The following is a 57,671-nucleotide window of genomic DNA, read 5'->3' on the forward strand; positions in this document are numbered from 1 at the left end:
ATCCGTTAAAAGGATCCACCAATTCGCCAAACGTGCTTTCATTCAACGAAAGTGCCAAGGCATTAATGGTGAAATCACGACGGTTTTGGTCGTCTTCCAGTGTTCCGTTTTCCACAATCGGGTTACGGCTGTCGTGGTTGTAGCTTTCTTTTCGGGCGCCAACGAATTCGATATCCATGTCGTCATAGCGCAACATCGCCGTTCCGTAGTTTTTAAAAACCTGGACTTTCGGTTTGTGCGGAATGAGTTCGGATACTTTTAACGCCAGTTCGATACCGCTGCCTACCGCAACAATATCAATGTCTTTTTTGTGATCGCGTTTTAAAATCAAATCACGGACAAAACCACCAATTACGTAACTTTCCAAGTTAAGTTCGTTGGCTGCCTGAGCGATTATTTTGAATATTTTATCTTGAAGCGCTTCTTTGTAATTCATTAATTGAGGATTTTTACCGCAGATTCGCAGATTTTATTTGTTATTGCTGCAAACTATGCGTTTATATTCCAATGAGATTGTATTGAAATTAACTAACAAGGCTAATTCGTTACCCGATACTTTTAAATAATTTAAGCATTGATTATAATGATTGTTGTTAAAACAATCTGTGGATTTTACTTCTAAAATGATAGAATCAAAAACTACAAAATCAGCGTAAAACTTATGTTTTAATACAGTATCCTTATAGTTAACACAATACTCTTTTTCTCTTTCGTATGGTATATTCAAACTTTGAAATTCATATTCCAAAGCATCTTTGTAAACAATTTCAGAAAAACCTTTTCCTAAGTTTTTGTGTACATCGAAAAATATTCCAATAATTTGATAAGTTTCTTTGGCGTTTAAATATTCTTCAGGCATATAGTAATTAATTGTAATCTGCGAATCTGCGGCAAATTTGTTATTTACGAATAACTTTAACCTGACTGTCATTCGTTAATTTAATGATCGTCGAAGGCTTGTCGCAAATTTTATCGTGGTGCAAATTTACCACATAGTCAACACCTTTTAAAATTTCAGGGCTGATTTCTTTAAAAGATTTTGGCGTAAACATTCCGGAAATATTAGCCGAAGTGGAAACCAACGGTCTTTTCATACGTTCCATCAGTTTAAAGCAAAACGGTTCCTTCACGATTCGTACACCAAGGGTTTTATCTTCGGCAATGATATTCGGAGCCACATTTCTGGGATTGTCAAGGATTAACGTGGTCGGTTTTTCGGATAAATCCAGAATTTGCCAGGCCACTTCAGGGATGTCTTTGAAAACGGTATACATCATTTTTTCACCATTCATCAGCACAATCATGCTTTTGCTTTCTTCACGTTGTTTCAAAGCATAGATTTTCTTTACGGCTTCCGGATTGGAAGCGTCACAGCCAATGCCCCAAACCGTATCGGTAGGATAAAGAATAATGCCGCCGTTTTTAATGACTTCGTAGGCGTTGTGTACTTCGGTATTGATGTCCATTTCAAGTAAATTTATTTGCAAATATAATTAACATTTAGAGGTTGACTTTCTAAAAACGGGTAAAAATGCACGGAATGTTCCGTTGTGAAGAATGGCTTCTGAACTAAAGCTTAAATTCATATATTTGTAAGCTAAAAATCATAAAAATGCTGAATAATAAATCCATATTAATTACAGGAGGAACAGGGTCTTTAGGTAAGGAATTGACCAAGACAATTTTACAGAAATGGCCGGATGTCAAACGTCTTGTGATTTACTCCCGTGATGAGCAGAAACAGTTTCAGATGGCTCAGGAATTCCCGGAAGCTCAATACCCTGCAATACGCTATTTTATTGGTGATGTAAGAGATCTGGAACGTTTGAAAAGAGCTTTTAATGGTATCGATTATGTTATTCACGCAGCTGCCATGAAGCACGTTCATATTGCCGAATACAATCCGGATGAGTGTGTGAAAACCAATATCGGCGGTGCTGATAATGTCATCAAAGCCTGTTTGTCAAGTAATGTGACTAAAGTGGTGGCCTTATCAACCGACAAAGCCTGTGCGCCGATTAATTTATACGGAGCAACCAAACTGACATCGGATAAATTGTTCATCGCAGCCAACAATGTTAAAGGAAAACAGGATATTAAATTTTCAGTAGTACGTTACGGAAACGTAATGGGGTCGAACGGTTCCGTGATTCCGTTCTTTATGAAAAAAAGGGAAGAAGGTGTTTTACCCATTACCGATGTGAATATGACCCGTTTCAATATCTCACTTCAGGGTGGCGTTGATATGGTTCTTCATGCTTTGGATGCGGCTTGGGGAGGCGAATTGTTTGTTCCGAAAATCCCTTCGTACCGAATTTTGGATGTGGCTCAGGCTATTGCACCGAGTTGTGAACATCGCGTAATCGGAATCCGTCCGGGTGAAAAAGTACATGAAGAAATGATTACGTCATCGGATTCGTTTACCACTTATGATGTAGGAAAATATTATGTGATTCTTCCGCAGGTAACCAATTGGAATCTGGAGGATTATAAACATGCTTTTAATGCAAAATTGGTTCCGCAGGGATTCAGTTACACTTCCGGTGAAAATACGGAATGGGAAACTGTTGAAAGTATGCGCGAACAGATAAAAGAACACCTTTATCCTGATTTTGAAGCAAAATAAAACGGAATGATACCATACGGAAAACAAAACATCACGGAAGAAGATATTCAGGCGGTTGCAAAAGCACTTAAAGGTGATTTTCTAACGCAGGGACCAACCATTTTGGAATTTGAAAAGGCGTTTGCCGAATATATCGGATGCAATTATGCCGTGGCAGTTTCCAACGGAACCGCCGCTTTGCATTTATCCGCTTTGGCTTTGGGTGTCGGAAACGGCGACAAAGTAATTACCACACCCATCACTTTTGCAGCCTCGGCGAATTGTGTTCGTTATTGCGGCGGTGAGGTCGTTTTTTCAGACATCGATCCGGATACCTATCTGTTGGATATCGAAAAAGTGGAGCAGCTTTTAAGATCGTCTCCGAAAGGAACGTATAAAGGAATTGTTCCCGTAGATTTTGCAGGACGCGCCGTGAATCTGGAAGCTTTCAGAAAATTGGCCGACGAATACGGGTTGTGGATCATCGAAGATGCCTGTCACGCTCCCGGTGGTTATTTTACCGACAGCAAAGGACAAAAGCAAAATTGCGGAAACGGAAATTATGCCGATTTGGCCATTTTCTCTTTTCATCCGGTAAAGCACATCGCAACGGGTGAAGGCGGAATGATTACCACAAACGACGAAAAACTATACAAGAAATTATTGGAATTGCGCACCCACGGAATTACCAGAGATACCACCATTTTCAAAAATTCAGTGGAATTTGCGGTGGGACAACCTGTAAATGAAGGAGATTCCTATCCGGGTTGGTACATGGAAATGCAAACCCTGGGGTACAATTACCGTTTTACCGATTTTCAGGCGGCTTTGGGCATCAGTCAGTTATCCCGTGCAAATCAAGGTATCGAAAGACGTAAAGCCATCGCTTCAAAATACAATACGGCTTTTACAGGAAGAGATTATGTAAACGGACAATCCGGTTATGTGGACGGACACGCGTATCACTTATACGTTATCGAAGTGGAAGACCGCGTAGGTTTGTACAATTATCTGAGAGAACACAAAATCTTTGCACAGATACATTACATCCCGTGTCACCTGATGCCCTATTACCGGGATTTGGGCTGGAAGGAAAACGACATGCCTTTAGCGGAGCAATATTATAAACATTGTATCAGCTTACCGATGTATCCTACGTTAACAGACGAAGAACAATCTTTTGTGATTGAAAAAATAAATCAATATTATGCAAAACAACAGTCATAAAGAATCGTTTCTTTCCTATGAAGCCGATGCTTGGTTCGAGCGTAACAAGTCCGTAATTAATAATTACAAGCCGGAAAGTGATAAGGTTCTGGAACTGATTAAAAATTACGGGTTGCAACCTCAAAGTATTCTGGAAATAGGCTGTTCGGCTGGGTATCGTTTAAATGCCATTAAAACGCTGCTTCCCAATTCGGAAGTTTTCGGAATTGAGCCTTCCTCCAGAGCCATCGAATACGGGAAATCAAATTACAGTGATGTGAATTTTGTTCACGGAACGGCGGATAATCTTTCTCATTTCGAAACGGAATCACTTGATATTGTGATTGTAGGCTTCGTTTTTTATGTGATTGACAGAAACATATTATTGAAAGTTGTGGCAGAAATTGACCGCGTACTTAAAAATGGCGGTATCCTTATAATTGTGGATTTCTTTTCCGAAAGCTCCCTGAAAAACGTATACCAGCATATTGAAGAGTTTAATGCGTATTCCTTCAAGCAAAATTATGATGAAATATTTACGGCAACTAAACTGTACTACTTGCTGGATAAATCGACATGGAGTCATTCGGAAAAAGCATTGGATGCCACAAGCAATTATTACGACAAGTACAGCGTTTCATTATTGAAAAAAGATTTTGAAGCAAGTTATAAATAGTATCAGACGTAAATAAGGTTCATGCAAACCGAAATAAAAATAGCACTCGGAACAGTTCAGTTTGGCATAAACTATGGTATTTCCAATACGCATGGTGTGCCTTCCGATGAAGCCTTGAAAGCCATTCTTTCAGTTGCAGAGGAAGCTGGAATAAACCAACTGGACACCGCACTGGCGTACGGCAATGCTGAAGAACGTTTGGGTTTGTTGGCCGATAATCGGTTTCAGATTATCACCAAATTTCCTACGGTTGTTTCAGGCGAGGAACTCAAAAACACACTGAAGCAATCCCTGACCCGATTAAAAACGAATTCGGTATACGGTTATCTGGCACACAATGCCGATATTTTAATCGAAAATCCAAGTTTGTGGACAACGTTGCAACAAGTAAAAAAAGAGGGTAAAATAGAGAAAATCGGATTTTCATTGTACCATCCGGAGCAATTGGATAAACTTTTGGCTTTAAACATCGTTCCCGATTTGGTACAGTTGCCGTACAGTATTCTGGATCGGAAATTCGAAAACAAACTGGCGGAATTAAAACAATTGGGAACCGAAATTCACGTGCGTTCCGTTTTCCTTCAGGGATTGTATTTCATGAATCCGAATCAGTTACCGGAAAAATTAAAACCGTTAGCGGCTGCTTTAACCGAATTGCACGCTGTTTGTGAAGAAAATCATTTGGCAGTGGGGGATGTTGCGCTGAATTATGTGATTGCAAACCCCAATATCGATAAAATCGTCATGGGAGTGGAAACCGCAGCGCAATTAAAACAGAACATACAAATGGTGTCCGATTGGAAAACAGAAGCAAGTTTGTTTTCAAAAATTGAGGCCATCGAAATAAAAGACAAATCATTATTAAATCCCGTAAACTGGTGAAAATAATTGGTGTAACACAGGCCCGAATCGGTTCGTCCCGTTTGCCCGGAAAAGTGCTTTTGGAAATTCAAGGGAAACCCTTGTTGGCGTACCATCTGGAAAGGGCAAAGCAATCAAAGCTGGTGACAGATTGGGTTGTGGCGACGACTGAAGAAAAGGATTCCGATCTGATTTGTGCCATAGCCGAAAAATTGCATATTGATTCGTACAAAGGAAGTCTGAATGATGTTTTAGACCGGTTTTATCAGGCGGTACAAAACAAAAAACCGGATTATGTGGTGCGCGTTACTTCCGATTGTCCGCTGATTGACGCCGGATTGATTGATAAAACGATACAGTTCTGCCTCGACAATCAGTTGGAGTATCATTTAAACCAATCGCAGGAAGCCTATCCGGACGGATTGGATGTGGAAGTTTTCAGTTTTAAAGCGTTGGAAGAAGCCTGGAAATCTGCCACAGCGGTTGCCGACAGGGAACACGTAACACCTTTCATCCGAAGAAATGCCAAAATGATGCTGTCCGATGAAGGCATCGATAAAAAATATGCGGCTTTGCGGATTACCGTTGATGAAACTTCCGATTTTGAAGTGATTCAGCATCTGATTCAGCAATTAGGCGATAAGCAACCGTGGAAAGTGTACGCGGATTATTTATTACAACACGAAGAAATACAAAGTATTAATCATTCTATTTTTAGAAACGAAGGTTATATGAAAAGTAAATTTAACGAAATACAGCTGCGAAATATCACGAATTTCAAAGCATCAGACGAATACCGAAAAGCAATTCACAATTTAATTCCGGGCGGAAGTCATACCTATTCCAAAGGCGACGATCAATTTCCGATCCTGTCTCCGGCAGCGATTGTTAGAGGAAAAGGGTCGCACATTTGGGATGTTGACGGTAACGAATATCTGGATTGTTCCATGGGATTAACCAGTGTGAGTTTAGGTCACGCCTACGAACCGGTGTTGGATGCTGTACGAAAAGAGTTGGAGAATGGCGTGAATTTCCAACGTCCGGCTGCTTTGGAAAAAGAAATGGCCGAAACGTTTTTAGCTTTGGTTCCCGGACACGACATGGTGAAGTTTTCCAAAAACGGATCTATTGTGACCACAGCTGCCGTAAAATTAGCCCGTGCTAAAACAGGACGTGATTTGGTAGCCTTCCCGGTTGACCATCCGTTTTACAGTTATGACGATTGGTTCATCGGAAAAACTGCCTGTAATAAAGGGGTTCCGGAAGCGGTTTCCAATTTGTCCGTGACGTTTCAGTCGTTTAATATAGAGTCGTTAAAAGAATTATTTGCCAAATATCCGGGACAGATTTCCTGCGTAATCACCGAACCGGAAAAAGGAAATTATCCGCATCTTCCGGCCGATTTTAACGTGGCCGACTTCCTGAAACAGGCAATCGAACTGTGTCACGAAAACGGCGCTTTGTTCATTGCCGATGAAATGGTAACTGGTTTCAAAACGGATTTTCCGGGATCGATAACCAAATACGGCGTTACTCCGGACATGGCAACATGGGGTAAAGGTATTGCTAACGGCTTCTCATTCTGCGCCTTAACCGGTACCAAAGACGTTATGGAGTTGGGCGGAATTACCCGCGAAGGTGAAGAAAAAGTATTTTTGATTTCAACAACGCACGGTGGAGAAACCCACGGATTAGCCGCTGCCATTGCGACCATCAAAGAGTATCAGCATAAAAACGTGATTGCACACAACCATAGTATCGGTAAAAAAGTGGCCGAATTATGTCAGCAATTAGTAACCGAAAATGAATTGACCGATTATATCGAAGTCGTTGCCGCCGAATGGATGCCGTTTTTTGTGTTTAAAGACAAATCGGGTGTTGCCAGTCAAGGATACCGAACACTTTTTATGCAGGAAATGATTAAACGCGGCATCTTGTTCCAGGGTGTTTTCATGCCTTGTTTCTCCCATACCGAAGAAGACGCCTACTATTTTGCAAAAGCGTTCGGTGAATCGTTAAAAGTATATCAGGATGCCTTAGAGCAGGGATATGAAAAATTCCTTGTGGGTAGTCCGGCCAAAGCGGTTTTCAGAAAAACGTTATAAAAACAAAGTCCGATGCGAGTATACAAGTGTTTAGATACCCATGTTTTCAAAACCAATTCGTTCCATATCGAACCGATACGGGATGAGGATAAGTATGAAATCCTGAAGATCCGAAACGAACAGTTGTATCATTTGCGCCAATCGGAACCATTAACAACCGAAAAGCAGGAAAATTATTTTGCGACCGTAGTTGCGGGTTTGTTTGAAATCGAGGAACCGAATCAATTGCTGTTTTCGTTCTTTAGGAATAATGAATTTGTAGGTTATGGCGGATTGGTCCATATCAATTGGATTGACAAAAATGCTGAAATCTCTTTCATTATGAAAACGGAGCTGGAAAAAGAGTCTTTTGCCGAATTTTGGTCCAATTACCTGCAATTGATTGAACAACTGGCTTTTGAAGAACTGAAGTTTCATAAGATATTCACCTATGCGTTTGATTTGCGTCCGCATTTGTATGAGGTGCTTTTGAATTGTGGTTTTAAGGAAGATGCTCGTCTGAAAGAGCATTGCTGTTTTGACGGAAAGTACCTGGACGTACTGATTCATTCAAAAATAAATAACAACATCTGGTTTCGAAAAGCAACAGAAAACGATGTCGAATTGTATTATAATTGGGCAAACGATCCGACGGTAAGAAGCAATTCCTATTCTTCGGGAAGCATTCCGTATGAAAATCATGTCAGCTGGTTCAAGTCGAAACTGAAAGACGAAAATTGCAATATGTTTCTTTTTCAGAACCATGATAATCAGAATATCGGACAGGTGCGTATTCAGAAAATAGACGAAATTTCGGCAATAATCGGAATTTCCACTGATGAAAATCACCGCGGAAAAGGGTATGCCGCTAGGATGATTGCCTTGGCTTCGGATGCATTTTTGGTAAAAAATCCTGAAATTTGCATCAGCGCTTATATTAAAATGGACAATCCGGCTTCGTCAAAAGCTTTTGAGAAGGCTGGTTTTTCGATGCTGGAAATGCTTAAATATGAAGGGGTTGACAGTTTTCATTATATAAAAAGAAAATGATAATAGATAATTTTAAAATAGATGCCAAGTCACCGGTGTTCATTATTGCGGAGCTTTCTGCGAATCATAATGGAAGCCTGGAAACTGCCTTGGAAACTGTTAAAGCTGCTAAACGTGCCGGGGCCGATTGCATTAAACTACAGACCTATACGGCGGACACGATTACGCTCGATTCCGACAAGGAGGATTTCGTAATCAAAGGAACCATTTGGGACGGAAGAAAACTGCATTCGCTTTATCAGGAAGCCTATACACCTTGGGAATGGCATGCCGAAATATACAAAGCAGCCAAAGAAGAAGGCCTGATCTGTTTTTCATCACCGTTTGATAAAACTGCGGTGGATTTACTCGAAGAACTGAATTCTCCGGCCTATAAAATTGCGTCTTTTGAAATTACCGATATTCCGTTAATCGAATATGTGGCTTCTAAAGGCAAACCAATCATTATTTCCACCGGAATCGCCGAAAAAGAAGACATTGAACTGGCTTTGGATGCGTGCCGAAGAATGGGTAATAACGACATAGCGCTTTTAAAATGTACGTCGAGTTATCCCGCGCCCATTGAAGAAGCAAACATGATTATGGTGAAAGATCTGGCCGAGCGTTATAATGTTATCAGCGGTCTTTCCGATCATACCATGGGAAGCACGGTGCCGATTGTAGCAACGGTTTACGGAGCGAAAATCATAGAAAAGCATTTCATTCTGGACAGAGCCATTGGTGGTCCGGATGCGTCTTTTTCGATGAATGAAGACGAATTTAAACAAATGGTGAAATCCGTTCGTGAAGCCGAAAAGGCCTCCGGTGTTGTAGATTATACCTTAACCGAAAAACAAGCCAAAGGACGCGATTTCAGTCGGTCACTTTATATTGCTGAAGATATCAAGGCCGGAGAAGTTTTTACGGAGAAAAATCTGCGTTCGGTGCGCCCGGGCTTTGGATTGCATCCCAAATATTACAGCCAGCTATTAGGAAAAAAAGCTACATCCGATTTAGAAAAAGGCACTCCGATGCAACTTGATTTCGCCGAATAATTTTAAGGGACCAATGACACATATCGACAACATACATAACAAAACGGTTCTCGTACAGACCACCTACCATCCGGCGCCACATCTGGAAACCGAAATGGAAATAGTGGAGCATTTGCTTCAACAAGGAAATACGGTGTACTGGCTGGTGTGTAATGCCGATTTTAAGGCGTGTTACAACAATCCGGAGCATAAGAAAATGGATTGTAAGGTGTGCTATTCAAGAGTGAATACCGGTATCGATTTTCTGAAAAAAAAGGTCGAAAATGCGCATAATCTTCATGTTATCCGATATGATTCGTATCTGAAACAGTCTGATTTTAAAAAGAGTTTCATTCCGAAGACGGATTTCACAGATATTTCCGAACTGAAAACCTTCCGTTATAAAAATTATGATTCCGGAATGGCGACGGCTTCTTCTCTGGTTTCTTTTACCAGAAATCACGAACCGTATGTAACAGATCACAGGGATTTCATCGCACGCGGATTGTTTACGGGAGCCTATCTTTATGAAACGTTTCAGCTGATTATTGCGGAGATTCAGCCCGATTTGGTGGTGCTTTTCAACGGAAGATTTATCGAGAACCGTCCGGTGTTACGCGTTTGTCAGGAAAAGAAAATTGACTATGCTACGCACGAGCGCGGCGGAAAAATAGATTCGTTTCTGTTTCGTGTAAATTCCATTCCGCATTCCATTGAAACGGTTAGTGAGGAAATGGAACACCTTTGGAAACTTGCTGCCGGAAATAAGGAAGAAATAGGGAAAACCTTTTATACCAACAGAATACAAAGGGTGGAAGACGCCTGGTATTCTTTTACAAAAGAACAGCAGGAAGGAAGATTACCGGAGAGTTTTAAACACAATTCCGGTAAGAAAGTAATCACTATTTTCAATTCTTCGTTGGATGAATATGAAGGATTAGAAGGGTTTGGTCCTTATTTTTATTCCAATGATAATGAAGGTATCCGTCAGATTTGCGAAGCTTTGGAAGGTAATGCCAATATAAAACTCTATTTAAGAATTCACCCTAATCTGAAAGGACTCGATAACAGTCAGAATCAGTTTTTGAAAGATGTTATTTCCAAATACAGTTCGGTTGAGATTATTCCTGCCGAGGACAGTGTGGATACCTACGCCCTGATTAACAAAAGTGATATTATTGTGGTTTTCGGCTCCACTGTTGGGGCAGAAGCGGCTTTTGCCGGTAAGAATGTGGTTTTGCTGGGAAGAGCGGCATACGAGCGTTTGGACTGTTTCGTGATTCCGAAAAACCACGAGGAACTGATGCACATTTTAACCGATGATTCGTTTGAATTTCCCAAAATAAAACATGAAGAAACCCTCAAATACGGATTTTGGAACGAGAGCTTTGGCTACAAATACAAACACTATTCTCCAATTAATCTGGGTAAAGGGCGTTATAAAGGAAAACAGATCAAAGCCAATTTCATCCTTCGGGAGTGGCGGAGATTCATCAATAAAAAAAGATAGCATCGCTATCTTTTTTTATTTTCATTATCCTGTAACACATTTAAAGAACAACAGGGTTTTGTCTAAAAACCCAATGCGTCGGAACAAGTCGTTTTCCTCCTTTTTAAGATAGTTGAAAAAGGACATATCGTATTTTTTCGCATTTCTTACGGTTCGTAAAAGTACGCTGTCGATTTGCTTTTTTAATAGTTTGGCGTCGAAATTACCAAGTTTTTCATTTTGTGAAATAAGGAATTTTGCGGCTTTAATCGTTTGTTTTATTTCTTCGGGAGTGAGTTTGCGTTTTAGGGTTAACGCATTCAGATAAGCATCAATATTGGCATCCGAACTGTCGATTCCGAATTGCTTCAGCATATTTATTTTTACGGCTCTTACCGAACGGTTCACGTTGTCAATTTTGGTTTTACTGATGTTCGAATCGTGCTGGCGGTATTGCAGTAACGATTCCTGAACGATATAAAAGTCGGTGGCCGTAATCATTCGGCTCCATAAATCATAATCTTCCACGGGTACGTACTGGTTTTCAAAGCGATAGGCTCCTAAAGCCGATTTCCGAACCATCACGGTCGGATTTCCGATGCTGCAACTGCTCAAAAAAGACACTTTAATTTTAGCGTGATTTTCCGGTTGTCTTACCGTTTTGTCTTTCTTTCCGCCGAAAAAAGTAAACCAGGTCCCGCAAACACCCACTTCAGGTTTTGTGTTTAAAACCTGGACCTGTTTTTCAAATCGGGAGGGAAGTGCAATGTCATCCGCATCCATTAAGGCAACATATTCCCCTTTTGACAACGAAAAACCCTCGTTTCTCAAATTTGCCGGACCCACATTTGCTTCTTTAACAATAACCTTTATCCGGGAATCTTTCTGCTGATAACTTTCTATAATGGCTTGGGTACCATCGGTGGAATTGTCGTTCAGAATCAGCAATTCAAAATCGGTAAATGTTTGATTTAAAATACTGTCAATCGTTTCCGAAAGGTATTTTTCGCCATTATACACCGGCATTATAACAGAAAGAAGAGGACTTTGCATGCGAACTGTCATTAAATTTATTTCATCAAAGATATTACTATTCTGCAGAAACTTGTTACCGATGTACTAAAATACAGCGGTAAAGATTATTATATTTGTCTGTTAAATAGAGTAAGATGAATAAAATTCAGGTTGGTTTTTTGGTGTCCTATGATTATGAACTTCTGAAAAATGCCATTCCCCCCATTTATAAAGAATCCGATACCATTTTTCTGGCTGTCGATAAGAACCGAAAAACATGGAAAGGTGAAGTCTTTTCAATAGATCCGCTATTTTTCGAATGGGTAAAGAATTTTGACACCGATAAAAAGATAGTCATTTACGAAGAAGATTTTTATCAGCCGCAATTAACGGCGATGGAATGTGAAGTCCGCGAACGTAAAATGCTGGCGAACGAAATGGGCATGGGCAATTGGATCATTCAGTTGGATGCCGACGAATATTTTATCGATTTTAAGAGTTTTGTGGCCTATTTGAAATCGCAAAACCACTTTTTGAAGCACCCGGAAAAACATCCGGTACAGATTTCCCCTTTTTTAATCAATCTCTATAAACGACTGGAGAACGGTATTTTGTATGTAGACGAAGCCAGTAAAGTGATGGCGGTTACCAATTATCCCGACTATAAATTCGGGCGCAACACCCGGGCAAGAATCATCTACCACGATTCCATTATTTTGCACGAATGTTTATCCCGAACAAAAGAAGAATTAATTCAGAAATTCAGCAATTGGGGGCATGATGTTGATGTTAATGTCGATTCGTTCCTAAAAAAATGGGAAGCGGTTAACGATAAAAATTATCACACAATGAGTGACTTCTTTTATCTGGAACCACACAAGTGGAAAACCTTGCAGTTTATTAAAGCCGATACGTTTTCGGATATCTTTACGAACATTGAAAAGACCAATAAAATTAGACCTTCCGCGTTTTTTATATGGAAAAAGAACTTAGGACAGTGGTTCAAGCATTTATTTAAATAAAATGAAGACAGCTTTATTACTATCGACATACAATTGGCCGGCAGCACTTAATTTAGTGCTGAAAAGCGTGATGCGCCAATCGGTGCTTCCGGATGAAATCCTTATTGCAGACGACGGTTCCAAAGAGGAAACAAAGCTGTTAATCGAGACGTTTCAGCAAAACAGTCCGGTGCCAATAAAACATTTTTGGCAGGAAGACAATGGTTTTAGAAAATCAGCAATTTTAAACAAGGTGGTAGCACAAACTGATGCGGAGTATATCATCCAGGTGGATGGCGATTGTATCCTGCATTCAAAATTTGTAGAAGATCACATCAATGCCCGCGCTTCGAATACGTATCTGTATGGTGCCCGTGTGAACATCTTGCCGGAGTATGTGGAGGAGGTTTTTGAAAAACAAATTATCGATTTCGGCTATTTTTCCAAAGAAATCAAAAACAAATCACGAGCGCTGCATGTTCCGTTTTTGGCCTCTTTTTATAAAGTACATAAAGACTATTCCGATAAATTCAGAGGTTGTAATGTTTCCTTCTGGCGAAAGGATTTTATCGAAATCAACGGTTATAACGAGGATTACGAAGGCTGGGGCAGGGAAGATTCCGATTTGGTTATCCGTATGGGAAATAAAGGCGTACTGGCCAAAAGACTGCGTTATGCGGGAATCGTTTTCCATATTCATCATAAAATCAATTCAAGGGATAATTTTGATAAAAATGATGCGATGCAAAACCAAACCATTGCCGATAAAGTGGTTTGGATTGAAAACGGAATCAGTAAATACCTGTAATAGAAGTTAATCGATTTTTCTGTACATCATCCACAACTGTAAGTAGCGTTTGAATACCGAAAAGGCGTGAACATACGCCAGAATGAACCCTTCTTTACCGTCAAGAATGCCCAAGCGGTAGATGTACTGCCAGAAAAAGCGGTATTTAGGACGTATGAAAAAGTGGTACGCATTCGGTCTTTTGTTTTTCACATAAAGACTTTCCGCCTGAAGCTTACTGTATAAATTGAGCTTGTTGTTGTAATTATCGAAGTTTTTATAACTGAAATGATTCACCCGTTCTTTCAGAAATCCTACCGTTCCGTTAGCAGCAACCATTTCATGAACCAGATTGCCGTTGTACTGACAGAAACTTTTGTTGAAAACACGAATCGCTTTATCGGATTGCCATCCTCCGTATTTAATGTGCTTCCCCAGGAAGTAAAAATTCCGTTTAACATAATAGGCAACACAATCGGATGGTGAGGTGGTTACGGAAATGATTTCAGCCTCTAGTTCGGGCGTTACGATTTCATCCAGATCAAAGAAAACAATCCAGTCGTTTTTAGCCTGACTGATGGCAAAATTCCGTTGGTCTGAAAAATTATCAAAATTCCTCTGAAGTACGGTAACCCCCAAACTTTTTGCAATCTCAACAGTCCTGTCGGTACTGAAAGAATCGATAAAAATAATTTCATCAGCAAAAGACAAACTTTCAACATATTGTTTTACGTTTTCTTCTTCATTTAAAGTAATTGCTAATGCAGTTATTTTTGATTTCAAATTATTTTGGGTTCTGTTTGTGGTGGATATACAGGCAAATGTAATAATTTTACAATTATTTACTAATATAAAATAACGAAATGACACGATTACCGATATTAATGTATCACAATGTGACCAATGATGAAAAAATGGGCAAGGGACTAACAATCGCTGCACAAAAGTTGGAAAGTCATTTTCGTTATCTGAGTGAAAACAATTACGTTAGTTTTCATCTTTCTGAATTGGAAAATAAAACGGCTATTCCTGAAAAAAGTATTGTGATTACTTTCGATGATGTTACTGAAAATCAGTTGCTGGCGGTAGAATTACTTCAGAAATACAATCTGAAAGCCACTTTTTTTATCCCGTTTGCCTATGTGGGTAAAACCGATGAATGGAACAACGGAAGTGAAAAAATAATGACTTACGATCAGTTAAGAAACCTTCCGGAAAATATTGAGTTGGGACTGCATTCGTATGCCCATAAAAAGTATGCAAATCTTTCTGAAACGGAATGTTATGAAGATTTCGGGAAATGTTTCAGAAGCAGTGAAGAAAACAACTTAAAGGTTTACAGCGCGGTGGCCTATCCGTATGGTAATTATCCGAAAAACGAACCTAAAAAATCCAAATTCAAATCGGTTTTACAACAAAATAACATTAAAATGGGATTACGGATTGGAAACAAAATCAACAAATTTCCTTTCAAAAATCCCTATGAAATCATGAGAATTGATGTAAAAGGTGACGATAGTCTGTTGAAATTCAAACTGAAATTGCGTTTCGGAAAACTGAAATTATTTTAAGCCTTTCTCAATTAAAAGAATTTTCACATATCGTGAGAAAACACCATACGCGTTAATACTTGCCAAAGCCAGTCCGGGAACACCGTCCATAAAACCTCTTTTTAGGATATAAGAAGAAAAAAAGCGGTAAAACGGTTTGAAAAACAGGTGGAAATAAGTGGCTTTCTTTCCCTTTTTTACGGATGTATTGGCCTGAAACCAAGCATAGGAATCTTTCTTTTGCAAAAGATGGAACAAGCCTTTGTAGGTATAATGAATCATGAAATTTTTTAGGATACCGATGCTTCCTTCCACATGAAGTTTTTCGTGTACATCGCCCGTAAAATGAATGTTGTTGTTTTTTACCAAACGGGTTACTTTATCCACCTTGTGGTATAAAAAACGATTCATGTAAAAATGCGGAAAACAGATTTTATATCCCGAGTGTTTCCCGTTTTCAATAACCGACAAAATCTCGTATTTCAGTTTTTGGGTAACGCGTTCATCGGCATCCAGAAAGAGTACCCAATCTCCGGTTGCTGAAGCGATGGCATGGTTTTTCTGACTCGAAAAATTATCAAATTTCCTTTCCAGAACCTTGCAGCCCAGTGCGATAGCTTTCTCTTTGGTTCCGTCTGTGCTGAAGGAATCGATAACAATGATTTCATCGGCAAAAGCCACTGATTTTACAGCATCTTCAATGTAGGAAACCTCGTTATAAGTAGGAATAATTACCGAAAGCGTACTCATTATTTCGTTTTAGGAAAAACAAATTTAACAAAATTAGGTTACCTTTGCAGCATTATGCAAAAGAATATTTCCGTTGTAATTAGCACATACAATTCACCCGAATGGCTTAAAAAAGTGATTTGGGGTTATAACACGCAAACCTATCGTAACTTCGAAATGGTAATTGCCGACGATGGTTCGCGCAAAGACACTGCCGATTTAATCGAAGAAATGCGAAAGGAAGTATTTTACCCGATAATTCACGTTTGGCACGAAGACAATGGTTTTCAGAAATCACAAATCCTGAATAAAGCCATTTTAGCCTGTACGACGGATTACATCATGATGTCGGATGGCGATTGCATTCCGCGTCCCGATTTTGTGGAGCAGCATATTAAGTTCCGTGAAGAAGGGTACTTTCTTTCGGGGGGGTACCATAAATTACCGATGGATTTGTCCAAAAACATTACCAAAGAAGACATCTATTCCGGAAAGTGTTTCGAAATGGACTGGCTGAAAAAACACGGTATGAAATCCTCGTTTAAAAACAATAAAGTGGATGCGGTGGGTTTAAAGAGTTGGTTTATGAATCTTTTGACACCAACAACGCCAAGTTGGAACGGACATAATGCTTCGGGTTGGAAAAAAGACATCGTGGGCATTAATGGTTTCGATGAGCGTATGCAATATGGAGGCCAGGACAGGGAATTAGGGGAGCGTTTGGTGAACTACGGCATCAAACCGAAACAAATCCGTTACAGTACGGTTTGCCTGCATCTGGATCATCCGCGTGGGTATGCCACTCCGGAATCCATCAACAAGAACAAAAATATCCGAAGAGAAACCAAGGAACAAAATAAAAAATGGACCGATTTCGGAATAGTTAAAAATAGCCGGCAGTAATCAGTTTTCAGTCGTCCAGTTAAAATAGTAAAGCTTCAAATTCACATTTGAAGCTTTTTTTATGGGTTAAAATTACAGTAGCCACAGATTCACAAATTATTAAAATGTAAAAGTCCGCGAATCTGCGGTTAAATTTCAACGGATTGTTTATAGATTGTTTTTCAGGAAAGCATCCAATTCCGGTAAAATCATTTCCGGAGTCAGTTGTTTGTAAAGTTCGTCGGGATTGGCTTCGATTTTCTTGCGTTCTTCAAAAGTGAAACTGTCAAACAAATCGGGTTTCATTTCCAGTAAGTGTACCGAATGATGGAATTTCCCGTCCTCAAAACTCGCCCAATGGTCTTTGTTGACATACGGGGAAAAAATCGTAAACGTGGGTTTGTTTAACGCTTTGGCAATGTGAACCGTGCCGCCTTCATTGGAAACCAACGCGTCGCATTGCGCCATCAATTTGATGAAATCACGAATACTCGGCGCATAAATATCCAAGATGATGTTTTCTTTCTTTTGGCACATCGCATAAATCTTCATCGCTTCCTCTTTCTGGTGCGGCGCATAATTGAAAAGAATATTCACATCGTATTTCTCGGCAATAAAATCCACCATTTCAGCCACATAGTCGTAGGGCATCGATTTTTGCGGCGTACTTCCCAAAACGCCTAAAACAATTACTTTTTTGTTGGCATAGTTTCCTAACCAGTTTTCTTTTTTCTCCGTTTCCGACAAAAAGATTTTCGGTTCGTAATCAATCGGGTCGAAATTTCCGGCCTGATTCAACAAATGGATTCGGTCTTCAATTGCTTTTCCGCAGATTTTGGTTTTTTCTTTGGAGATTTCCACCGGATGGGTATAATAACCCCAATTACCAAACTTCTTGCGGCTTTTATGACCGATGGTTTGTTTCGCTCCGGAGAATTTACAGATAATACGGCTTTGCGTTTTGGAATACGGATCGAAAATAATATCGTATTTCTCTTTTTGTATCTGACGAACCAATTTCAGTAAAACCGGGATTTTTTTCAGTTCCTTGTCGTTTATGGAAATGATTTTATCAATGTTGGGATTGTTCAGAATCACGCCGTGGGTAAAGTCATACGCCATGAAATGCACTTCACTGTCGGGGTATTTTGCCTTAAAATTATTCGCAATCACCGAGCTGATTAATACATCGCCTATGCGCTTGTTTTGTATGATTAAAATCTTCTTCATAAAAGTAATTCTTGGTGCAAAGTACTATTTTTTATACTTTTAAACCAAAATATTATTTACCTCAGTGAGAATTATCATTCATCCGAAATACGCCGCGCAGGAAAAAGCTATACTTCAACTGGTTACCACCTTTTTTGACGCGGGCAATCTGATTGTAAAAGGTTCCCGGAATACCATCAAATCGAATGCTCTGGGCGATGAGAAGGTAAATATCAAATATTTCAAGAAACCGGGCGCATTTAAATCCATCATTTATTCGTTTTTCAGAAGCACAAAAGCCAAACGTTCCTACGATTACGCTAATTACCTGTTGCAGCACAATATTCCAACTCCTTTCCCGATTGCCTATATTGAAGAACGGAATCAATTCGGACTTCTAGGCGACAGTTACTATGTTTCCGAGCAAATCGACTACGATTTTACCATTCGCGAGTTAATTCACAATCCGTTGTTTCCGGAACGAAACCGTATTTTGGAACAATTCACCGAGTTTACTTTTAAAATGCACGAAGCGAACGTGAATTTCTTAGACCATTCGCCGGGCAATACTTTAATTATCAAAAAAGGAACTGGAGATTATGAGTTCTATCTGATTGATTTGAACCGAATGCAATTCGGGAATCTTTCCATCGAAGCGAGAATGGATAATTTCAAAAAAATGTGGTTGTCGAAAACGATGGTAAAAGTCATTGCGAAGAAGTATGCCGAGTTGAGTGGGCAATCCGAAGAAAAATTACACGCTATCCTGTTGGAAAAAACACGTGATTTCAAACGCAAAATCACCAAAAAGAAATGGCTGAAACGCAAACTGAAACGCTACTAAATAAAAAAGTTCCAAATTTTAATCTGGAACTTTTTTTATATCTGCTCCCGATAGCTATCGGGACTGCTTTCTGCTTTCTGCCTTCTGTCTAAACCGCTACATCATACTCACGTAACGCATTGTTCAACGACGTTTTCAAATCGGTCGATGGTTTACGTTTTCCGATGATTAAAGCGCAAGGCACCTGAAATTCACCCGCAGGGAACTTTTTGGCGTAACTTCCCGGAATCACTACGGAACGCGCCGGAACAACTCCTTTATATTCAATTGGCGTATCGCCGGTAACATCAATAATTTTAGTGGAGGCGGTTAAACATACATTCGCTCCCAAAACCGCTTCGGTTTCCACGCGAACACCTTCCACCACAATACAACGCGAACCAATGAACGCACCGTCTTCAATAATAACCGGAGCTGCCTGTAACGGTTCTAAAACCCCACCGATTCCAACACCACCACTCAGGTGAACGTTTTTACCAATCTGTGCACAGCTACCAACGGTTGCCCAGGTGTCCACCATGGTGCCTTCATCCACATACGCACCAATGTTGACATAACTCGGCATTAAAATCACACCGCTTGAAATATACGCTCCGTATCGCGCCACGGCATTGGGAACTACGCGAATTCCTTTTTCGGCATACCCGCGTTTAAGTAACATTTTATCGTGGTATTCGAAAATACCTGCTTCCCAGGTTTCCATTTTCTGGATAGGGAAGTACATCACCACCGCTTTTTTAACCCATTCGTTTACCTGCCAGCCACCTTCAATTGGCTCGGCCACACGCAATTTTCCTGAATCCAGCAATTCGATTACTTCTCTAATGGCTTTAATTGTAGTTTCTTCCTGTAACAAAGCACGGTTGTCCCAAGCCTGTTCTATTATTGGTTGTAAAGTGTTCATAGTATTTGATTTTGCACAAAGATAAAGGATTTAAGGAAAAGGAGAAAGGGAAAAGGAGAAAGGGAAAAGGAAAGTGAATATTGAATAGGATAGTGTATTCACATATTGTCATGCTGAGTAATCGAAATATTTGGAGCGAATGGTTTGAGTGTGTTTAAAAACCATGTTCCCGCTGTCCGCTTTATCCGCCAGAGGGCGGGATGCCGCTCCCATCGGGGCTAGACGGTAAAGGTCTTGTTTGTTTGGAAAGTTCATAGATTGTTCGATAAAAAGAAGAAAAAATCAGGTTTTTGATGCTTAAAACCTTAGCGACTTAGTATCTTTGTGTCTTAGTACCTTATAAAAAATGCCAAGAATACTCGCCATCGACTACGGCCAAAAAAGAACCGGAATTGCCGTTACCGACGATTTGCAAATCATCGGTTCCGGATTGACTACGATTCCTTCAGAAACGGTGATTGCCTTTTTGAAAGACTATTTTGCAAAAGAAAATGTTGCGAAAGTACTTATCGGCGAACCCAAACAAATGAACGGACAGCCTTCGGAAAGTGCCCCCATCATTGAGGCTTTCGTGCTGAAATTCAAAACCGCTTTCCCCGAAATGCAATTAGAACGCGTAGACGAGCGATTTACGTCGAAAATGGCTTTCCAAACCATGATTGACAGCGGACTCAAAAAGAAACAACGTCAGAATAAAGCACTGATTGATGAGATTTCGGCAACGATTATGCTTCAGGATTACCTATCCCGAAAAATGTTTTAGATTTTATTTTCAATTCCCTAAAAATGATTTGGCAGCTGTAAACCCTTGAAAATTAAGATAACTTTTGCATTGTAAGCCGTAAATTTGTGCTTTAAAACTTTGCGATGACTACAACTACAACAACACACAAATCAGAAGCGGATGTGGTTTTAATTGGTGCCGGAATTATGAGCGCCACGTTAGGATTACTGCTGAAAGAATTACAACCCAACTTAAAAATTGAAATCTTTGAACGTCTCGACGTGGCTGCAGCCGAAAGTTCCGATGCCTGGAACAATGCAGGAACCGGTCATGCGGCATTTTGTGAGTTAAACTACACTCCCGAAAAAAGTGACGGTACCATCGATACTTCCAAAGCAGTTAAAATTGTGGAAGCTTTCGAGGTTTCCCGCCAGTTTTGGGCTTATTTGGTGGAAAAAGGCTTGTTGAACAATCCTGAAAATTTCATAAAGAGTATCCCTCACATGAGTTTCGTTTGGGGTGAAAAAAACACCAAATATCTTAAAAAACGCTACGATGCCTTACAGCAGTTTCATCTTTTTAAAGAGATGGAATATACCGAAGACGCCGGTAGAATAAAAGAATGGGCGCCATTAATTATGGAAGGTCGCAAAGGTGCGAAGAAAGTAGCCGCTACTTCCATGCGTTTTGGAACCGATGTGAACTTTGGAGCGTTAACCCGAAGCATTTTCAGATACCTTGAAACATTGGACGGAGTGAATCTGCATTTCAATCACGAAGTACGCAAACTTAAAAAATACGACGACGGAACCTGGAGAGTGAAAGTGAAAGAATTGGAATCGGGAACCAAAAAAAGGGTGAAAGCGAAATTTGTTTTCATTGGTGCCGGAGGAGGCTCTCTTTTATTGCTGGAAAAAGCCAACATTCCGGAAGGGGAAGGTTTTGGCGGTTTTCCGGTGAGCGGACAATGGTTGAAATGTACCAACGAAGCATTAATCGCCAAACATCAGGCAAAAGTATATGGAAAAGCTGCTGTTGGCGCACCGCCGATGTCGGTGCCGCATATCGATACCCGTATGATTGACGGTAAAAAAGCGTTGTTGTTCGGGCCGTATGCCGGATTTTCAACAAAGTTCCTAAAGAACGGTTCCTATTTCGATTTGGCAAAATCCATTCAACTGGACAATATTAAACCGATGCTTGGCGCCGGAATCAGCAATATTCCGCTTACGAAGTACCTGATTGAACAGGTTTTTCAGTCTTCGGAAGACAGAATGAGAGCCTTAAAAGAATACCTTCCGAACGCTAAAAAAGAAGATTGGGTGCTGGAAAATGCCGGACAGCGTGTTCAGGTCATCAAAAAAGACAAAAACGGAAAGGGAATATTGGAATTTGGTACGGAAGTTGTGAATGCTTCTGACGGTTCTTTGGCGGTTTTGCTTGGGGCTTCTCCGGGAGCATCCACAGCGGTGTCTATTATGCTGGATCTGATTGGGCGTTGTTTTAAAGAGGAATTAGCTTCTCCGGAGTGGCAAGCCAAACTAAAAGAAATGATACCGTCTTACGGACAATCGCTGAATGCCAACCCGCAATTAGCCAATGAAATCCGACATAAAACGGGAGTCATTCTAAAGCTAAAGGATTAATATTTTTTATTTACTTTTGCAGAGGTTTTTCGGCTTGACCGGAAATAAAGAATTCAAATACAGGAAATAATGATTTTACCAATTATAGGATACGGCGATCCGGTACTACGCAAAGTAGGGGAGGAAATTTCTAAAGACTATCCGAATCTTAAGGAAGTGATTGCCAATATGTATGAGACCATGTACAATGCATATGGCGTTGGATTGGCGGCACCCCAGGTTGGGTTAGCGATTCGTCTTTTTATTGTGGACTCAGAACCGTTTAGCGACAGCGAAGATTTAACGAAAGAAGAGGCAGCACAGTTAAAAGGGTTTAAAAAAACATTCATCAACGCTAAAATCCTGAAAGAAGAAGGCGAGGAGTGGGGTTTTAACGAAGGCTGTTTAAGCATCCCGGAGGTTCGCGAAGATGTTTTCCGTCACGAACAAATCACGATTGAATACTTCGACGAAGACTTTAATAAGAAAACGGAAGTATATGATGGCCTGATTGCCAGAGTAATCCAACACGAATACGACCATATAGAAGGAATTTTGTTTACCGACAGAATATCGTCACTAAAAAAACGTTTAATATCCAAGAAATTACAAAACATCATGGAAGGGAAAACCCGTCCGGATTATAAAATGAAATTTGTTGCCAAAAAAGGCAGATAATTTTTGTTTTTCAATGTAAAGATTAGATATTTGTCACCCTTAAAATAATACACGATGAGCATAGAAAGAATATTATCCATTTCGGGTAAACCAGGATTATACGATTTAAAATTACAAACAAGAACAGGATTTGTTGCCGAGTCATTAATCGACGGTAAAAAAATCACGGTTGGAATGCGCAGTAACGTAAGTTTATTGTCTGAAATTTCAATTTACACGTACAATGAAGAAGTACGTTTGTCTGAAGTGTTCAGAAGAATCGCTGAAAAAGAAGATAATGGTCCTGCACTATCTCACAAAGAAGACAACGACAAGTTAGCGGCTTATTTCAGAGAAATTCTTCCTGAGTATGACGAAGACCGAGTATATGCGTCCGATATCAAAAAAGTCATGAACTGGTACAACATGCTTCAGGCAAAAGGAATGATTTCTAAAGAGGCGCCTGCACAAGTGGAAGCAGAAGCGGAGAAAACGGAAGAATAATTCTTTCTAAAAGATACTGAAAAATAAATCCTGCCTTCGGGTGGGATTTGTTATTTTTACACAAATTCTAACGCTATGAACACACGTCAGCAACAATTGGAGGCTTTCAGCCGCTTACTCGATATTATGGATGATTTGCGTGAAAAATGTCCGTGGGATAAAAAACAAACACTCGAAAGTTTACGCCATTTGACCATCGAAGAAGTCTACGAATTGGGAGATGCCATTCTGGATAACGATTTGGAGGAAATCAAAAAAGAGTTGGGCGATGTGTTGCTGCACATTGTTTTTTATGCCAAAATCGGAAGTGAAAAACAGGTGTTTGATATTGCCGATGTGGCGAATTCCATTTGCGATAAGTTAATTGACCGTCATCCGCACATTTACGGCGATGTGGTGGTGGAAAACGAAGAACAGGTGAAACAAAACTGGGAAAAGCTGAAACTGAAAGAAGGCAAGAAATCCGTTTTGGAAGGCGTTCCGAAAAGTTTACCCGCCCTGGTGAAAGCCAGCCGCATACAGGACAAAGTGAAAGGCGTAGGTTTCGACTGGGAAGAACCGCAACAGGTTTGGGAAAAGGTACAAGAGGAGTTGGGCGAATTGCAACACGAAGTGGAAAGCGCCAATCAGGATAAAATAGAAGCCGAATTTGGCGATGTTTTGTTCTCGATGATAAATTATGCACGGTTTTTGAATGTCAACCCGGAAGATGCCTTAGAACGCACGAATAAGAAGTTCATCAAACGGTTTCAGTATCTGGAAAGCAAAGCAAGTGAATTGGGGAAACCTTTGGCAGACATGACCTTAGCCGAAATGGATGTGTTTTGGGAAGAAGCGAAGAGGATTTAAGGCAGAAGGCAGAAGGCAGAAGGCAGAAGGCAGAAGGGATGCAGTAGTAAACAGTAATTATGATAAACAGTAATGATAGCAAATACGCCACAACCACCATATTACGCCGTAATTTTCACTTCCGAAAGAACGGAAATAGAACAAGGCTATGCTGAAACCGCTGAGCGCATGGTGGAATTGGCCAGCGAACAACCCGGATTTTTAGGTGTGGAATCGGCGCGTAATGACATTGGCATTACCGTTTCGTACTGGAAAGATTTGGAATCCGTTAAAAACTGGAAAATGAATGCCGAACATACCCTTGCCCGTGAAAAAGGCCGAACCGATTGGTACAAAGCGTTTAAAGTGCGCATCGCCAAAGTGGAACGTGATTATGATTTTACGAAATAAAGAAAAAATAAATAACCATTAAGTCATATAAGTATCATAGGCTCTTATATGATTTATATGGTAAATAAATTAAAAAAAATGAAAAAAATTACCTTGCTGTTTTTGTTGTTTGTAAACAGTATCATTGCCCAAAAAACAGTTAAAGTAACCGAACAAACTATTAAAATCAAGCCAAATACTTCAGAAGAGTTACTTTTTGGTTTTACCGAAGGCGATCGTATCGTATTCTCCTTTTCGGAAGAAGACGGAAAGAGACTAAGCGAAGTTTCCGTTGCGGAATACCCGGATAACACGAAATTTAAAGTACTGGATACCAAAAAAGTGAAGAAAGAAGAAATTGTTGTGATTCACAAATCGGCTTACCAATTCCAATTCAAAAATAACAGTACGGAAGCGCTAACGGTTTCGGTTTTAATCCAGCGTATTCCTCCGGGTGAAGCAGCTGCCAATTTCAACACAGCTGTAAAATGGGTGACAGAACAGGATACAACCTGGAATTCATTGACTAAGGAGGTTGTTGTAGGATACGATACGCTTCAGGTACAGAAAACCCGAAAAGTGGTGACTTACGAAAAGAAATACGAGGAAATGGTTTTGGATAAAAACCAGCGTGTGAATGCCAAAACGACTTTTGATTCCAGTACCTCCAGTGTGTTTTTTACCTTACCGAAGAATACGATTACCGAAAACGAAACCAAAAAAGTGGTGGCTTGGGCGTATTGGGTAGGTGTAGGGAAGGAAAGTAACGAGTATTGGCAACAAAACCGTAAAATGATTGTAGGTGCCGTTCAGGGAGCCACTACGCTTTTTACCACACCTTTAGGTGGAATTGCGGCAGGAGCGATTACCAATCTGGTATTACCTGCCAATGGGGAAGACGTGGAATATGCGTTGGTGAATGAAGAAAATAAAAAACTGTTCCTAGAGGAAAAACCAGTGAAATCCTTCGATTTCGGAAAAGGGGTGGCCACTTTTAAAAAGTTTACCGAAAATCACCTGCTTCAGGGACGTTATTTCGTAATGATGAAAAATGACAATTATGTACAACCCATTGATGTCAACATTAAGGTTTCTGCGATACTGGAGCACAAGAAGTTTAAGGAGGAAACGTATATGGACAAACAAATCACACCGAAATATGGTAAGAAGATAGTTTCGGAACCGACGATTACAACCCGAAAGTTTCCTGCTACTTTTGATTACAAAAGAAAGTAATGATATTCATGCTTATTGTTATCGTCACAATTTTACAATTCAGTTTGTATTTTATATTGGATAGATATAAGTATTACAGAATCAAGTGGGTAGTTTTTATTTTAATTGTGTTTTGTAACCTTGTTTTTTTTCCGGACATTTTTATTCAGAAATTCCGAGAAGAAGAAGGAGGTACTATACGGTGTGGACTACCGGTCATGGCAATACATTTGGCTTTTTGGATTTTCGGAAACGGGGCTTCCGTTTTTACGCACATTGTTTACCGTTTTATAAAAATTAAAAACCGCGAATAACATAAGTTGTTCGCGGTTTTTTATTGTTTTTCCTGTCTACTCCTGTTTCAGACTTCGAATCTGTTTCAGTTTGTCTTTCCAGGTTTTCAATTCCTCTTTGTGACGGTCGATGCTTTTCTGCACTTCTTTCACAAACGGATTTTCGCCCTTGCTTTTTGCACTGGTAATGAATTGAATGTTGTTCTCCAATTGGATGATTTCACCTTGCATTTCGTCAATCTTACGCATGATGAAAATCTGTTCGTTTTGCAGTTGTCTTTCATCGCCTTCGGCCAATTGTCCCAATCGGTTGCTGAATTTTGCCATTTCGGCATCTTTCTTCGACAAACTCAATTTGTCAAACAACGCATCCAGAATCTTATTGAACTTTCCTTCGATATGACGACGGGCGTGTGGCACTTTTCCAAACGATTTCCATGTTTCGATATGTTTCTTGATGGCATCCAGATCGGTTTTGTGTTCGCCGGTTAACTGGAATTCTTTCAGAGTTTCCAAATACTCTTTTTTCTTATCGAATGCTTCCACTTCTTCACCACTGGCTTCGTTGCGTTTTTCGTGCATTCTGTCAAAATAGTGGTTGCAGGCATCTTTAAAATCCTTCCAGACACTATCCGAATATTTTCTCGGTACATGTCCGATTTTCTTCCACTCTTCCTGAATCTGTTTCATGATTGGTGTCGTAGCATTAAAATCGTCGCTTTCCTGCAATGATTTTGCTTTTTCCACCAAAGCCAGTTTCTTATTCAGATTGTCCTGCTGGTCCTTCTTAATGTCTTTGTAAAAGGCATTTTTCTGAGCGTTGAAGTTACGAACCGCTTCTTTAAAAGCAGCCCAGGTTTCTTCATTCACTTCAAGAGGCACTTTTCCGGCCTGCATGAATGCAGTTCGTAAGGCTTCAATCTTTTCAATCTGACCCTGCCACGCGCTGTGCACCGTTATTTTTTCATTGGCCACCGCTTCAATCATGGCGATGATTTCTTTTTTCTTCGCTAAGTTCTCCACTTCAAACTCTCTTGCTTTAGCAAATAAAACTTCGCGTTTGTCATGTAATTGCTTGGTCAGTTCACTGAAACGGTTCCACAATTCCTCACGGTGTTCGCGGGAAACCGGTCCGATTTCTTCTTTCCATATTTTATGTAACGATTGCAATTCGCGGAACGCTTTGGCAACATCTTCTTCGTTGACCAATTCTTCCACACGGGAAATAATTTTCGACTTTAATTCATAATTGTGTTTAAAGTCAAGGTCACGCGCCTCACGGTCCAAATGCAAATGATCGTAAAAACGCTCGATGTGGAAATGGAAGTTATTCCAAACGTGGTTGTATTTGTCACGCGGAATCGGTCCTGCATTTTTCCATCGCTCGCGCAAATCGTTCACATCTTTCAACATTTCCTGCATGTTCTCGCCGGAATTGTCAATCAGGTTTTTCAGTTCTTCAATAATGGCAGTACGAACATCCAAATTGTGTTTCAGATTGTTCTGCATCTGCTTGAAATGCTGATTTTTTTGGTCTCTATATTGATTGTAAATCGAATCAAATTTGTGTTTCAGCGGAAAATGGTAATCGAAACCGCTGGTATCACCGTTGTTCTGGTGACTGTATTCGTCGCGTTTCTCATCAATAAAATGATGGTACTTCACCATGAACTCTTTTTTGATTTCTTCCACATGGTTGCGGATCGCCATCATTTTTTCGTTGGAAACCAGTTTGTTCAGTTCATCGGTTAGCTCGTCCATTGACATCGCTTCATAATGCAGCATCGGAATATCGTGACCTTCGCTGATGCTTTCGTCTTCGCTTTCCTCCGCGTTGGAGCTTTCAATGGCTTCTATGGCCGATTGGTTTTCCTGAACAGTTTCCTCTTGTGTAATCTGTGCCTGTCCGTCTGCCACTGGCAGGTTATCATTCTTTTCTTCTAACATTGTAAGTAATGCTTAAGTTTAACAAAATTGAGCCGAAAGATACTAAAGCAGCCCGATAATTCAAAGCAAAACCGGTTAAATAAACCGATTTTTCAGATTAAATGTTAATAAAATCGATTAGGAGCGGATGGTCCCGATAGCTATCGGGAGGGATTTTTGGTTTCCGTGTTCCTGCTTTCGCCTTTATCTTGTTATTGCGAGCTTGCAAAGCAATCTCTCCATAACAAGATATCGGCTTAATCAGGGCTATGAGAGGAGGGTTTTATCTTTTTGAAGGCGAAATATCAAAGTGTTTGATTGTTAGTTTGTTACGTGGGATTGTCAGCAGGCTGTATTTGGTTTTAAAAGGGAACATTTTGTTTTTAGGACTTAAAAAACTACTTTTGCCGCATTCTTATGGGAAAACAAACTGCTATACATACTGTTAAAGTTACGCCGCATTGATTTATAACCTTTAAATCAGCGGATTATTCCATCCAACTTATCGAACATTTTACTCGATGCTTTTAGCTATGGTTGAAAGTGTCCTCAATCTTTTATTTTAAAACATGAAAAATATAATTAATCTCTTTAATTTATCGCAAAAGGTAGATTATAAAATTGAAATTCTGGCCGGTTTAACGGTGGCCATGACCATGATTCCCGAATCTTTGTCGTTTGCAATTTTGGCCGGATTTCCACCTTTGGTAGGGCTTTACGGTGCTTTCATTATGGGAATCGTTACAGCGATTTTCGGAGGAAGACCCGGACTGATTTCCGGAGGAGCAGGAGCAACGGTTATCGTTTTGATTGCTTTAATGAAATCACACGGATTAGAATATGTGTTCGGAGCTGTTGCTTTGGCGGGGATTATTCAGATTGTGGTTGGACTTTTAAAATTAGGGAAGTTTATTCGTCTGGTACCGCAATCGGTTATGTATGGGTTTGTGAACGGATTGGCGATTGTCATCTTCATGTCGCAACTCGAACAGTTTAAAACAGTGGTAAACGGCCAAACAATGTGGTTGAGCGGAACGCCACTATTAGTAATGGCGGGTTTGGTGGTCTTAACCATTGCTCTTGTAGTGGTGTTGCCCAAAATCACTAAAGCGATTCCTGCTTCTTTGGTGGCTATTCTGGTAGTGTTTTCCGTGGTGCTGATTTTTAATATTGATACGAAACAGGTTCAGGATATCGCCTCGGTGAGTGGCTCTTTACCGCCATTTCATATTCCGGATTTTCCTTTTACGCTTGAAACACTGCAAATTATTTTCCCCTATGCTTTAGTGATGGCTGCAGTTGGTTTAACGGAGGGACTGCTGACGCTGAACCTGGTAGATGAAATTACGGCAACGAAGGGAAACAGCAACAGGGAATGTCTGGCGCAGGGAAGTGCCAATATCCTAAACGGGTTCTTTTTCGGAATGGGTGGCTGTCCGATGATTGCGCAAACATTGGTGAATCTGTCTGCCGGTTCAAGAGCCCGACTTTCGGGGATTGTTGCGGCATTAACCATTTTATTGATTATTCTGATTGGAGCTCCCGTAATAGGGAAATTGCCGTTAGCAGCTCTAACCGGAGTAATGATTATGGTGGCCATCGGTACGTTTGAATGGGCGAGTTTGAAAATCATTAACCGTATGCCAAAATCTGATATTATTGTTATGGTCATCGTGATGCTGATTACTGTTTTTCTTCATAACCTTGCGTTGGCGGTGTTAGTGGGCGTAATTGTTTCGGCGTTGGTATTTGCCTGGGATAATGCCAAAAGAATCCGTGCCAGAAAGTATGTCGATGAAAACGGAGTGAAACATTATGAAATATACGGACCGTTGTTTTTTGGTTCGGTTACGGCATTTGCAGAGAAATTCGATGTGCTGAACGATCCCGCTGAAGTTATCATTGATTTTAAGGAAAGCCGTGTTGCTGATATGTCGGCCATTGAAGCCCTGAATGCTTTAACGGAAAGGTACCACAAAGTTGGAAAGAAGGTGCATTTGCGTTACCTGAGTCAGGATTGCATCAGTTTGCTTAAAAATGCCGAAGCGATTATCGATGTCAATATCATGGAAGATCCAACGTATAAAATCGTTACCAATGAATAAATAATACAAAAGGTTTTCAATTTGAAAGCCTTTTGTATTATTTATTCCAGATTTCCCAGGCTTTTTCCGCCTGAAAAACCAGCATATCATACCCGTTTTTGGTTTTCGCTCCTCTTTCTTTCGCCAAGCGTAAAAATTTGGTTTCTTCCGGGTTGTAGATTAAATCGAAAGCAATATGGTTTTCGGTAAACAGGGAATAATCCAAAGGCGGACAATCATCAACATCCGGAAAAGTGCCAACCGGCGTGGTGTTGATGATGATTTGATATTCACTGAAAACCTCCTTCGTCAATTCGTGATACGATAACTGATATTCCGAAGGGTTTCTCGATACAAAATCATAATCGATATTGAGTTTTCGTAACGCATACGCCACCGCTTTACTTGCGCCACCCGTTCCCAGTATCAGTGCTCTTTGATGCTGTTTTTGGAGTAAGGATTTCAATGCTTTTTTGAAACCGTAAAAATCGGTATTATAGCCTTTTAAGGTGCCGTCTTTGGATATCTTAATGGTGTTTACCGCGCCAATTATTTTTGCGTTCTTGGATAATTTCGTCAGCAACGGAATCACGGATTCTTTATACGGAATGGTAACGTTCAGACCTTTCAGGTTCTTTGTCTCTGCAATGATTTTTGGAAATTCTTCGATGGTGTCCACATCAAAATTCGTATACGAATAATGCGTGAAGTTGATTTTTTCAAATTTCTCCGTAAAGTACTTTTTGGAAAACGAATAACTGATATTCTTTCCCAGTAACCCGAATTTTTTCTTTTTAGGCTTTTTCGTTTTCTTCGATTTCATTTGCTGTAAGGATAATGGAAGGAATCTTGTTCAGACGCGCCGGTTTATAAAAATTATGGTCAGTTATTGAAATAACTGACCATAAAGGTAATAGTAAAATGTGGTATTTGATTTACTATTCGTCTGCTTTTTTATGTTTATCAATGGAATTCTGAACAATTTTTCGGGTCCAGATTACTGGAAATAATTCTTCCAGCAATGATCTGTTTTCAAAGTTCAACCGCAAACCGTTGCTCAAATGGAATTTACCTTTCACATCGTCCTGCAGCATGAAGTACAATCCGGCCAAGCGGTATTCCACTTGGTATTCTTCCGGAAAATATTCGGCAGCCTGTAACAACGTTTGAACCGCGCTTTCAAATTCGCCTAGGAACTGTAAAATGTCTACCCAGAATAACCAGGTGTCTAATTCATAATCGCCATATTCCACCGCTTTTCGGAATCCGTATTCGGCTTCTTCAAAAAAGTTCAGCGCTTTATTGATGGTCGCATAGCGTTTCCAGTACAATTTGTTTTCGTTGTCGATTCCCAAGGCTTTATTGGCATAATACAAGGCTTTCTGGAAATTCTTCTGACGGATGTAAAAATCGGTAATCGCTATCCAGGCCTTATCCAATAACGGATCTTCGTGAACGGTTTTTAAAAAGAATTGTAAGGCCAATTCGGTATTGCCTAATTTTTCGTGACATTTCCCCACGCGCAATAAGGCAAACGAAGTCGCATCGTCCAATTCCATGGTAACGGTGTAACAGTCAATCGCTTCCTGATATTTTTTTAGTTTCTCCAGTGCTTTTGCTTTTTCAAGATAAGCGCCTAAGAAATTTTCGTCAATCAGGGTGGCATAATCGAAAGCACGAACTGCCTGATCATAATCCTTAATCGTGTAATATTGGCGTCCTAACTGATGCCAGGCCACTTCACTGTACGGATTTCTGTCGATAAAACTGTTCAGGAACAAAATCGCTTCGTTGTTCTGGTCTAAGAAATCAAAACAATACACCACGTTGTACAAAGCGGAATGGTCTTCCAAATCCTCGTCCAGGCATTTGATGAAGTTTTCTTTCGCTTTTTCCAGATCGTCCATGAATAAATACTCCATTCCGATAAGAGAATACACATCAGCGTAATCATCGGTATATTTCAGGGCGTATTTTAATAATTCAACGGCTTTTTCATGTTCGTCTCTTTTCGAGTGAATGTTTGCCTTCTGAATGTAAATTTCTTCGTTGGTAGGTTCGATGGCGTACAACTCGTTCAGCATTCTTTCTGCTATATCGAGTTTGTCTTCAAACACTAACAGTTCTACTTGAACCAACTTCAAACCGGTTGATTTGGGGTGTTGTTCTAAGCCTAATTTTAAAGCCTTTTTGGCTAAGTTTATTCTCCCCGTGTCGAGATAATGAAGAATAATGTCTTCAAACTCTTCAGAGTCAAAGAAGAATACCTTGTTGGTTTTCAACATGGATTCAAACTTCGATAAGGATAAACTGTTTTCCTCTTCCTCGTTACTCAAATACATACTCCACTTGTTTAAAATTATCCTTATTAAAATTACTAAAGGTTTTAGGCCTTTTGTTGATGAACGTCTTTATGTTGTAAACAATATTATTAACAATTTATTACAACTCGGACATCACCTCATTCATCGCTTCAAGAATGATGCCACAACCTTCTTCAATCTCTTGGTTGGAAAGGGTTAGGGGCGGAGTGATGCGGATGGCGCACCCTTCAAACAACAGCCAGAATAGAATGAGTCCTTTATCCTGACATTTGAAAATTACTTTGTTGGTGATTTCAGGACTTTCTGTCATTGCAGCCAGCATTAAACCCTCACCGCGTATCTCTGTAATTAACGGATGCACCAGTAATTTACGAATTAATTGCTCCTTTTCCAAGGCCTGAGGCATTAAATCGGTCTCAAGGAGTTCTTTTAACGTTGCCAGACACGCTGCGGCAATTACGGGATGTCCTCCAAAGGTGGTAATGTGTCCCAGTTTCGGATCGTGACTCAGTAAATCCATGTATTCCGATTTGGCCATGAAAGCACCAACTGGCATTCCGCCGCCCATGCCTTTGCCCATCACAACAACATCGGGAACCATATCGTAATTCTGGAATCCGAAGAGTTTTCCGGTACGGCCAAATCCGGGTTGGATTTCGTCTAAGATCAATAAAGCGCCCACTTCGTCGCAACGCTGGCGTACTTTTTTAAGAAAATCGTTATGAGGTTGGATAAAACCGGCACCACCCTGAATGGTTTCCAGGATGATTCCGGCCGTTTTTTCGGTTATTTTGAGTAAATCTTCTTCGTTGTTGAACGTGATGAAATCCACATCGGGAATCAACGGGCGGAAGATCTGTTTGCGTTCTTCAAATCCCATTACACTCATCGAACCCATAGTGTTCCCGTGATAGGCGTTATGACACGAGATAAGCTGACTTCTTCCGGTCACACGACGGGCTAATTTTAAAGCACCTTCTGTGGCTTCGGTACCTGAGTTTACCAAATAGACTTTGTCTAACGGCGCTGGGGTATTTTCGGCTAAAAGTTTACATAATTCCACCGCCGGATCCTGTGCGTATTCGCCGTATACCATTACGTGGGCGTATTTGTCCAATTGGTTTACAATAGCTTCACGCACACGCGGATGCTGATGTCCAAGCGTACACGCGGAAACGCCCGCTACAAAATCTAAATAGGCTTTTCCGTTAGTATCGTAGATGTAGGAGCCTTTGGCGTGGGAAACTTCCATTCCTAAAGGGTAAGGGGAAGTTTGTGCCTGGTATTTATAGAAATCTTTTAACATGGTGGTAGATATTCGTGTATTCTGTAATTGGGTTATTTGTAATCTGTTCACTGACCACTGAATGCTGTCAACTGATTATTTCTTCTTCTTTTTAGCTGGAGCTGGTTTCTTAACCGGCTTGCCATATTCCAGCGTTTCTTTCTTAATCTCCATAGGTTTTTCGTCTGCAATAGCATCTTTTTTACTCTGAAGCTGTGCCTTTTCGTCAAGGGCTAATTCTTCAGCAGGAAAGATGTCTTCCAGTCGTTTTATTTCTTCGTCGCCACGCCAAACGAATCCTCGAAGTTTACGCGCGTTTTCCGGGAACTCGGCTTCAGGATAGATTTGTCCTTCGGCATTTATCAATTTGGTTACGGTTTGGATTTGATTGTTTTCCAACTCCAGATGAATGTTACTGCAAACGCCTTTATCGATGCCTACCAACTCATTTTTGTCGTTGTACATGTAGTAAATCATTTCGGCATTTTTTACCATGTCTACTTCATAGAGTTTGTTGTCGCGGAACTTCCCGTATAAATGCTGTCCTTTTACCTGATTGTAGCCATTGCCGATAGTATCTTTCTGAACGATAAAGGCATTGTTCATCACTTTCAGGGAATCCATTTTTTCGGTTTTGTTGTTGCCGATAAGATGCATGATGTCGCCTGTTAATTGGCTTTTCTGACTCCATAGAACGGGTTTCCCGATAAGTTGGGTCAGTCCTTTTTGCTGGTCGGAATGAATCGAGTCGCATTTTCCACTCATATCCGACTTGAAAATACGGGCGTTATTGAATCCGCGTACAATGCGTTCACTTTGCTTTCCGGTAACCAATATGCGTTTTGCGTGGATATAAACAGAATCGTTTTCAACAAAAGTCGCAATCAGGGCCTTTTTGGAAATAAACATCGAGTCTTTCGCTTTGTACATCTCGGCATAATGACCTCTAACCACCATCCTGTTTATGGAATCGGTTATTTTTACGTTATTGGTGGCGGTTGAAAAATCGTTTTTCCGATCGTAAAATATCTTATCGCCCTTTATCTTTCGGTTTTCATAAGTAATGGTTGAGTTTTTCGACAGATTCGAGGTGTGATTTTTGGTATCGTAAAAGCCGTTTTCGGTGTAAATCACATTTTCTTTACTCGTAATTGTGGATGGTCCGAAAACATACGCATGCCCCGAATTGTCATAGAAATCCAAATGATTGGTTTTGATGGTGCATTCCGGATTGGTAACCGTAACAGCTGTTTTAAACTGGTATTTTTTTTCGTTCAGAAAATAACGTCCCGATTTGCTTCGCAAGGTGTTTTCGTTATTGATAATGGTTCCGTAGGTATTGTAATAAGCCTGTTGGATGCTTCTGTCGAAATTAATGGTGTCTGTGGTTAAGGTGGATTCCGGTGAACGTAAAACCACATCGCCGGTTGCAAAAGCGAACTTCTGATTTCCGTTGTATTCGGCATATTTGCTGGTCATCGTAATGGAGTCACCCTGATTCAAGCGGACATTCCCAAAGGCTTTCACGTAGTTTTCATCTTTAAAATGATAAGCTTTGTTACAATTGATAATTACGCCGTCGTGTTCCACCTGAACATTTCCTGTAAAGAGGATTGCGCCGGGGATTTCGGTTTGATTCATGTCAATGAAATCCGAATTGATGATTCTGATGACTTTCTTTTCCTGTGCCAATGAGGTAAAACCAATGAAAAGAACACTTATGATGAATAGAAAATAGTTTTTCAATGTCTGAAATTTTGTCCAAATTTAAGTAAAATCTGTGAAAGCCGATTTTTATTAAGAATTATTTGTGTATGTGGGCAGAAGGCAGAAGGCAGAAGGCAGAAGGCAGAAGGCAGAAGGCAGAAGGCAGAAGGCAGAAGGCAGAAGGCAGAAGGCAGAAGGCAGAAGGCAGAAGTATAAGTGTTATCCACTATCCTTCACAAAACTTTGTGTGTCTCTGTGGGGCTTTGTGCCTCTTCGCGAAATAACTATCAAAAAAAAAACGCCTTCCGAAGAAAGCGTTTTTCATATTATTTAAGAATCGTCTGAGTTCTGTCCGGTCCAACTGAGACCACTTTGATAGGCACTTCGACTTCTTTTTCAATAAATTCGATGTATTCTTTTAATTCCACCGGTAATTCGTCGTATTTGGTCATTCCGGTTAAATCGGCTTGCCATCCTTTTTTCTCAATGAAAATCGGAGTAACGTTTTCTTCTTCAATGTTGTACGGTAAGTGAGAAATAACTTCTCCTTTGTATTTGTAACCTGTACACACCTTAAGCGTGTCAAAACCGGAAAGTACGTCGCCTTTCATCATGAACAATTGCGTAACGCCATTTACCTGAACGGCATATTTCAACGCTACCAAATCCAACCAGCCGCAACGTCTTGGACGTCCTGTTACGGCTCCGAATTCGTTACCTACTCTGGCCATGGTCTGACCATCTTCGTCGAACAATTCCGTTGGGAAAGGTCCGCTACCTACACGGGTGGTGTATGCTTTGAAAATCCCGAAAACGTCTTTTACTTTGTTAGGCGCAATTCCCAAACCGGTACAAGCTCCCGCAGCTGTTGTATTAGACGATGTTACGAAAGGATACGTTCCGAAATCGATGTCCAATAACGAACCCTGAGCACCTTCTGCAAGAATTGATTTTCCTGCTTTCATCGCATTGTTCAGGTATTCTTCACTGTCAATGAATTGCAATGTCTTTAAAACTTCAACAGCTTCAAAGAATTCCGCTTCCATTTCCTGTAAATTGTATTGCATATCAACATCATAGAATGCAATCATCGCCTCATGTTTGTCGGCTAATGCTCTGTAACGTTCTTTAAAATCACCTAATTCGATATCCCCCACACGGATTCCGTTTCTTCCGGTTTTGTCCATATACGTTGGGCCAATTCCTTTTAAAGTTGAACCGATTTTCGCTTTTCCTTTAGAAGCTTCCGAAGCAGCGTCCAATAAACGATGTGTTGGTAAAATTAAGTGTGCTTTTCTGGAAATCAGTAATTTTGATTTCACATCCATGTTGAATTTTTCAAGACCTTCCAGTTCTTTCTGGAAAACCACCGGATCAATTACCACGCCGTTTCCGATGATGTTAATCGCCGTTTTATGGAAAATCCCCGAAGGAATGGTTCTTAAAACGTGTTTGATTCCGTCAAATTCTAAGGTGTGTCCGGCGTTTGGTCCGCCTTGAAAACGAGCAATAATGTCGTATTTTGAAGTAAGTACGTCAACGATTTTTCCTTTGCCTTCGTCGCCCCACTGTAAGCCTAGCAGTAAATCTACTGTCATTGTGTTGTGTTGTTATAGTTGTTGTTTATTTTTGATAGTCAATCCGACTTTCGTTTACTCCTGTTTTTTTGTAGCGTAAAAGTAAAGCGAATGGTTGTGAATGTTCACTCCGAAAATTTCTTCGATGGTTTGTTTTATCGTTTGGATTCTCGGGTCACAAAATTCGATTACTTCGCCGGTGTCGCTCATAATGATGTGATCGTGCTGTTTGTCAAAATAGGATTTTTCATAATGCGCCTGATTTTGTCCAAACTGATGACGTCTCACCAAACCGCATTCCAATAACAATTCTATCGTGTTGTAAAGTGTTGCTCTACTTACGCGATAGTTCTTGTTTTTCATTTTAATATATAAGGATTCGATGTCAAAGTGCTCCTGACTATCGTATATCTCCTGAAGAATAGCATAGCGCTCCGGCGTTTTACGATGCCCTTTTTCTTCAAGGTATTTTGTGAATACACTTTTTACAATCTCCTGATTCTTATTATTATCCATTTGGGTTTGCTATGAAAGACCCGCAAAGGTAAGTTTAATTTTTCTGAAGTGAAAGTTTAATTTTATTGTGTTTTGAAAATTGAATTCCATATTTCAGGTTTCAGATGTCCGGCAATTGAGTCAGCGGTGGTTTCTCCGTTGTATATCAAAGTGGTGCCGTCGTATTTGGTTATTGAGAAGGAGCCACAAACTGTTGGGTTTCGAAAAATATTCTCTCTGATGTTATTGTTTTTATCTGAAAAGAAATATTCGTTTTCGTATTGAAGGCTGTCAGAAAGGGTGATGCCTTTTTCGTATAAAACAAGGAAAACGGTGTTAGGGTATGTTTTTTCGATATAAACTTTAAATGGATCGTGATATTCTTTCTTTCTTTTTATCAATTCACTATTTATGTTGTTGGAATACCAATCCGAGCAAACATCATCTTTATAGTTGTAATAAATTATGAATGTAGTTGATTCTGAAAATGTTTTCCCTGTTAGATCTTCAATTTTTTTTCTGAAATCAGCAAAATTGATTTTGTATGCACTGTATCTTGGGGCATTGTATTGATAAACCCTTCCGCTGTCGGCAGTTATTCTAAAGGCCATAGCATTATTGGGGTATTTTTCTGCCAAAGTCATGAAATTCGAACTTGTCTTTTGTCCGTACGGGTCTAATTTATATTTGACACTTCGACTCTGTGCTGAAACACATGAACATGTGAATAAAGCACTGAATAGTAAAACAATTTGTTTAATCATGAATTAAATATTGTTTACACGCGTTACTTTATCCACGCCGTCAATTTTTCGGATGTTGTCCATCAGTTTTTTCAGAATTACATTGTTCTGAACCACTACCGTTACCTGACCGTTAAACAGTCCTGCTTCACCACTCAAGGAAATACTCTGAATGTTTACGTTCATTTGGTTGGAAATTACTTTGGTCAGTTCGTTGGTTAAACCAAGTGTGTCCATTCCGGTAATTTTCAGGGTGGCTTTGAATTCTTCCTGGGAAGAGTCAATCCATTTGGCCTGAATGATACGGTAGGCGAAATTCGACTGTAAACTGATGGCGTTCGGACAGTCTTTTCGGTGCACTTTAATCCCTTCGGTAATGGTTACGAATCCGAAAACATCATCGCCGGGAATTGGGTTGCAACACGTAGATAATTTGTAATCCAGTTTGTCCTGTTCCGCACCAAAAACCAATAAATCGTAGTTTTTGCTGAGTTCGTTTTTATGAATGTGTTCCGGTTGCGCCGATGGGGAACGCTTTATTGTTTTCTTGAAGAAATTCACCAATGAATTGCTTTTCTGCGCGGCAAAGTCTTTTAATTGCTGGTTGTCGATGGTTCCCAATCCGGCACGGTAAAACAAATCCAGACTGGTTTGCAGTTTGAAGAAGTTTACCAATTCGTTAACGGTTTGCTCGTTAAGCGCTACTTTTAAATGGCGTAATTTTCGGGTTAGGATTTCTTTTCCGTCTTCGGCAATTTTTTTGGTACTCTCGTTGAGTACGTTCTTGATTTTATTTTTGGCTCTGGCTGTAGTAACATAATCCAACCAATGCGCTGTTGGTTTCTGATTCGCCGATGTGATGATTTCCACCTGATCGCCACTGTTTAGCACATGGTTCAGCGGTACCAGTTTTCCGTTTACTCTGGTGCCTCGCGTTTTTACACCGATTTCCGAGTGGATGCTGAACGCGAAATCCAGTGAGGTAGCACCTTTAGGTAACGATTTGATTTCCCCTTTTGGTGTAAAGACATAAATTTCTTTGGCATACAGATTTAGTTTGAAATCCTCGACAAAATCTACGGCATTGGTTTCTGAATTTTCCAGTGCTTCTTTCAGTTGGTTCAACCAAACATCCAGACTGTTTTCTTCAGACGCGCCTTGTTTGTATTTGTAATGTGCTGCGTAACCTTTTTCGGCGATTTCATCCATGCGTTCGCTTCGCACCTGAATTTCCACCCAGCGCCCTTTCGGCCCCATAACGGTAATGTGTAAGGCTTCGTATCCGGTTGATTTCGGCGAAGAAATCCAGTCGCGCAAACGACTCGGACTCGGGCGATAATGATCGGTTACTATCGAATAAATCTTCCAGGCCAGGAATTTTTCGTCGTGCGGATTGGATTTGTAGATGATTCTCAGGGCAAATTTGTCGTATACTTCGTCAAAAGTAACCCCTTGAGCGAGCATTTTTCTTCGGATGGAATACACCGATTTCGGTCGGCCTTTCATCGTATATTCAATATGTTCTTCGTCTAGGGAATTTTTAAGGACATCGGCAATCGATTTGATGTATGCCTGTTGTTCTTCCTTACTCTCCTTCATTTTACTTACGATATCGTTGTAAACGGCAGGTTCGGTATATTTCAACCCTAAATCTTCCAGTTGGGTTTTGATATTGTAAAGTCCCAAACGATGGGCTAGGGGAGCGTAAATATATAAGGTTTCCGATGCGATTTTAGCCTGTTTGTAATCGACCATGCTTTCCATGGTTTGCATGTTATGCAGACGGTCGGCGATTTTGATAAGGATTACACGAACATCATCATTGAGTGTCAACAGCATTTTGCGGAAATTTTCCGCCTGCATTGAGATTTCCTGATCCGTTTTTACTTTGGCGATTTTGGTTAAACCGTCAACAATACGGGCAATTTTCGGGTTGAACATCTTTTCGATGTCTTCCACGGTAATGTCCGTATCTTCCACCACATCGTGCATCAAAGCAGCAGCAATGGAAGTCGCACCCAAACCAATTTCTCCGGCTACAATTTTAGCAACGGCAATTGGGTGAAAAATATAGGCTTCGCCCGATTTTCGGCGTTGGTCTTTATGTGCATCAACAGCCACATCAAACGCTTTTCGGATGAGTTTTTTATCGTCTTCGGAAAGGGTCTGATAACTAATACGGAGCAGTTCTTTATATTCTTTGGCAATAGCTTTGTTTTCAGCTTCTAAATCAATCTCTATCATGGTATTTCATTCAGTACTTAAAAATAAGGTAAAGAAATGAAGTTTGCAAACAGATTGCCGTTTTATATGAAAAAAGCGTTCTTTTTATAAGTTTTTCATTATGGTTCTGTTAAGAGCGTCAAATGTTGGTTTTTATTTTAAATAGATTTTGGAGAGCTGTACGAATTATAAAAGAATAAATTAATAAGAAGAAGATTTTAAGGGGAACTTCGTTTTTTTTAAAACCATCACAGGAATCGCTGTTGAAGAAGTTTATAGATTCCTGTTATGTTGGTCATGATTTTTAGAAGACTGCTATATTGTTTTCGGCTATTAAATCAATCGGATGGCTTGTTCATTATATTACTTTGAGGTATATTAAAATGTAGTATAACCCTGTTCCTACAAAAAGTAATCCTGCAATACCTCTCATAATCTTTTCGACTTTGGTTATGGCATTAAAGTATTTGCCCACTTTTTGCATGCTGAAAGCGATTAGAAAAGTAAAAAACAATACCAAGGAACCGGCACCAAGCGCATAGAAGAACGGTAGGGTGAAACCAACACTGCTTTTAATACTCATTGGAATTAAAATACCAAAATACATTGCGCCGCTGTAGGGACAAAATGCCATTGCAAATAATGCGCCCAACAAGAAAGAACCCAATAGTCCCTTATCCTTAAATTTATCCTGAACTTTTTCGGTAAAATTGGATTTTCCTAAAAAATGGAGTTTAATCACGTTTAGCATTATTAAACCAATGACAACCATAATCGGCCCAATGAATTTTTCGCCATTGCCTTGAAAAAATTTAGCCACATGGAATTTGCTTGCGCCAAAAATAATAATCAACGCGATGCTCGTATAGGTTAATGCTAACCCCAATGTATAAAGAAAACCGCTTAACAAGACTTTTTTCTTTCCTGTTAGTGTTTTGGAAATATAGGCGGTTGCCGTAATGTTAGTGGCCAACGGGCACGGACTGATAGCTGTAAGTATGCCTAAAAGTAAAGCGCCTAAAAGAGGCATGTTGCTGCTTTCAAATAGTTGGGTAACCGTCTCCATTATTTAAGCGCTGTTTGGATTTTTGTTCTTAACTGTGGAATGTATTCTTCGGCATCATTGGCTTTATCAAAAGCGAAGTCGCTCCAATCGGAAATATTGTCTTTACCGTTTGCAACATTATTAATCATTAACGCTGTTCCGGTTGCTTCAAACTTTTCGGCTAATTTTTCGTTTTTTTCGTCATCCACATCAATAACCTGATAAACAATCTTACCGGATTTCATTTCGTTTGCAAAATAATTGTCTAAAGTTGCTTTGGTGTTGGCTTTCATGTTTTTGCAGGTTTCACATTGTCTTGTTCCGTGAAAAGCATAAACTTCCAATCTGTTTTTTGATGTTGTAGTTTTTTCTGTACCTGTTGGTGTAAAGCCTTCTTTTGGACTTTTGAAATTTTCATCTTTAGAATTGCAGGAAAACAATATGGAAGTCGCCACAATTGTAAGTAATAAACCTATTTTTTTCATCGTAAGTAATCTTTAAAATGTTCCGTATTTATTTATTATGGCCAATTGACCTGCATGATAAGCGGTGTGAGAAACGATTCGGCCAAATGCTTCTGCTTTGGTTTTGGCGCCAAATTCATTTGTAGTGATCGTGGTTTCCCAATCGGCATCCGTTTGTTTTTCCACAATCGATTTTAAAGCATCAAAGGAGTAGGTTACATATTCTTTTAATTCCTGAAGATTAGTCCATTCGCCCGTATCGTGTTTTGCGATTACTGTTTTGGCCACTACTTTCACATCTGTTGCACCGAATACGTTTTTGGTGAAAAGCAATTCCACATCGCCTATATGACGAATAAGAAAGCCGACACTATTAACGGAAGGTGCTAATTTTTTAAGTAAATCTTGTTCGGTTATATTTTCTGTTTGATTGGTAAACCGCGTTCTGGCTTCGAGCCACAGTTCTAAAAAAAGTTGTGTTTTGGTTTTCATGATTATAAAATTAAATTAAAAATGTAACCTGATAGAATAATACATAGTGTTACTACTCCGAAAAATATCGCTAACATTTTTCCCGTCATTACTTTTTTCAGAAGCATCGCTTCGGGAAATGATAATGCCACAACTGCCATAGAGAAAGCCACCGCGGTACCTAATGGAATGCCTTTCTGAACCAAAACCTCCATGATAGGCAATATGCCTGCTGTATTGGTATACATGGGAACACCAAGTAAAACGGCAATGGGCACTGCCAGAGGATTGTCTTTACTGATGTACTGTTCAAAAAAATCAGTAGGTATGAAACCGTGCATTAACCCACCAATTGCAACGCCAACCACTATATAGACCGACACACCTTTTACAATACTCATTGCTTCTGAAAATATTACAGGGAATCGTTGTATCAATGATGTTTTTTCTGCTTCAAATTCAATATTTGCTTTTTGTTTGTTTTCAATGATTTGTTTAACCCATGGCGTTAGCATTTTTTCTAATTTCATTTTACCTAAAATAAATCCAGCTATCATGGAAATTATAATGCCGCTGACTACATAGATTACTGTTGCTTTCATACCAAACATTCCTAAAAATAGGGCAACCGTAACAGCATCGACTAAAGGCGATGAAATAAGAAAAGCCAGAGTAACACCAAGCGGAATTCCACCTTGCACGAATCCTATAAATAAAGGTACCGAACTACAGGAACAAAAGGGCGTAACCGTTCCGAAGAAGGAAGCGAAAAAATAGTCCAATCCGTACCATTTTCTTTTTTGTAAGGCATAACGAACTTTATCAATCGGAAAGTAAGAATTGATAATGCCCATTAAGATGCTCATGAAAAACAGTAAAATAAATATCTTAATGGTGTCAAACACAAAAAAATTCAAGGCATCCGCAAAATGATTTCCTTTTGCCAATCCAAATAGGGTGTAGGTAAGCCAATCGGCAAAGTTCTGTGTCCAATCAAACATGATTTGCTAATTTAGTTAACAACAACTTGAAGAAGAACAACATCCTCCATCATTTCCTAAAACAGAAGCGGTATCGCCTTTAGTTGAAAACCCTTTTTGAACCCAGCGAATGATACCGTATTGCATGTTCACCACGTTTTCATAGCCATGATTAACCAGGAAACCTGCCGCCCGTAAACTGCGTCCGCCACTTTTGCATGCCATTACCACTTTTTTGTCTTTTGGAATTTCGTTAAAACGTTCTTCAAATTCTGATAAGGGAATATGCAATAAGTTAGGAACATCATAAGCTAATTGTGCCACTTCCTCTTTTTCGCGAACATCTACCAATACAGCGCCTTCTTTTATCCATTCCTGAGTTGTAGTCGGACAAATTTCTTTCACCAGTGTTTGATTTTCCATAATCTTATTATTTTAAAAGGTCTTTGATTTCGTCTATTTGAGCGATTCTGCCTTTAATCTTAATTTGCTCGTCAATAACCAAAACCGGAGTGGTTAAGACATTGTATTTCATCATTTCTTCGATGTCTTCCACTTTAGTGATTTCGGCATCAATGCCTAATTGTTTTACCGCTTCTTCTACATTGTGAAACATCGTTTTGCATTTAGGACAACCCGGCCCGAGTACTTTAATTGTTTTCATTGTATTGCTTTTTATGGTATGTTTTATTCGTATTATTACGAATGTTTTTTATGTTTTTTTACTTTAACAGATTGCCCAATAAATATTTTGCTAAGGCCCAATTTTCTCTGTTGATACAATATTTAACCGTTGGTGGTGTGATAGTTCCCTGAATTAACCCCGCATCCTTTAACTCGTTTAAATGCTGGGATAAAGTGGATTTGGCAATAGGCAACTCTTCTGCCATATCACCATGATAACAGCAAGACTGCGAGTTTAGCAATTCCAAAATAGCTACTCTCACCGGATGGCCCAATGCTTTTGCAAAACGAGCGGTATCTACTTGGGTGTTAGTAAAATAGTTTTCTTTGACTGTTTTCATTGTATTTTTACTTTCTGTTCGTAAAATTACGAATACTATTTTTAGTAAAACATGAAAAATACATTTTTTTAACTGTAACTACTGTTGCGATAAAAAGGAGTTTTATCTTTTATAGGTATTTTGTCGAAGGATTTGAATACATCCGAGAAACCTTTTGACATAGAAGGGTTTTAGTGATAACAGGTTTACGGTATCACATATAGTGCGGTAAACCGTTGCTTTAAATAAAAAAAAGCGCTCTTTTTAGGAACGCTTTAGGCTTTATTTGATTCGGTTGATATCCAAATCCTGAAAATCATAACTGAAATCGGTCAGGGGAGAAATCGGTTTCATTTTAATGTTGGTCACATAACCCAAGTTGTCGTAAGTGATGTACATGAAAGCATCGGCATGGAAATACCGGTTGAACCACTTAACCGCAAAAGTGTTGTCTTTGTAAAATGAAATTTCTCCGGTTAATTGCGGCGAACGTTTTGCCGAGAAAATCAGTTTGCCTTTCTTTTCACTGATGGTAATTTCACCCAACCAATTGTCTTTGTAGGTTCCGATCAGTTTTGCAGGGTCAATCTTCAGTTTTTTATCCGATTTGTTTTTTGCCACAGTCGCCCAAACTTCGTCCGTCACTTTATCGGCTTCGGTTTCCGTGGCTTTCATCTGTTGGCTGTATTTGGTCACGTAATCTTCGTAAGGAATATTCAGATAACTGTTTTTAATCGTATTCGAAATGGCGTTAAAAGCAGCTCCCGATTGCTGGTTGGTCAAAACCACAATACCCAATTGCAATTCCGGAATCATAATCGTCTGTGTAACAATGCCTTCCAGACCTCCTGTGTGCGAAATCTGAAGTTTCCCTTTGATATCCTGTAACTGCCAGCCCAAACCGTAGGCTTTGAATAGCGTGTTGTAAGGAGGAGTTGTGCGGTTGGGAAGTATGGTTTGCGGCGTCCACATTTCAGCATGTTGTTTACTGCTGAACAATTGTTGGTTCGTGCCGTATTTTCCTTTGTTCATTTGTACAATCATCCATTTGCTGATGTCGTTTACACTCGAGTAAATTCCGCCCGCAGCATCCATGACTCTACTTTTATAACGGGTGATGACTTTTAGTTTTCCGTCAATCGGAACATGGGGAACGATAGTGTTGGTGGTATCTTTCAAACGCGACCAGGTTCCGACACTATTTTCCATTCCGATAGGTTTCATGATGCGGTTTTCCACAAATTCCGCCCACGATTGTTTGCTGATACGCTCCACCACTTCTCCGGCAATCACATAGAGTAAATTGTCGTAATCGTATTTCGTTCGGAAACCCGAAACCGGTTTTAAATACTGAATGTTATTGATAATGTCTTTCGGAGTAAAATCGTGTCCATCGGGCCAAATCATTAAGTCACCGGCACCCAAACCCAATCCGCTTCGGTGCGTCAATAAATCCCTGATGGTGAATTCGTTGGTCACATAATCGTTGTACATTTTGAATTCGGGAATGAATTTGATAACCTTATCATCCCAATTCAGTTTGCCTTCATCAACCAAAATAGCTAATGCCGAGGCGGTAAAAGCCTTACTGTTGGACGCGATTCCGAATAACGTGTTTTCATCCACTTTTTGTTTGGTGATGATGGATTTTACACCATACCCTTTCGAATGAATCACTTTTCCGTCTTTTACAATGGCAACCGCTATACCCGGAACATCAAAAGCTTTTAATGTCTTTTCCACCAGCTCATCCACTTGCGGAGCCGTCATTTGTGCCGAAACACAAAAACCAATTAAAAGTGTTACTAATGATAATTTATATTTCATATTCGTGGTTTTTTATTGTTGCTTTCTTTTCCCTTTTCCCTTTTCCCTTTTCCCTTTTCCCTTTCCTAACCTTAAAACCCCCTTTGTCTTTTTGCTTCGAAGAGTAATATCGCAGCCGCAACCGAAACATTCATCGAATCGATTTCACCCTGCATCGGGATAATGATGTTTTTGGTACTCGCATTTCTCCAGGCTTCCGTTAAACCTGTGGCTTCCGTGCCCACGACTAAGGCCGATGGCGTAGTGTAGTCCTGCGTATGATAGGAAGTCGAATCCTGTAACGTAGCGCAATAAATAGCAATGTTTTTTTCTTTCAGATAAGCGATAACGTCCTCAGTGGAACCGATCGCGATTTGTCGGGTAAACAAACAACCAACACTCGAACGCACTACATTCGGGTTGTACATGTCGCTTTTCGGGTTGGCAATGATTACCGCATCCAGATTAGCGGCATCGGCAGTTCGTAAAAGGGCACCAATGTTTCCCGGTTTTTCGGTCGCTTCGGCAACTAATATCAACGGGTTGTTGGATAATTTTAAATCCGATAGCTGTAACGATTTGGTTTTAGCTATGGCCAAAATTCCTTCGGTAGTGTCGCGATAGGCTAATTTCTGATAGACTTCTTTGGAAATTTCAATCAGTTCGACTTTTTGTCGGGTGAGTTGTCGGATCTCGGTTTCGGAAATCAATTCCGGCAGAAAAAGAATCGTTTCCAATTCATAACCGCCTTTTTGAGCGAGCATGATTTCGCGCTGCCCTTCAATTAAAAACGTGCCGGTTTGTTTTCGGGTTTTCGCTTTTTCCTGAAGTTGCACTAAGGATTTGATATACGGATTCTGAACGGAAGTAATTTGTTTCATTTTGATGTAGCTGAAGGACAAAATTAAGGAGTTATTCCGAACATCTTACAAAATTCCCCTCGCTTTAATTTCCAGATATTTGTTGATGGTATCCAATGTAAGGTTTTCCGGTTGGGTTAACACCGAATAAATGCCGTATTTCTTAAGTTCGTTTACGATCAGTCGTTTTTCGAAAGCAAATTTTTCGGCAATCGTCTGATCATACACGTCCTGAATGGTCGTTGCCTTTTTGTTGATCAAGTCATTTAATTCCGTGTTGCTGAAGAACACCACTACTAACAAATGGTTTTTGGCAATCCCTTTCAGATAGGGCAACTGGCGGTGCAATCCGTCAACGGTTTCGAAATTGGTGTACAGTAAAATCAGACTGCGGTGGTTGATGTTTTTCTTAATGTCCACATACAAACGGCTGTAATCGCTTTCGAAGAAATTCGTTTTGATGTTGTACAGGTTTTCCAGAATCAGATTCATCTGCGACTGCCGGCGTTCGGCGATAACGCGGTTTTCCACTTTTTTCGAGAAGGAAAACAGTCCGGCTTTGTCGCCTTTTTTCAGAATTACATTCGATAAAACCAAACTGGAATTAATCGCATAATCCAGCAGACTCAATCCGTTAAACGGCATTTTCATCACACGGCCTTTGTCGATTACCATATAAACCGTTTGCGATTTTTCGTCCTGAAACTGATTCACCATCAGTTGATTGCGTTTGGCCGTCGCTTTCCAGTTTAAAGTTCGGATGTCGTCGCCCTGAACGTATTCCTTAATCTGCTCAAATTCCATCGTATGTCCGATGCGTCGGATGCGTTTCAAACCGTATTGTAACAGATTGTTGGAAAATGCCATCAGATCGTATTTTCGTAACTGAATGTACGATGGATAAGTAGGCACCATCTGATTGTTGGCAAAGGTAAATCGGCGTGAAATCAGTCGTAACGGGGAGGAAATGTACACATTCAGATTGCCGAAGAAATATTCCCCGCGTTCCGTAGGACGTAATTTATAACTGAAATGGTCTTTTCCGTTCGCTTCCAATTTGCGGTTGATTTCGAAATTGCGCACCTGAAACTGAAACGGAATTTCATCGATAACCTTAGCTAATACCGAAAACGAATAGTGGTTTTTCAGTTTGACGGAAATTTCGTTTTCATCGCCATTGGAGAATTTTTCCGGAGTATTTCGGGAGGCTTTGATGTCCTGTTTTGTTGCGAATAAAAGTAAGATGTCTACTCCGGTAAACGTTACCAGTAAAAGTACCAATAGCCAGCAGACTTTGTACAATCCCGGGAAAAAATAAGCCAAAACAAATCCGGCTATGATGCCCAAAAGCACATAGAAAAAAAGCGTGTTGAGGTATAGTTTTTTAAAAAATTGCATTAGCGCGGAATTTCTACGGTATCAATAATCTGACGGATGATTTCTGTGGAAGTGATGCCTTCCATTTCACGTTCCGGCGTAACCATCACACGGTGTTGTAATACTGGAACTGCAGCGTCTTTAATATCTTCCGGCGTAACGAAATCACGTCCGCGAAGGGCTGCGAAACCTTTGGCTGCGTTTAAAATCGCAATCGAAGCTCGTGGCGAAGCACCCAAATATAAGAACGCATTTTCACGGGTATTCATTACGATTTTGGCAATGTATTCCACCAAATGACTTTCAATCTTGATTTGCTTCACCAAACGCTGGTAGTTTCCGATTTCGATTTTGGAAAGAATCTCACGGATGTTTTCCAGTTTGTTTCGGTCCTGCAACTCGTTTTCTTTTTGAAGGATATGAATTTCTTCGCTCAGATTCGGATAATCGATGCTGATTTTGAATAAGAAACGATCCAATTGCGCTTCAGGTAAACGATAGGTTCCTTCCTGTTCAATGGGGTTTTGCGTGGCGATAACCAAAAACGGGGCGTCCATTGGATACGCTTTTCCGTCAATGGTAATCTGACGTTCTTCCATCACTTCAAACAGTGCTGCCTGAGTTTTGGCAGGAGCACGGTTGATTTCGTCAATCAGAATGAAGTTGGAGAAAACCGGTCCTTTTTTGAACTGGAATTCCGATTTCGACAAATCAAATACCGACGTTCCGATGATATCCGACGGCATCAAATCCGGTGTAAACTGAATGCGGCTGAAATCCAGCGCCAACGTTTTCGATAATAATTTGGCGGTAATCGTTTTGGCAACGCCCGGAACCCCTTCCAAAAGCACGTGTCCGTTAGACAAAACAGCAACCAAAAGCTGATCGATCATTTTTTGTTGTCCAACAATAACGGAACTTAACTCGTTTTTGATTTCTGTGACACTTTGTAACAATGGCGCCAGATTGATTCGGGTTTCAAAGTTGACATTCTCATCTGAAGACGGTGTAATTTGTGTTGTCTCACTTGAAAATTCAGGGTTTGAATTTCCGTTAAGCGGGTTGTGGTTATTTTCGAAAGTATCCATATTACTTTAATTTATCTATTGCTTTACTGATTTCGATTACGTCTTTTTCTGTACTCGGCAGATTATTTCGGTGTCTTTTTATTAATCGTACGATGTTTTCTATGTCGGCTTTGTCTTTACCGGTTTTCTGATGCAGGCGATTGATGAACGTCTCGTCTAGGTTGAAGGTGTCAATCAGATAATCGGTGCGTATTTTTTCCAGAAAATAAATGATTTTTTTATCAATGATGATATGATGATTGCCTTCCTGAAGGTATAAATTTCCGATGGTTTTGGTGAAATCCACCGTGGTATTCTGAAGCGGGACTTTTATCGGGATGATGCGCTGTCGTCGTTTGGCATTGAAAACCATAAAGATAGTCATTCCGATCAGGAACAGGTACCATGCCCATTTTAAGGCGGGCTGACTCAGGATGTACCGCATCGGTGAGCTGGACAGTTCTTCGTTTTTAAAACTTTTGGCCTGCCAATAGATGTTTCCTTTCGGGATGTAAGAAAGGATGTCGGCACAATACTTGGCATTGTTTTTATGCAGCAGGTAATAATTTGAAAAAGCAGCCGGTTGGGTGTGGAGGTAGAAATTTCCTCTTCCGTAAGGTACTTTTACGAAATTAATGTGTTTTGCGGTATCGATTTCCTGATGTCCCAAAACGGTAGCGTTTACCGTGTCGATTTTATTGAAATAGGAGAGACTGGCTCCTTTTTTAAAGGTGTAATTTTTGTGTTTGAAAGCATCGTTGGTCAGATTGAAATGCAGACTGTCCGATAACGAATATTGGTTTCCGAAATCGGTATTCAGGGTATCCATCAGTTGTTCCGGAAAATCTTTCATACTCAGAAATGCCGAGTTCCCGTGCTCCACAAACCAGATTAATTCGTTTAAGGAAGTTTCATCAAATTCGTTGTTTTCAGAAACAAGCAACAGGGTTCCTTTTATGCTGTAGGTCGAATCGGCATAACTGTATTTCGGATCCAGAAACTCATAGAGCGTACTGCCGAAGCGTTCCACTTTCTGATCTTTAAACAGTGTAGTACTTTCTTTGTCGAAAACATGAAGTCCGAACGGAATCTTGTCTTTTGTGGCATACGTGGGCGACCAGTCAATCGGTTTGGAACGGTTGGCGTCAATAACCATAATTCCGATGATAATCAGCACAAAAAACGCAATGTATATTTTGAGAGTTCTGTTCATTTATATCGAATTAATGGTTTTAACAAAAGCTTTTTCGGCTTTATCAAACAACGCGTCGTCAATGGTAAATTCGCCATACCAACTGTAATCATAGATGTACGAAAGGTACTGGAAATCTTCTTTCAGGGCATTGCGTTTGATTTCATAAAGGTAATCGGAATTGGTTTTTTCAATATCCCATTCGATTACGCCATTGTCCGACATGCGTTTCAGTAACCATAAATAGTAATACCGAATGGACAATCGGTGGTTGTTGGCGGCTTTGCTTTTTTCGATAATGGTTTTAAAATCGATGCTGTGAATGTCCTCTTCCGAAAATTCAGTCGTACTGATTTTCTTTTTGGATGATTTTCCGAAAATCCATTTCCCTTCTTTGTTGATAATCGTTTTTACAATCAGATAGACTACAAAAAGCACAATCAAAAGGGCGATTGTTTTAAGTACGATTTCAAAAACAGTTACATTTCCTTCCCCTCCGAAAGAGAAAATTCGGTCCAGCCAATACGCCAGCCAGGCTTTGAAATTATCCCATCGTGACGTGTCTTTCAGTACCGGTTCGTATTGAAATTCTTCTGCGGTATAGTCCTTTTGAAAATTTTCACGGAAAGATTTCGGCTGAATACTTTCGTTGTCTTCGTAAATTTCAAAATCTTCATTTGTTGCTTTTAACAAGTCACTTTTGACTGTTTTAACAACCTGAACGGCTGTATCCACAACAATTTCGTTCTCCGTTTGGGAAAAAACTGAAAGGCTTAAAAGGAGTAGTATGTAAAGTAGGGCTTTATTCACTGTAGGTTCCGATCAGATCGATTTCGCTTTTAGGGGTGTTGTTTTCGTTTTCTTCACGCAGACTGTAATAAATGATGCCTTGGTTTACCAATATGAAATTCTGAAAAATAAAGTTCAGCAAGAGCGATAAAATCATCGTAATTCCCATCATTAACATCAGGAAAGAAAACTGTTCCGACTGAATGTTGGGTGAGTTCTGACCTTCCAATGTTGTGAACATGGAAAAGACTCCTATCAGGTACGGAATCATCGATACGAATCCCACAACAATCTGCATGATAAGATACATTATGGCTGTGGAACCTACGGAGGGCCAGAATTTTTGTTTCAGCAGACTGAATCCGTTTCCTAACGCTTCAAAATAACCTTTATCGGTCGATATGTAATCGTAAAAACTCAATGAAAACCAACACATCAGTGCCGGAATGATTATGAATAACAACGGAATCCCAATCAGAATGAAAACCAAGGCAAAACTAAGTACCATTGCAATCATCATAATCGGAACCAAGACAAAAAGGGAAGCGATAAAGAAGATAACGATTTTTCCGATTTTGCTTTTGATTACCTTAATAATATCGTTGGTTGAAAAAGTGCTGTTCTTTTCCAGTAATTTCATATAAGCCACCGGATAAGCATAACTTAAAATGCTTAGGAATACCGCAACCACAACAGTCATTATACTTAAAGTTATAAACAATTCCAGATTGTTGTTCATGTAATGATCAATGGTATTGTTTGTACCGCCAAGTCCTCCGTTAAGATTGGCAAACAATCCTTCGAAAAACACGTTCATAATGAAATAAACCAATACCAATAGGACGAGTAAAAAACCTCCGTTTATGATGAAATAATTTCGGAAGTAATGTTTACCGTTCATTTTAAAGAACGTAAAGGTGTCGCCCACCAATTCGCTGAAGTTTCTTTTCTTAAAGAGTTGGAACATGATTTTTATTTGTTTTTCGGTTAACAATGAACGGGTACACTAAAAAATAATAGGCGATAAGCGATAACGTTCCCAAAATGATGAAAACGTTTAAGACTCTTGGCATGTCTATCGAATAACGGGTAATAAACCCTTCGAGAAACCCTGCTGCTATAGTGAAAGGAATAGTGCTTAAAAATATTTTCAGACTGTTTTTGAATCCGGTTTTGAACGAATTGAGTCGGGAATACGTTTTTGGGAACAGGATGCTCGCACCTAAGATGAATCCGCAACCGGCTTCCACCACCATACCGAAAATTTCCATCGCTCCGTGAATCCAGATACCGCGAACGCTTTCCCAAAACACATTTTCCTGATAGAAAAAATACTGAAACGACCCCAGCATAATCGAGTTCTGAATAAGAACAAAAAAAGTTCCGACCCCGGCAAAGATTCCGTATACGTAACATTTTGCGCCCACAATAAGGTTGTTTAACGTGATTCCGATGAAACTTCCCCAATTGCTTCCGCCTTTATAAACTGCCACCGGATTGCCTTTTTCGATATTTTCCAACGTCATGTTCACGTAGGAATCGCCTAAAATCAGCCTCACAAAAGTAGCATCGTTATGCGCGGAAATCACACCGATTCCGGTGCAAAGGAAAAACAGCAGGAAAGCATAAAGGAGGTACCTTCGGTATTCGTAAACGAGCAGCGGTACTTCGGTTTTGAAGAAATACACCAGTCGGTTGGTTTCCTCGCGTTTGGTTTTGTAAATTTTCTGATAAATCTGAGAAGCGAGATGGTTTAGGTACACCACCGTTTTACTTTTGGGGTAATACGTTTGCGCATACGACAAATCATTCACCAAATGAATGTACAAACTGGCCAATTCATCGGGATTTTTTTTAGCTTTGCCAAAAATAGCCTGTTCAAATTCAAGCCATTTTTCTTTATTTTGTTTTATAAACGCAACTTCTCTCATTGGAGGCTAAAATATGAAATATGTCAGAATTATCAATAACGACAACACAAAATGTGAACATTAATTTTCAGGCGGCTTCGGTTGGCGATCGTATTGTTGCCCAATTGCTTGATTTGTTGGTAAAAGCGGCTTATGTTATTGTAGTGTATTTTATTTTCTTTTATCTGATCGGATTAAACGAATATTTGGATGGTGCCGACAATTGGTCGGTAATGGCTGTAGTGATGCTGTTCGGGTTGCCGGTGATTTTTTATTCGTTGGTTCAGGAAAGTCTGATGGAAGGACAAACCTTCGGAAAGAAAATAATGAAAATCAAAGTGATTAAGTTGGACGGTTATCAGGCTGGCTTTGGCGATTATCTGATGCGCTGGCTTTTCAGGTTAATTGAAATCAGTATCGGAAGCGGAATCATTGGTTTGATTGCGATTTCCCTAAGCAGTAAAAATCAGCGATTGGGCGATATGGCTGCCGGAACAGCGGTTATTTCACTAAAGAACAATATCAATATCAATCATACCATACTTCAGGAAATTGATGCCGATTATGTGCCAACCTATCCTTTGGTAATCAAACTTTCGGATAACGATGCCCGAATTATTAAGGAAACGTTCGAATCGGCTTTAAAAGCGAAAGATTTCAAATTGATTTATAAACTGAGACAAAAGATCGAATCGGTAACCGGAATCAAAAGCCAGTCCGACAGCGATTCGGAATTCATGAAAACAGTTTTGAAAGATTACAATTACTATACCCGAAACATGCAATAATGTTTGAACTACTCGATATTTTAGGAACCATGGCGTTTGCCGTGTCCGGAGCGTTAACGGCCATGAACAAAAAAATGGATCCGTTCGGAGTGCTGATTATTGCTTTTGTGACCTCGGTGGGTGGCGGAACGTTGCGGGATGTGCTTATCGGAAGAACACCGGTAGGCTGGATGCTGAATATCAACTACGTTTATGTGATTTTAATTGGTTTTGCCTTGGCGATGGTCTTCCGTAAAAAACTCGACCGTTTTAGAAAATCCATGTTTTTGTTTGATACGATCGGGTTGGGCGTTTTTACGTTAATCGGATTGGAAAAAGGGCTTGAAAAAGGATTGGAACCCTCAGTTTGTATTATTCTGGGTACGGTAACGGCTTGTTTTGGCGGCGTGATTCGGGATATTTTGTGCAATGAAATCCCGGTGATTTTCCGCAAAGAAATTTATGCCACCATTTGTATTATCGGAGGTCTTTTCTTCTTTTTTCTGAAAAGTCTTGAAATTCCGGAAGACGTATTGTATCTGATGACATCCATGATTATCATCGCCATCCGACTAATGGCCGTAACATTTAAATGGTCGTTACCCACCGTCGATAAAAATTAATGATTCAGATACAAATAGCCATTCAGCGGTTTGGGATAATCGGGATCGTTCAGGTATAGAATGTAAAAGTAAGTGCCGTCCGGTGCCTGTTTGCTCCCGATGCCGTCTTTTATGAATCCGTCCCATTCCGGAGTAGCATTATCGCCACTCCATACTTCTTTTCCCCAACGATTGTATACATAGAGTTTGAAATTTACAAAAATATCGTACAACCCTTCGATATGAAAGGTGTCGTTCATGCTATCACCATTTGCGGAAACCGCATTGTAAACTATGGGTGGACAGTTTTTCGTTTGCAATAGCACGGAAGTAACCGAGAAACAGTTCTGGTCTTCTATCCTTACAAAAATCACTTTGGGAAGTTGGGCTGTATAATAATTTGTTGTATTGGTTATGCTGTTGATTCCCAAGGCGGCATCCGAAGCGTTTTCGTGGAATGTTACGATTTGTGAAGGTCTGGTTTTTACGGCATCTTCATAATCTGAAAAGTCAAAATAAACCGGATTTAAACCCAAATTACAGGTTTCCAATGTCGGTAAATGATTGAAAGGTGGCGAAACCAGAAGATTTATGATTATGGCATCGGAATTGTTATTTTCAAAGAGCTCCGTAACAGCACCAATTTCATCAACAACAATCTGAAGGGTGAAAGCATTGGGGATTTCCGCCGGAATTGTTATTGTTTGTGTCAGGGTAACACTGTCGCCAATTTGTAATATGGCCGGTGTTACATTAGTACCCACCAAAATGCCGTTTGCATACACGGATATACTGGTGTTAGCGGGCAAAGGATTCGTAGCGTTGAAATTATTAACGCTGTATTCAATAGGTATTTCTCTTACGTTACAGTCAAGCGAATAGTTGCCAAAAGTAACGGTAGCATCCGGTAACTGGCTGTTGAATTTTGTGACAATAGCATTAATCATAACAAAATCCTGTCCGGAGGTAAGTCGTATCGTTGCTTCGGTATCACCAATCCGGATGTTGTTCTCGACATTGTAAATATCCAGATCCATGTTGTAAAGCACACTGCTGTTGGTACTGCTGTTGGTTCCGTTAAACGCATTATTGGCAGGGTTTAAAGGAGGATTGCCGATTAATGCCGAGTTGATGAACAGGTTTTCCGAGACCCGAATGTTTTCATCACCTTCCCAAGCCAGAAACCCGATTTTCGCATCCTGATTGTCGATTACATTTAAATTGTCCAGAAGGATGTTTATTTCATTCGGGACACCCTGCAATCCGTCATAAATATTCAACTGATTTAACGGCAAAGCGTTGTTTTTGTATACCACGATCAAAGCCCAGCCCGCAAAATTGGTTCTGTTACCGTAATACCGTGTAATTAAGGAAGTCAAATCTAAATCCGAAAGCGTATAAGTGCCGTTTCCTGTACTTTGCACCAATGAAGTCACATCTGAAAAAGCACTGAAATGAGGTAAGTTGGAACTCGTCTGAATAATGGAAAAAGTACGGTCTGGCACAATATCGACATTATTCAGCTTTACATTAAAATCACCGGTTCCACAGCCGGCCCAATATAAATAGGCGGATTCAATGACATCACTGGGAGTTAAAGCAAGTGTTGCCGAAGAGGAAGTTAAAATTGTCGGTACAGGCTGATAGGAATTTTCAAGTGGATTCAAAGTATTGCCAACGAAAGTGAAATCATACCGTCCGTTAAATTGCCGGTAAAGACTTACGTCCTGACCTGAAGCAGAACAGAAAATCATCAAAATAAGCAAATGGAAAAAGTAATGTAGTTTTGGTTTCAATAGCAATCCTTTTTTGTTAAAAGTAATAAATATTTGGAAACAAGAACACGCAGCGAAATAAAAAACAAAAAGGCTTATTCTTTATTTGGTTAAAAATTAGTACTTTTCCGAAGTTTATCAAGGCTTTGTGAAAAACTATACCGTCCGAAAATACCAAAAAACCGATTATGCGCTCTGGAATGATTTTATACATCAGGCCAAGAATGCCACATTCCTTTTTCATAGGGATTTTATGGAGTACCATTCCGATCGTTTTGAAGATTTTTCACTGCTGGTTTTAGATGGAACGAAACTGGTGTGTGTTTTACCGGCCAATAGAAAAGGGGATGAGATTTTTTCACATCAGGGGTTGACCTACGGAGGATTTGTAACTCAGGAGAAACTCAAATCGGAAGCTGTTTCAGCCGTTGTTGACGCAGTAATTGCATTTTTAAGGGAACAACAGTTTAAGAATTTGTTTTTGAAGCAGTTACCTACTTTTTATGCTTCGGGAGGCAAGCAGCAAACCGATTGGTTCCTTTTTCAGCGTGGAGCCGTCCTGTATCGAAAAGATATGAATCTGGCCGTTAATTTAAATCAGCCGTTGACTATTTCCAAAAGCAAATTGAAGCACTTCAGACGGGTTAGCGAGTTTGATCTTTCCTATAAACAGACAGACGATTTCGCATCGTTTTGGAATCTTGTTCTTTTGCCCAGATTATCTGAAAAATACGATGTAAAACCGGTACATTCATTGGAAGAAATTGAAAAACTACAACGTATTTTTCCGCAACAGATCAAACAGTTTTCGGTGTACCATCACGATGAAATTGTAGCGGGTATCACTGTTTTTGAATCGGATTGGGTTGTCAAGTCGCAGTATGGCGCCACTACGAAGCTTGGTGAGCAATTGAGAGCGCTTGATTATTTGTTTATCCATTTATTGGAACACTATCAAAAGCGGGGCAAGCATTTTTTTGATATGGGAACGGTCCATGAAAACGGTGGGCAAAACGTTAATTGGGGATTGCTTAACCAGAAAGAAGAATTGGGGTGCA

At 40.0% G+C, this 57,671-nt stretch carries 57 protein-coding genes (2 of these 57 cut by a window edge); 24 read left to right on the top strand and 33 right to left on the bottom strand.

Features of this window, described 5'->3' with window-relative positions:
- The 3 genes in view from BLQ05_RS08190 to BLQ05_RS08200 are tightly spaced (at most 40 nt apart) and all read right to left on the bottom strand, a layout consistent with a single transcriptional unit that may run on beyond the window.
- Positions 1-436, bottom strand: partial view of a CCA tRNA nucleotidyltransferase gene (locus BLQ05_RS08190; protein ID WP_023577022.1) — the start only. It extends 983 nt beyond the left edge of the window; 436 of the gene's 1,419 nt are visible here — the first part of the coding sequence; it begins with the start codon at positions 434-436; its stop codon lies beyond the left edge, outside the window.
- Between the two features lie 33 nt (positions 437-469).
- Complete coding sequence (locus BLQ05_RS08195) at positions 470-859, bottom strand: GxxExxY protein (RefSeq protein WP_023577021.1); 390 nt, start codon at positions 857-859, stop codon at positions 470-472.
- Positions 860-899: 40 nt separating this feature from the next.
- On the bottom strand, positions 900-1,466 hold the full coding sequence (locus BLQ05_RS08200) for an L-threonylcarbamoyladenylate synthase (RefSeq protein ID WP_023577020.1): 567 nt from the start codon (positions 1,464-1,466) through the stop codon (positions 900-902).
- A gap of 146 nt (positions 1,467-1,612) precedes the next feature.
- On the opposite strand from BLQ05_RS08200, the gene pseB reads away from it, so the two are divergent.
- From pseB to BLQ05_RS08250, 8 genes are read left to right on the top strand one after another with little or no spacing between them, the layout of a single operon-like run.
- Entirely contained in the window at positions 1,613-2,626 is a 1,014-nt protein-coding gene (gene pseB, locus BLQ05_RS08205) for a UDP-N-acetylglucosamine 4,6-dehydratase (inverting) (RefSeq protein ID WP_023577019.1), read from the top strand.
- Between the two features lie 6 nt (positions 2,627-2,632).
- Positions 2,633-3,832 carry a UDP-4-amino-4,6-dideoxy-N-acetyl-beta-L-altrosamine transaminase gene (gene pseC / locus BLQ05_RS08210; RefSeq protein WP_023577018.1) on the top strand — a complete coding sequence of 400 codons (1,200 nt, stop codon included), beginning with the start codon at positions 2,633-2,635 and terminating at the stop codon, positions 3,830-3,832.
- Positions 3,813-4,487: a class I SAM-dependent methyltransferase gene (locus BLQ05_RS08215; RefSeq protein WP_035654688.1), complete on the top strand. Its 675-nt coding sequence runs from the start codon at positions 3,813-3,815 to the stop codon at positions 4,485-4,487. The genes pseC and BLQ05_RS08215 overlap by 20 nt, the downstream gene beginning before the upstream one ends.
- A gap of 21 nt (positions 4,488-4,508) precedes the next feature.
- Complete coding sequence (locus tag BLQ05_RS08220) at positions 4,509-5,369, top strand: aldo/keto reductase (protein ID WP_023577016.1); 861 nt, start codon at positions 4,509-4,511, stop codon at positions 5,367-5,369.
- Positions 5,366-7,453: a glutamate-1-semialdehyde 2,1-aminomutase gene (locus BLQ05_RS08230; protein ID WP_081711861.1), complete on the top strand. Its 2,088-nt coding sequence runs from the start codon at positions 5,366-5,368 to the stop codon at positions 7,451-7,453. Before BLQ05_RS08220 ends, BLQ05_RS08230 begins: the two co-directional genes overlap by 4 nt.
- A 12-nt stretch (positions 7,454-7,465) precedes the next feature.
- A complete protein-coding gene (locus BLQ05_RS13660) occupies positions 7,466-8,482 on the top strand; it encodes a GNAT family N-acetyltransferase (RefSeq protein ID WP_023577014.1) in 1,017 nt (338 codons plus the stop codon).
- Positions 8,479-9,516, top strand: coding sequence for a pseudaminic acid synthase (gene pseI / locus BLQ05_RS08245; RefSeq protein ID WP_051365769.1), 1,038 nt, complete (start codon positions 8,479-8,481; stop codon positions 9,514-9,516). Before BLQ05_RS13660 ends, pseI begins: the two co-directional genes overlap by 4 nt.
- Positions 9,517-9,529: 13 nt before the next feature.
- Positions 9,530-11,005: a capsular polysaccharide export protein, LipB/KpsS family gene (locus BLQ05_RS08250; protein WP_023577012.1), complete on the top strand. Its 1,476-nt coding sequence runs from the start codon at positions 9,530-9,532 to the stop codon at positions 11,003-11,005.
- Between the two features lie 24 nt (positions 11,006-11,029).
- Here BLQ05_RS08250 and BLQ05_RS08255 read toward each other — a convergent pair whose 3' ends face one another.
- On the bottom strand, positions 11,030-12,037 hold the full coding sequence (locus BLQ05_RS08255; RefSeq protein ID WP_162147784.1) for a glycosyltransferase family 2 protein: 1,008 nt from the start codon (positions 12,035-12,037) through the stop codon (positions 11,030-11,032).
- 116 nt (positions 12,038-12,153) lie between these two features.
- On the opposite strand from BLQ05_RS08255, the gene BLQ05_RS08260 reads away from it, so the two are divergent.
- Both BLQ05_RS08260 and BLQ05_RS08265 read left to right on the top strand, forming a co-directional pair.
- Positions 12,154-13,020, top strand: coding sequence for a hypothetical protein (locus tag BLQ05_RS08260; protein WP_023577010.1), 867 nt, complete (start codon positions 12,154-12,156; stop codon positions 13,018-13,020).
- 1 nt (position 13,021) lies between these two features.
- Positions 13,022-13,807: a glycosyltransferase family 2 protein gene (locus BLQ05_RS08265; protein WP_023577009.1), complete on the top strand. Its 786-nt coding sequence runs from the start codon at positions 13,022-13,024 to the stop codon at positions 13,805-13,807.
- 6 nt (positions 13,808-13,813) lie between these two features.
- On the opposite strand, the gene BLQ05_RS08270 is transcribed toward BLQ05_RS08265, so the two are convergent.
- Entirely contained in the window at positions 13,814-14,569 is a 756-nt protein-coding gene (locus BLQ05_RS08270; RefSeq protein ID WP_023577008.1) for a glycosyltransferase family 2 protein, read from the bottom strand.
- Positions 14,570-14,649: 80 nt separating this feature from the next.
- Between BLQ05_RS08270 and BLQ05_RS08275 the strand changes: the two genes are divergently transcribed.
- The gene (locus BLQ05_RS08275; RefSeq protein WP_023577007.1) at positions 14,650-15,357 is read left to right on the top strand and encodes a polysaccharide deacetylase family protein; all 708 of its coding nucleotides are present in this window, start codon (positions 14,650-14,652) and stop codon (positions 15,355-15,357) included.
- On the opposite strand, the gene BLQ05_RS08280 is transcribed toward BLQ05_RS08275, so the two are convergent.
- Entirely contained in the window at positions 15,349-16,086 is a 738-nt protein-coding gene (locus tag BLQ05_RS08280) for a glycosyltransferase family 2 protein (RefSeq protein WP_023577006.1), read from the bottom strand. The two genes, BLQ05_RS08275 and BLQ05_RS08280, sit on opposite strands and share 9 nt — an antisense overlap.
- A gap of 54 nt (positions 16,087-16,140) precedes the next feature.
- Between BLQ05_RS08280 and BLQ05_RS08285 the strand changes: the two genes are divergently transcribed.
- Positions 16,141-16,968: a glycosyltransferase family 2 protein gene (locus BLQ05_RS08285; protein WP_023577005.1), complete on the top strand. Its 828-nt coding sequence runs from the start codon at positions 16,141-16,143 to the stop codon at positions 16,966-16,968.
- Positions 16,969-17,115: 147 nt separating this feature from the next.
- Here BLQ05_RS08285 and BLQ05_RS08290 read toward each other — a convergent pair whose 3' ends face one another.
- Positions 17,116-18,177 (bottom strand): glycosyltransferase family 9 protein, encoded by a 1,062-nt coding sequence (locus BLQ05_RS08290; RefSeq protein WP_023577004.1) that lies wholly within the window; start codon positions 18,175-18,177, stop codon positions 17,116-17,118.
- Between the two features lie 64 nt (positions 18,178-18,241).
- On the opposite strand from BLQ05_RS08290, the gene BLQ05_RS08295 reads away from it, so the two are divergent.
- Positions 18,242-19,000, top strand: a complete 759-nt coding sequence (locus BLQ05_RS08295; protein ID WP_023577003.1) for a lipopolysaccharide kinase InaA family protein — start codon at positions 18,242-18,244, stop codon at positions 18,998-19,000.
- Between the two features lie 88 nt (positions 19,001-19,088).
- On the opposite strand, the gene BLQ05_RS08300 is transcribed toward BLQ05_RS08295, so the two are convergent.
- On the bottom strand, positions 19,089-19,904 hold the full coding sequence (locus BLQ05_RS08300; RefSeq protein ID WP_023577002.1) for a 2,3,4,5-tetrahydropyridine-2,6-dicarboxylate N-succinyltransferase: 816 nt from the start codon (positions 19,902-19,904) through the stop codon (positions 19,089-19,091).
- A 346-nt stretch (positions 19,905-20,250) separates the two neighbouring features.
- Between BLQ05_RS08300 and ruvX the strand changes: the two genes are divergently transcribed.
- The 7 genes from ruvX to BLQ05_RS08335 all read left to right on the top strand — a co-directional run bounded on the left by ruvX (position 20,251) and on the right by BLQ05_RS08335 (position 25,868).
- Positions 20,251-20,667: a Holliday junction resolvase RuvX gene (gene ruvX / locus BLQ05_RS08305; protein ID WP_023577000.1), complete on the top strand. Its 417-nt coding sequence runs from the start codon at positions 20,251-20,253 to the stop codon at positions 20,665-20,667.
- Positions 20,668-20,771: 104 nt separating this feature from the next.
- Positions 20,772-22,274 (top strand): malate:quinone oxidoreductase, encoded by a 1,503-nt coding sequence (locus BLQ05_RS08310; protein WP_023576999.1) that lies wholly within the window; start codon positions 20,772-20,774, stop codon positions 22,272-22,274.
- Positions 22,275-22,343: 69 nt separating this feature from the next.
- On the top strand, positions 22,344-22,931 hold the full coding sequence (gene def, locus BLQ05_RS08315; RefSeq protein WP_023576998.1) for a peptide deformylase: 588 nt from the start codon (positions 22,344-22,346) through the stop codon (positions 22,929-22,931).
- 54 nt (positions 22,932-22,985) lie between these two features.
- Complete coding sequence (locus BLQ05_RS08320; protein ID WP_023576997.1) at positions 22,986-23,414, top strand: DUF5606 family protein; 429 nt, start codon at positions 22,986-22,988, stop codon at positions 23,412-23,414.
- Positions 23,415-23,489: 75 nt separating this feature from the next.
- Positions 23,490-24,263, top strand: coding sequence for a nucleoside triphosphate pyrophosphohydrolase (mazG, locus tag BLQ05_RS08325; protein ID WP_023576996.1), 774 nt, complete (start codon positions 23,490-23,492; stop codon positions 24,261-24,263).
- Between the two features lie 72 nt (positions 24,264-24,335).
- A complete protein-coding gene (locus tag BLQ05_RS08330) occupies positions 24,336-24,653 on the top strand; it encodes an antibiotic biosynthesis monooxygenase family protein (protein WP_023576995.1) in 318 nt (105 codons plus the stop codon).
- A gap of 78 nt (positions 24,654-24,731) precedes the next feature.
- The gene (locus BLQ05_RS08335) at positions 24,732-25,868 is read left to right on the top strand and encodes a hypothetical protein (RefSeq protein ID WP_143000925.1); all 1,137 of its coding nucleotides are present in this window, start codon (positions 24,732-24,734) and stop codon (positions 25,866-25,868) included.
- A 329-nt stretch (positions 25,869-26,197) separates the two neighbouring features.
- Here BLQ05_RS08335 and BLQ05_RS08345 read toward each other — a convergent pair whose 3' ends face one another.
- On the bottom strand, positions 26,198-28,087 hold the full coding sequence (locus BLQ05_RS08345; RefSeq protein ID WP_023576993.1) for a DUF349 domain-containing protein: 1,890 nt from the start codon (positions 28,085-28,087) through the stop codon (positions 26,198-26,200).
- Positions 28,088-28,635: 548 nt separating this feature from the next.
- Between BLQ05_RS08345 and BLQ05_RS08350 the strand changes: the two genes are divergently transcribed.
- Positions 28,636-30,171 (top strand): SulP family inorganic anion transporter, encoded by a 1,536-nt coding sequence (locus tag BLQ05_RS08350; RefSeq protein ID WP_023576992.1) that lies wholly within the window; start codon positions 28,636-28,638, stop codon positions 30,169-30,171.
- 37 nt (positions 30,172-30,208) lie between these two features.
- On the opposite strand, the gene BLQ05_RS08355 is transcribed toward BLQ05_RS08350, so the two are convergent.
- The 23 genes from BLQ05_RS08355 to BLQ05_RS08470 form a co-directional block, all read right to left on the bottom strand.
- Positions 30,209-30,973 (bottom strand): shikimate dehydrogenase family protein, encoded by a 765-nt coding sequence (locus BLQ05_RS08355; RefSeq protein ID WP_023576991.1) that lies wholly within the window; start codon positions 30,971-30,973, stop codon positions 30,209-30,211.
- A 115-nt stretch (positions 30,974-31,088) separates the two neighbouring features.
- On the bottom strand, positions 31,089-32,492 hold the full coding sequence (locus tag BLQ05_RS08360; protein ID WP_023576990.1) for a tetratricopeptide repeat protein: 1,404 nt from the start codon (positions 32,490-32,492) through the stop codon (positions 31,089-31,091).
- 100 nt (positions 32,493-32,592) lie between these two features.
- Positions 32,593-33,780 (bottom strand): aspartate aminotransferase family protein, encoded by a 1,188-nt coding sequence (locus tag BLQ05_RS08365; RefSeq protein ID WP_023576989.1) that lies wholly within the window; start codon positions 33,778-33,780, stop codon positions 32,593-32,595.
- A gap of 75 nt (positions 33,781-33,855) precedes the next feature.
- Positions 33,856-35,505: an OstA-like protein gene (locus tag BLQ05_RS08370; protein ID WP_023576988.1), complete on the bottom strand. Its 1,650-nt coding sequence runs from the start codon at positions 35,503-35,505 to the stop codon at positions 33,856-33,858.
- A gap of 287 nt (positions 35,506-35,792) precedes the next feature.
- Positions 35,793-37,064, bottom strand: coding sequence for an adenylosuccinate synthase (locus BLQ05_RS08380; protein ID WP_023576987.1), 1,272 nt, complete (start codon positions 37,062-37,064; stop codon positions 35,793-35,795).
- A 54-nt stretch (positions 37,065-37,118) separates the two neighbouring features.
- Positions 37,119-37,559, bottom strand: a complete 441-nt coding sequence (locus BLQ05_RS08385) for a Fur family transcriptional regulator (protein WP_023576986.1) — start codon at positions 37,557-37,559, stop codon at positions 37,119-37,121.
- A 62-nt stretch (positions 37,560-37,621) separates the two neighbouring features.
- Positions 37,622-38,302: a hypothetical protein gene (locus BLQ05_RS08390; RefSeq protein WP_074460107.1), complete on the bottom strand. Its 681-nt coding sequence runs from the start codon at positions 38,300-38,302 to the stop codon at positions 37,622-37,624.
- A gap of 3 nt (positions 38,303-38,305) precedes the next feature.
- Positions 38,306-40,525, bottom strand: coding sequence for a RelA/SpoT family protein (locus tag BLQ05_RS08395; RefSeq protein ID WP_023576984.1), 2,220 nt, complete (start codon positions 40,523-40,525; stop codon positions 38,306-38,308).
- Between the two features lie 337 nt (positions 40,526-40,862).
- Positions 40,863-41,570, bottom strand: a complete 708-nt coding sequence (locus BLQ05_RS08400; RefSeq protein WP_023576983.1) for an aromatic aminobenezylarsenical efflux permease ArsG family transporter — start codon at positions 41,568-41,570, stop codon at positions 40,863-40,865.
- A complete protein-coding gene (locus BLQ05_RS08405; RefSeq protein WP_051365767.1) occupies positions 41,570-42,034 on the bottom strand; it encodes a nitrophenyl compound nitroreductase subunit ArsF family protein in 465 nt (154 codons plus the stop codon). Before BLQ05_RS08405 ends, BLQ05_RS08400 begins: the two co-directional genes overlap by 1 nt.
- A gap of 12 nt (positions 42,035-42,046) precedes the next feature.
- The gene (locus BLQ05_RS08410; protein WP_023576982.1) at positions 42,047-42,505 is read right to left on the bottom strand and encodes a DinB family protein; all 459 of its coding nucleotides are present in this window, start codon (positions 42,503-42,505) and stop codon (positions 42,047-42,049) included.
- Positions 42,506-42,507: 2 nt separating this feature from the next.
- On the bottom strand, positions 42,508-43,485 hold the full coding sequence (locus tag BLQ05_RS08415; RefSeq protein WP_023576981.1) for a permease: 978 nt from the start codon (positions 43,483-43,485) through the stop codon (positions 42,508-42,510).
- Positions 43,486-43,500: 15 nt separating this feature from the next.
- Entirely contained in the window at positions 43,501-43,887 is a 387-nt protein-coding gene (locus BLQ05_RS08420) for a rhodanese-like domain-containing protein (protein ID WP_023576980.1), read from the bottom strand.
- A 7-nt stretch (positions 43,888-43,894) separates the two neighbouring features.
- Positions 43,895-44,128 carry a thioredoxin family protein gene (locus tag BLQ05_RS08425; RefSeq protein ID WP_023576979.1) on the bottom strand — a complete coding sequence of 78 codons (234 nt, stop codon included), beginning with the start codon at positions 44,126-44,128 and terminating at the stop codon, positions 43,895-43,897.
- 58 nt (positions 44,129-44,186) lie between these two features.
- Positions 44,187-44,489 carry an ArsR/SmtB family transcription factor gene (locus BLQ05_RS08430; RefSeq protein WP_023576978.1) on the bottom strand — a complete coding sequence of 101 codons (303 nt, stop codon included), beginning with the start codon at positions 44,487-44,489 and terminating at the stop codon, positions 44,187-44,189.
- 261 nt (positions 44,490-44,750) lie between these two features.
- Complete coding sequence (locus BLQ05_RS08435; RefSeq protein WP_023576976.1) at positions 44,751-46,295, bottom strand: serine hydrolase; 1,545 nt, start codon at positions 46,293-46,295, stop codon at positions 44,751-44,753.
- 71 nt (positions 46,296-46,366) lie between these two features.
- Positions 46,367-47,155 (bottom strand): TrmH family RNA methyltransferase, encoded by a 789-nt coding sequence (locus BLQ05_RS08440; RefSeq protein WP_035654679.1) that lies wholly within the window; start codon positions 47,153-47,155, stop codon positions 46,367-46,369.
- A 45-nt stretch (positions 47,156-47,200) separates the two neighbouring features.
- A complete protein-coding gene (locus tag BLQ05_RS08445; protein ID WP_035654674.1) occupies positions 47,201-48,532 on the bottom strand; it encodes a DUF58 domain-containing protein in 1,332 nt (443 codons plus the stop codon).
- Positions 48,532-49,599, bottom strand: coding sequence for an AAA family ATPase (locus tag BLQ05_RS08450; protein ID WP_023576973.1), 1,068 nt, complete (start codon positions 49,597-49,599; stop codon positions 48,532-48,534). Before BLQ05_RS08450 ends, BLQ05_RS08445 begins: the two co-directional genes overlap by 1 nt.
- Before the next feature lies 1 nt (position 49,600).
- Positions 49,601-50,791 carry a DUF4350 domain-containing protein gene (locus BLQ05_RS08455; protein WP_023576972.1) on the bottom strand — a complete coding sequence of 397 codons (1,191 nt, stop codon included), beginning with the start codon at positions 50,789-50,791 and terminating at the stop codon, positions 49,601-49,603.
- The gene (locus BLQ05_RS08460; RefSeq protein ID WP_035654671.1) at positions 50,792-51,580 is read right to left on the bottom strand and encodes a hypothetical protein; all 789 of its coding nucleotides are present in this window, start codon (positions 51,578-51,580) and stop codon (positions 50,792-50,794) included.
- Entirely contained in the window at positions 51,573-52,526 is a 954-nt protein-coding gene (locus tag BLQ05_RS08465) for a hypothetical protein (protein WP_035654669.1), read from the bottom strand. The genes BLQ05_RS08460 and BLQ05_RS08465 overlap by 8 nt, the downstream gene beginning before the upstream one ends.
- A complete protein-coding gene (locus BLQ05_RS08470; RefSeq protein WP_023576970.1) occupies positions 52,510-53,490 on the bottom strand; it encodes a stage II sporulation protein M in 981 nt (326 codons plus the stop codon). The genes BLQ05_RS08465 and BLQ05_RS08470 overlap by 17 nt, the downstream gene beginning before the upstream one ends.
- A 20-nt stretch (positions 53,491-53,510) precedes the next feature.
- On the opposite strand from BLQ05_RS08470, the gene BLQ05_RS08475 reads away from it, so the two are divergent.
- Entirely contained in the window at positions 53,511-54,257 is a 747-nt protein-coding gene (locus BLQ05_RS08475) for an RDD family protein (protein ID WP_023576969.1), read from the top strand.
- Positions 54,257-54,859: a trimeric intracellular cation channel family protein gene (locus tag BLQ05_RS08480; RefSeq protein ID WP_035654667.1), complete on the top strand. Its 603-nt coding sequence runs from the start codon at positions 54,257-54,259 to the stop codon at positions 54,857-54,859. Before BLQ05_RS08475 ends, BLQ05_RS08480 begins: the two co-directional genes overlap by 1 nt.
- Here the strand turns inward: BLQ05_RS08480 and BLQ05_RS08485 are convergent.
- Positions 54,856-56,634 (bottom strand): T9SS C-terminal target domain-containing protein, encoded by a 1,779-nt coding sequence (locus BLQ05_RS08485; RefSeq protein WP_035654664.1) that lies wholly within the window; start codon positions 56,632-56,634, stop codon positions 54,856-54,858. The genes BLQ05_RS08480 and BLQ05_RS08485 overlap by 4 nt on opposite strands.
- Positions 56,635-56,761: 127 nt before the next feature.
- Between BLQ05_RS08485 and BLQ05_RS08490 the strand changes: the two genes are divergently transcribed.
- A protein-coding gene (locus BLQ05_RS08490) for a GNAT family N-acetyltransferase (RefSeq protein ID WP_035654662.1) crosses the window boundary here: on the top strand, positions 56,762-57,671 show its 5' portion. 38 nt of this gene lie beyond the right edge of the window; 910 of the gene's 948 nt are visible here — the first part of the coding sequence; its start codon is at positions 56,762-56,764; the stop codon falls past the right edge of the window.

The organism is Flavobacterium saliperosum, from assembly GCF_900100625.1.
Lineage (GTDB): Bacteria > Bacteroidota > Bacteroidia > Flavobacteriales > Flavobacteriaceae > Flavobacterium > Flavobacterium saliperosum.

What these genes read in the sequence shown, in the direction of transcription:
- BLQ05_RS08285 (WP_023577005.1), top strand. Translation starts at nt 16,141, where the DNA reads ATGCAAAAGAATATTTCCGTTGTAATTAGCACATACAATTCACCCGAA.
- BLQ05_RS08280 (WP_023577006.1), bottom strand. Translation starts at nt 16,086, where the DNA reads ATGAGTACGCTTTCGGTAATTATTCCTACTTATAACGAGGTTTCCTAC.
- BLQ05_RS08470 (WP_023576970.1), bottom strand. Translation starts at nt 53,490, where the DNA reads ATGAGAGAAGTTGCGTTTATAAAACAAAATAAAGAAAAATGGCTTGAA.
- pseB (WP_023577019.1), top strand. Translation starts at nt 1,613, where the DNA reads ATGCTGAATAATAAATCCATATTAATTACAGGAGGAACAGGGTCTTTA.
- BLQ05_RS08400 (WP_023576983.1), bottom strand. Translation starts at nt 41,570, where the DNA reads ATGGAGACGGTTACCCAACTATTTGAAAGCAGCAACATGCCTCTTTTA.
- BLQ05_RS08395 (WP_023576984.1), bottom strand. Translation starts at nt 40,525, where the DNA reads ATGATAGAGATTGATTTAGAAGCTGAAAACAAAGCTATTGCCAAAGAA.
- BLQ05_RS08475 (WP_023576969.1), top strand. Translation starts at nt 53,511, where the DNA reads ATGTCAGAATTATCAATAACGACAACACAAAATGTGAACATTAATTTT.
- BLQ05_RS08200 (WP_023577020.1), bottom strand. Translation starts at nt 1,466, where the DNA reads ATGGACATCAATACCGAAGTACACAACGCCTACGAAGTCATTAAAAAC.
- BLQ05_RS08275 (WP_023577007.1), top strand. Translation starts at nt 14,650, where the DNA reads ATGACACGATTACCGATATTAATGTATCACAATGTGACCAATGATGAA.
- BLQ05_RS08265 (WP_023577009.1), top strand. Translation starts at nt 13,022, where the DNA reads ATGAAGACAGCTTTATTACTATCGACATACAATTGGCCGGCAGCACTT.
- BLQ05_RS08415 (WP_023576981.1), bottom strand. Translation starts at nt 43,485, where the DNA reads ATGTTTGATTGGACACAGAACTTTGCCGATTGGCTTACCTACACCCTA.
- BLQ05_RS08445 (WP_035654674.1), bottom strand. Translation starts at nt 48,532, where the DNA reads ATGCAATTTTTTAAAAAACTATACCTCAACACGCTTTTTTTCTATGTG.
- pseI (WP_051365769.1), top strand. Translation starts at nt 8,479, where the DNA reads ATGATAATAGATAATTTTAAAATAGATGCCAAGTCACCGGTGTTCATT.
- mazG (WP_023576996.1), top strand. Translation starts at nt 23,490, where the DNA reads ATGAACACACGTCAGCAACAATTGGAGGCTTTCAGCCGCTTACTCGAT.
- BLQ05_RS08410 (WP_023576982.1), bottom strand. Translation starts at nt 42,505, where the DNA reads ATGAAAACCAAAACACAACTTTTTTTAGAACTGTGGCTCGAAGCCAGA.
- BLQ05_RS08300 (WP_023577002.1), bottom strand. Translation starts at nt 19,904, where the DNA reads ATGAACACTTTACAACCAATAATAGAACAGGCTTGGGACAACCGTGCT.
- BLQ05_RS08215 (WP_035654688.1), top strand. Translation starts at nt 3,813, where the DNA reads ATGCAAAACAACAGTCATAAAGAATCGTTTCTTTCCTATGAAGCCGAT.
- BLQ05_RS08355 (WP_023576991.1), bottom strand. Translation starts at nt 30,973, where the DNA reads ATGAAATCGAAGAAAACGAAAAAGCCTAAAAAGAAAAAATTCGGGTTA.
- BLQ05_RS08290 (WP_023577004.1), bottom strand. Translation starts at nt 18,177, where the DNA reads ATGAAGAAGATTTTAATCATACAAAACAAGCGCATAGGCGATGTATTA.
- BLQ05_RS08330 (WP_023576995.1), top strand. Translation starts at nt 24,336, where the DNA reads ATGATAGCAAATACGCCACAACCACCATATTACGCCGTAATTTTCACT.
- BLQ05_RS08365 (WP_023576989.1), bottom strand. Translation starts at nt 33,780, where the DNA reads ATGTTAAAAGATTTCTATAAATACCAGGCACAAACTTCCCCTTACCCT.
- BLQ05_RS08310 (WP_023576999.1), top strand. Translation starts at nt 20,772, where the DNA reads ATGACTACAACTACAACAACACACAAATCAGAAGCGGATGTGGTTTTA.
- BLQ05_RS08255 (WP_162147784.1), bottom strand. Translation starts at nt 12,037, where the DNA reads ATGCAAAGTCCTCTTCTTTCTGTTATAATGCCGGTGTATAATGGCGAA.
- BLQ05_RS08465 (WP_035654669.1), bottom strand. Translation starts at nt 52,526, where the DNA reads ATGTTCCAACTCTTTAAGAAAAGAAACTTCAGCGAATTGGTGGGCGAC.
- BLQ05_RS08420 (WP_023576980.1), bottom strand. Translation starts at nt 43,887, where the DNA reads ATGGAAAATCAAACACTGGTGAAAGAAATTTGTCCGACTACAACTCAG.
- BLQ05_RS08345 (WP_023576993.1), bottom strand. Translation starts at nt 28,087, where the DNA reads ATGTTAGAAGAAAAGAATGATAACCTGCCAGTGGCAGACGGACAGGCA.
- BLQ05_RS08385 (WP_023576986.1), bottom strand. Translation starts at nt 37,559, where the DNA reads ATGGATAATAATAAGAATCAGGAGATTGTAAAAAGTGTATTCACAAAA.
- BLQ05_RS08250 (WP_023577012.1), top strand. Translation starts at nt 9,530, where the DNA reads ATGACACATATCGACAACATACATAACAAAACGGTTCTCGTACAGACC.
- BLQ05_RS08480 (WP_035654667.1), top strand. Translation starts at nt 54,257, where the DNA reads ATGTTTGAACTACTCGATATTTTAGGAACCATGGCGTTTGCCGTGTCC.
- BLQ05_RS08335 (WP_143000925.1), top strand. Translation starts at nt 24,732, where the DNA reads ATGAAAAAAATTACCTTGCTGTTTTTGTTGTTTGTAAACAGTATCATT.
- BLQ05_RS08440 (WP_035654679.1), bottom strand. Translation starts at nt 47,155, where the DNA reads ATGAAACAAATTACTTCCGTTCAGAATCCGTATATCAAATCCTTAGTG.
- BLQ05_RS08450 (WP_023576973.1), bottom strand. Translation starts at nt 49,599, where the DNA reads ATGGATACTTTCGAAAATAACCACAACCCGCTTAACGGAAATTCAAAC.
- BLQ05_RS08405 (WP_051365767.1), bottom strand. Translation starts at nt 42,034, where the DNA reads ATGAAAAAAATAGGTTTATTACTTACAATTGTGGCGACTTCCATATTG.
- BLQ05_RS08455 (WP_023576972.1), bottom strand. Translation starts at nt 50,791, where the DNA reads ATGAACAGAACTCTCAAAATATACATTGCGTTTTTTGTGCTGATTATC.
- BLQ05_RS13660 (WP_023577014.1), top strand. Translation starts at nt 7,466, where the DNA reads ATGCGAGTATACAAGTGTTTAGATACCCATGTTTTCAAAACCAATTCG.
- BLQ05_RS08195 (WP_023577021.1), bottom strand. Translation starts at nt 859, where the DNA reads ATGCCTGAAGAATATTTAAACGCCAAAGAAACTTATCAAATTATTGGA.
- BLQ05_RS08430 (WP_023576978.1), bottom strand. Translation starts at nt 44,489, where the DNA reads ATGAAAACAGTCAAAGAAAACTATTTTACTAACACCCAAGTAGATACC.
- BLQ05_RS08360 (WP_023576990.1), bottom strand. Translation starts at nt 32,492, where the DNA reads ATGTATTTGAGTAACGAGGAAGAGGAAAACAGTTTATCCTTATCGAAG.
- BLQ05_RS08380 (WP_023576987.1), bottom strand. Translation starts at nt 37,064, where the DNA reads ATGACAGTAGATTTACTGCTAGGCTTACAGTGGGGCGACGAAGGCAAA.
- BLQ05_RS08220 (WP_023577016.1), top strand. Translation starts at nt 4,509, where the DNA reads ATGCAAACCGAAATAAAAATAGCACTCGGAACAGTTCAGTTTGGCATA.
- pseC (WP_023577018.1), top strand. Translation starts at nt 2,633, where the DNA reads ATGATACCATACGGAAAACAAAACATCACGGAAGAAGATATTCAGGCG.
- ruvX (WP_023577000.1), top strand. Translation starts at nt 20,251, where the DNA reads ATGCCAAGAATACTCGCCATCGACTACGGCCAAAAAAGAACCGGAATT.
- BLQ05_RS08320 (WP_023576997.1), top strand. Translation starts at nt 22,986, where the DNA reads ATGAGCATAGAAAGAATATTATCCATTTCGGGTAAACCAGGATTATAC.
- BLQ05_RS08425 (WP_023576979.1), bottom strand. Translation starts at nt 44,128, where the DNA reads ATGAAAACAATTAAAGTACTCGGGCCGGGTTGTCCTAAATGCAAAACG.
- BLQ05_RS08390 (WP_074460107.1), bottom strand. Translation starts at nt 38,302, where the DNA reads ATGATTAAACAAATTGTTTTACTATTCAGTGCTTTATTCACATGTTCA.
- BLQ05_RS08350 (WP_023576992.1), top strand. Translation starts at nt 28,636, where the DNA reads ATGAAAAATATAATTAATCTCTTTAATTTATCGCAAAAGGTAGATTAT.
- BLQ05_RS08260 (WP_023577010.1), top strand. Translation starts at nt 12,154, where the DNA reads ATGAATAAAATTCAGGTTGGTTTTTTGGTGTCCTATGATTATGAACTT.
- BLQ05_RS08435 (WP_023576976.1), bottom strand. Translation starts at nt 46,295, where the DNA reads ATGAAATATAAATTATCATTAGTAACACTTTTAATTGGTTTTTGTGTT.
- def (WP_023576998.1), top strand. Translation starts at nt 22,344, where the DNA reads ATGATTTTACCAATTATAGGATACGGCGATCCGGTACTACGCAAAGTA.